The organism is Pseudomonas extremaustralis (genome assembly GCF_900102035.1).
Classification (GTDB): Bacteria; Pseudomonadota; Gammaproteobacteria; order Pseudomonadales; family Pseudomonadaceae; genus Aquipseudomonas; species Aquipseudomonas extremaustralis.
Window position 1 is genome coordinate 3222798 of record NZ_LT629689.1, and the last position, 55619, is coordinate 3278416.

Sequence of the window (55619 nt, forward strand, 5' to 3'; positions counted from 1 at the left end):
TTTCAACTTCGGCGGCGTGGACTACAAATTCGCCGACAAGATCACCGGCAGCTACCACTTCGCCGAGCTCGACGACGTGTACCGCCAGCACTTCCTCGGCCTGGTGGCCGCGCGTCCGATGGGCCCCGGCACCTTCGCCACCGACCTGCGCCTGGCGATCAGCGATGACACCGGCGCGGCCCGTGGCGGCAAGATCGACAACACCTCCCTCAACGGCCTCTTCAGCTATGCCCTCAACGGCCATAAGCTCAGCGCCAGCTACCAGCATATGTCCGGCGACAGTGCGTTTCCGTATGTGGATGGCAGCGACCCGTACCTGGTCAACTTCGTGCAGATCAACGACTTTGCCGGCGCCGAAGAGCGCTCCTGGCAAGCGCGCTACGACTACGACTTCGCCAAGCTGGGCATTCCCGGCCTGACGTTCATGAGCCGTTACCTCTCGGGTGACAACATCAAGCTCAAGAACGGCGAAACCGGCAAGGAGTGGGAACGCAACAGCGAGATCAAGTATGTGGTGCAAAGCGGCACGTTCAAGGATGTGGCGGTGCGCCTGCGCAACGCGACGTATCGCTCCAACTATTCAGCCCGTGACGCGGATGAAATGCGCCTGCTGGTCAGTTACAGCGTCGCGCTTTGGTAATAGCCACTCATAACAATAAAGACGGAGATAACCATGACCCTTTCACTGCGTAAATTCGCCCTCGCCGCCGGCTGCATGGTGTTTGCCGGCCACCTGCTGGCCGCCGACGAGCCCAAGCGCCCGGAATGCATCGCCCCGGCCTCCCCCGGCGGTGGTTTTGACCTGACCTGCAAACTGGCGCAAAGCGCGCTGGTCAACGAGAAACTGCTGAGCAAACCGATGCGCGTCACCTACATGCCCGGCGGCGTGGGCGCGGTGGCCTACAACGCGGTGGTCGCCCAGCGCCCGGCGGACGGCGGCACCCTGGTGGCCTGGTCCAGCGGTTCGCTGCTGAACCTGGCCCAGGGCAAGTTCGGGCGTTTCGATGAAAGCGCCGTGCGCTGGCTGGCGGCGGTCGGCACCAGCTACGGGGCCATCGCGGTGAAAGCCGATTCGCCCTACAAGACCCTCGACGATCTCGTCAAAGCCCTGAAGAAAGATCCGGGCAGCGTCGTGATCGGTTCCGGCGGCACCGTCGGCAGCCAGGATTGGATGCAAACCGCGCTGATCGCCAAGGCCGCCGGGATCAACCCGCGCGAGCTGCGTTATGTTGCCCTCGAAGGCGGCGGCGAAATCGCCACCGCCCTGCTCGGCGGGCATATCCAGGTGGGCAGCACCGACATCTCCGACTCCATGCCGCACATCCTCAGCGGTGACATGCGCCTGTTGGCGGTGTTCTCCGAAGCGCGTCTGGATGAGCCGGAAATGAAGGACATCCCGACCGCCAAAGAGCAAGGCTACGACATCGTCTGGCCGGTGGTACGTGGCTTCTACCTCGGGCCAAAAGTCAGCGATGCCGACTACGCCTGGTGGAAAGACACCTTCGACAAACTGCTGGCCTCCGAAGACTTCGCCAAGCTGCGTGACCAGCGCGAGCTGTTCCCGTTCGCCATGACCGGTCCGGAACTGGACACCTATGTGAAAAAACAGGTGGCGGACTACAAAGTGCTGGCCAAAGAGTTCGGCCTGATCCAGTAATCGCCCTTCTGTCGCGCGGCCACGTCCTTTTAAATCAGGGGCGTGGCCCAGGAGTTCCACATGCTCTCACAACGCATATTCGCCGCCGTGCTGTTGCTCGCCTGCGCAGCCCTGGCCTTGATGGCCTGGCCATACCAGGCGTCGTTTTCCTACGAACCCGTGGGGCCGCGCGCCTACCCGCTGCTGATGCTCGGGCTGATGAGCCTGGCGCTGGTCTACATGCTGTTCCGCCCGCAGCCGACCCGGCACACCGAAGAAGAACCCGCGCTGGACCGCGCCACCCTGGTCAAGATCGGCATCTGCGTAACGCTGTTGATCGTGTTCGCCGCGACCTTTGAATCGCTGGGTTTCATCCTCAGCAGCATGCTGATCGGCATCCCCATGGCGCGCCTGTATGGCGGTCGCTGGTTGCCCAGTGTGGTGATCGTCAGCCTGATGGCCATCGGTCTTTATCTGCTGTTCGATAAAGCCATGGATGTTCCGCTGCCCCTCGGCCTGCTCGACGTTCTGGAGAACTGATATGGATACTTTCGGCTATTTGGGCCAGGGCTTCGGCGTTGCACTGTCCCCCTACAACCTGGTGACCGCGTTGTGCGGCACCCTGATCGGCACGGTGGTCGGCCTGTTGCCGGGCCTGGGTCCGATCAACGGCGTGGCCTTGTTGATCCCCATCGCGTTCGCCCTCGGCCTGCCGCCGGAGTCGGCGCTGATCCTGCTGGCCGCCGTATACCTGGGTTGCGAATACGGTGGGCGCATCAGCTCGATCCTGCTCAACATTCCGGGCGAAGCGTCCACCGTGATGACCACCCTCGACGGCTACCCGATGGCCCGCAAAGGCCTGGCCGGCGTGGCCTTGTCGCTGTCGGCGTGGAGTTCGTTCATCGGTGCGTTTATCGCCACCTGCGGCATGGTGCTGTTTGCGCCGCTGCTGGCCAAATGGGCGATTGCCTTCGGACCGGCGGAGTATTTCGTCCTGATGGTGTTCGCGATTGTCTGCCTCGGCGGCATGGCCGGCGACAAACCGCTGAAGACCTTTGTCGCGGCGCTGATCGGTCTGTTCCTCTCGGCGGTGGGCATCGACGCCAACAGCGGCGTTTATCGCTTTACCGGCGATAACATCCACCTCACCGATGGCATCCAGTTCGTGGTACTGGTGTTGGGCCTGTTCTCCATCAGCGAGATCCTGTTGCTGCTGGAAAAAACCCACCGTGGCCAGGAAGCGGTCAAAGCCACCGGACGAATGATGTTCAACCTGAAGGAAGCGTCTTCGGTGTTTGTCGTGAACATCCGTTGCGGGCTGTTGGGTTTCATCATGGGCGTATTGCCCGGTGCCGGCGCGACCCTGGCTTCGGCCGTGGCCTACATGACAGAGAAACGCCTGGCCGGGGCCAGCGGTAAATTCGGACAAGGCGACATGCGCGGTCTGGCGGCACCGGAAACCGCCATCGGCGCGTCAGCCTGCGGTGCCCTGGTGCCGATGCTGACCCTGGGCGTGCCGGGTTCGGGCACCACGGCGGTGATGATCGGCGCCCTGTCGCTGTACAACATCACGCCAGGCCCGCTGTTGTTCCAACAGCAACCGGACCTCGTCTGGGGCCTGATCGCCTCGTTGTTCATCGCCAACATCATGCTGGTGATCCTCAACATCCCGATGATCCGCATCTTCACGCGCATCCTCGCCGTGCCGAACTGGGCGCTGGTGCCGGTGATCGCGATCATCACTGCGATCGGGGTGTACGCGGTGCACGCCACCACCTTCGACCTGTTCCTGATGGTGGGTATCGGCATCTTCGGCTACATCCTGCGCAAACTGGACTTCCCGCTGTCTCCGGTGCTGCTGGGCTTCATCCTCGGTGGCCTGATGGAGCAGAACCTGCGCCGTGCGCTGTCGATTTCCAACGGTGCGCTGGAGATCCTGTGGTCGAGCCCGATCACCTTTGGCGTCTGGGTGCTGACGGCGATCATGCTGTTTGTACCGCTGCTGCGTATCTGGCGCAAACGCGCTCAACAGCGTCGTGCCGTGGCCGATGTCTGAAATCACTTTCAGACAGTGGTGGGGAACACCGCTGGTCGGTCTGGCCGGCGGTTACCTGGCCAGCCTCGTCGGCTGGCCGTTGCCGTACATGGTCGGCGCGTTGCTGGCGATCATCCTTGTGCGTTGCCTGACGCCCTGGCAGTTGGCCGAGATTCCCGGCGGGCGCAAATGCGGCCAATGGGTGGTGGGCATCGGCATCGGCCTGCACTTCACGCCGGTGGTGATCGAGCAAGTGATGAGCCATTTCGGCTTGATCTTCATCGGCGCGCTGGTGACCAGTCTGTCGAGTGTGGTCGGCGTGTGGTTGATGCGGCGCAGCGGTGAAGACCGCGCCACTGCGTTTTTCTCCAGCATGCCGGGCGGTTCCGGCGAGATGGTCAACCTCGGCGCGCGCAATGGCGCGGTGCTCAGTCGGGTGGCGGCGGGCCAGAGTTTGCGGGTGCTGATGGTGGTGCTGTGTGTGCCGGCGATCTTCAAGTATCTGCTGGAGGGCGGCGCGCCGCAGTTTCATCCGGCGCCCGTGAGCTGGGCGTGGCTGGCCGTACTGTTTCCGCTTGGGGCGTTGGTGGCCTGGGGCTGGCAGCGTTTGCGTCAACCCAACCCGTGGTTGTTCGGCCCGTTGCTGGTGAGTGCCACCGCCAGCGTGGTGTGGGACCTGCATATCGGCCTGCCCGACGGCGGCAGCCAGATCGGCCAATGGCTGATCGGCAGCGGGTTGGGGTGTCACTTCAATCGAGAGTTTTTCCGTCGCGCGCCTTCGTTCATGGGCCGTACCCTGATCGGCACGGCCCTGACCATGGCGCTGGCGACGTTGGCGGCGGTGGGTTTGAGCGCCCTGACCCACCTGGACCTGCGCTCACTGACGTTGGGCATGATGCCCGGCGGCATTGCCGAGATGAGCCTCACCGCCGAGACCCTGCAACTGTCGGTGCCGCTGGTGACCGCAATGCAGGTGATGCGTTTGTTGTTTGTGCTGTTTTTGGCGGAGCCGCTGTTCCGGCACTGGAACCATCAACCAGAAAAAATCTGAATCTTCGGCACCGTTCAAAATGTGCCGGGCCTTAGAGCGGCGGTAGACGCCATTCAATCGGCGTCTCGCCATTCTGCTCCAGGAACTTGTTGGTCCTACTGAAATGCCCACAGCCCAGAAACCCGCGATACGCCGACAACGGCGACGGATGCACCGAGGTCAACACCAGGTGTTTGGTGGCGTCGATCAGTTTCTGCTTGCTCTGGGCATGGGCGCCCCACAGCAGGAACACCAGGTGCGGCTGATGTTCGCTGACCACTTCGATGATCCGATCGGTAAAGAACTGCCAGCCCTTGCCCGCATGGGCGTTAGCGTTGGCGCGCTCCACGGTCATGGTGGTGTTGAGCATCAGCACGCCCTGGTCGGCCCAGCTTTGCAGGTAACCGTGGTTGGGGATGTCGATGTTCAGGTCGCGCTTGAGTTCTTTATAGATGTTGACCAGGGACGGCGGCGCCGGCACGCCGGGTTGCACCGAGAAGCACAGGCCGTGGGCCTGGCCGGGACCGTGGTAGGGGTCCTGGCCGAGAATCACCACTTTGACCTTGTCCAGCGGCGTGGAGTTGAGGGCATTGAAAATCAGCGGGCCGGGCGGGTAGATCTCTTTGCCGGCGGCGTGTTCCTGGCGCAGGAACTCGCGCAATTGGGCCATGTAGGGCTTGTCGAACTCGTCGCGCAGGGCGTGTTTCCAGCTGGGTTCGAGTTTGATACGGTCGCCGTCGGTCATAGTTGAATTGTCTTGTAAAAAAGAATGAGGCGAACCCTAGGAAAGCCGACCCCGCTTGTCAATTGATCTGACACACCACCGGCACTTTCCCAGCAAACGATCATACTGATCCTTCCCTTTCTCGATTGAGGTCACGATGAACCTGCACTTCGAAGAGCTGACCGGCAGCGACGGTGCCCGCATCGGCATCGCCAGCCTGGACGCCGAACAGTCCCTCAACGCCCTTTCGTTGCCGATGATTCTGGCCCTGGGCGACCGCCTGGACGCCTGGGCCAAGGACCCGAACATCGTCTGCGTGTTGCTGCGCGGCAAGGGGCCAAAGGCGTTTTGTGCCGGTGGCGAAGTGCGCAGCCTGGCCCTGGCCTGCCGTGAACAGCCGGGTGTCGTGCCGGCCCTGGCCGCGCAATTCTTTGCTGCGGAATATCGCCTCGACTACCGCCTGCACACGTATCCCAAGCCGCTGATCTGCTGGGGCCACGGTTATGTGCTGGGCGGAGGCATGGGCCTGTTGCAAAGTGCGTCGGTGCGCATCGTCACGCCGAGCAGCCGCCTGGCCATGCCCGAAATCAGCATCGGCCTGTACCCGGATGTGGGCGCCAGTTGGTTCTTGTCGCGCCTGCCGGGCAAGCTCGGCCTGTTCCTGGGCCTGACCGGTGCGCACATCAACGGTCGGGATGCCCTGGACCTGGGCCTGGCCGACCGTTTTCTGCGTGACGATCAGCAGGACGAACTCCTCGGCGGCCTGCTGCAACTGAATTGGCAAGAACAGACCGCGATGCAGCTCAACAGCTTGCTCAAGGCTCTGGCCCAGGAAGCTGTCGACCAGCAACCCGAAGCCCAATGGCTGCCGCGCCGGGCGCAGATCGACGCGTGGCTGGATGTGGGCGATGTGCAGGGTGCCTGGCGTGCCTTGAGCCCGTTGCGTGAGCACGCCGACCCGCTGTTCAGCCGCGCCGGCAAGACCTTGAGCGAAGGCTGCCCGCTGACCGCGCACCTGGTGTGGGAACAAATCCGACGCGCCCGCCACCTGTCTCTGGCCGAAGTGTTCCAGATGGAATACGCCTTGAGCCTGAACTGCTGCCGTCACCCTGAATTCAGCGAAGGAGTACGCGCGCGGTTGATCGACAAGGACCAGACACCCCACTGGCATTGGCCGGATATCAACACGATTCCCGAGGCGGTGGTGCTCGCGCACTTCAATAAGGCGTGGGAAGGTCGGCATCCGCTGGCGGATTTATCCGACTACTGAGGATTTACGCGCACAAAAAAGCGGCGCTTCGTGCGCCGCTTGTCTTCAGACCGATCAGCGATGACCGCCTCGGCCATCGCCACGGTCGCCATGGTCGCCGCCATGACCGCGTCCGCCATTACCCCAACGATCGCCCCAACCCTGATTCGGATACGGCCGATAATCGGCACGCGGGCCAGCCGGGTAATAACGCGGTGCGGGCTGGTAGTAACGGGGTGCCGGTGCGTAATAACGCGGCGCGGGGTAGTAGTCGCGGCGATATTGATACGCCGGGCCACCGCCGTAGTAATACACCGGCGCCGGTGAGGTGTAGACCTCGGAACGGTAGTAGCTCCCACCTCCATCGTAATAAGGCACACATGCGCAAAGGGTCAGACCGAGTAAAGCGATGATCAGCAGTCGTCGATACATGGCGGCCTCCTGGACCGCGAAAGAGCACCTCCAGCGACGCTGGGGGGCGGCATTCAGCATTTACTGAATGACGAAAAATCTGACAACAAAAAGCGAAACTGGTGCGATTTCGACACAGGCTGAAACATCTGTTTCGGACGAACCGAGCGCTTCATTGCAGTGCGACGGCGCACCAGCACGACGCACCCGCCAGCGCCTGCGCGTGGGACCCTTGGCGCAAACCCGCGTGCTACAAGCCCGCGCCCCACTTGGCACGACTCTCGCTTTGCCTCTTGCGTGCAGGATTCATCACTGGTTCGCGGCACCACAATTTGCAATGGCCGACTAGGGTTCCGGCTCGCGAAACGCGAGTGGCTGGTCCGAGAGTTGGCGACCTCCAGTTGAGGTTACACGGCGGGAAAAAAGCCCGGGAGACAAGCCACCGTTCACGGTGCCGCGTTGCTCCTGCTCGCCCTTGATCAACTGGAGAAGCCCTATGCCCTCAATCCGTTTACCCGCCCTGCTCGCCGCCGCCTTCGCCGCCCTGCTGAGCTTCCAGGCCCAGGCCGCCAGCAAAAACCACTTCAGCGTGTGCTGGACGATCTACGCCGGCTGGATGCCCTGGGAGTACGCCGGCAGCCAAGGCATCCTCGACAAGTGGGCCAAGAAGTACGGCATCACCATCGACATGGTCCAGCTCAACGACTACGTCGAATCGATCAACCAATACACCGCCGGCCAGTTCGACGGCTGCACCATGACCAACATGGACGCCCTGACCATCCCCGCCGCCGGCGGCGTGGACAGCACCGCGCTGGTGGTCAGCGACTTCTCCAACGGCAACGACGGAGTGGTCATCAAGGGCACCGGCAAGACCGTGGCCGACCTCAAGGGCATGAACGTCAACCTAGTGGAACTGTCGGTGTCCCACTACCTGCTGGCCCGCGCGCTGGAATCGGCGGACCTGACGGAAAAAGACCTGAAAGTGGTCAACACCTCCGACGCCGACATTGCCGCTGCCTTCAACACCGACCAGGTGCAGGCCGTGACCACCTGGAACCCGATGCTCTCCGAGATCAAGGCCAAGCCCGGCGTCACCGAAGTGTTCGACTCCAGCAAAGTGCCCGGCGAAATCATGGACATGATGGTGGTCAACACCCAGACCCTCAAAGACAACCCCAAGCTGGGCAAAGCCCTGACCGGCGCCTGGTTTGAAGTGGTCGCACTGATGAACGCCAAAGGCGCCGCCAGCACCGAAGCCCTCGAGCACATGGCCAAGGCTTCCGGCACCGACCTCAAAGGCTTCCAATCGCAACTGGACACCACCAAGTTGTTCGCCACGCCCCAGCAAGCCCTGGCCTTCGCCACCAGCGCGCAATTGCCGGCCACCATGCGCAAGGTCGCCGAGTTCTCCTTCCAACATGGCCTGTTGGGTGAAGGCGCCAAGGACACCAGCGCCGTGGGCATGAGTTTCGCCAACGGCGTGACCAGCGGCGACAAGGCCAACCTCAAGCTGCAGTTCGACCCCAGCTACGTGCAGATGGCCGCCGACGGCAAGCTGTAAGAGGACCCGGCCATGCGCCTGATCAACCGTCACCCGGAGCGCTCCAGCCGCCTGTTGCTGGTGTTGCTGCCGTTCGCCCTGCTGCTGTTCGCCTACTTCGTGGGCTCGGCCGAGCGCCTGGCGGACAACCCCAACGACAAGCTGCTGCCCAGCGCCGGGCAAATGATTGACGCGGTAAAGCGCCTGGCATTGCATGCCGACACCCGCACCGGCGAATACGTGCTGTGGCAGGACAGCGCCTCGAGCCTGCGCCGTCTCGCCATCGGCCTCGGTATCAGCGCCCTCGCAGGCCTGTGCCTGGGCATCGCCGCCGGTACGCTGCCGCTGTTCGGCGCGCCGTTGTCGCCATTGCTGACGGTGCTGTCGATGGTGCCGCCGCTGGCGATCCTGCCGATTCTGTTCATCGTGTTCGGGCTAGGGGAATTGTCCAAGGTGATGCTGATCGTGATCGGCATCACCCCGGCCCTGGCCCGTGACCTGGAACAGCGCGCGCGGGAAATCCCCGTCGAGCTGCTGGTGAAGGCGCAGACCCTCGGCGCGTCCACCTGGACCCTGATGCTGCGCGTGGTGCTTCCGCAATTGCTGCCGCGCCTGCTGATCTCGCTGCGGCTGATGCTCGGCTCGGCGTGGTTGTTTCTGATCGCCGCCGAAGCCATCGCCTCGACCGACGGTTTGGGCTACCGGATCTTCCTGGTGCGCCGCTACCTGGCGATGGACGTGATCCTGCCCTACGTGGTGTGGATCACCCTGCTCGCCTGGCTGATGGACTGGGGCCTCAAGGCCCTGACCCGGCGCGCGTTCCCCTGGTACGAAGGAGCGCGGGCATGAGCTTTATCAGCGTCAACAATGTGTGGCAGCGCTATGGCGACCAAGTGGTACTGGAAGGCCTGAACCTGCACGTGGCCGAGGGGGAATTCTGCACGCTGGTGGGCACGTCCGGTTGCGGCAAGTCGACGTTCCTGCGCCTGCTGCTGGGCCAGGAAACCGCCAGCAAAGGCACGATCCTGCTGGACGGCCAACCCTTGGCCGGCGAACCGGACGCCAGCCGTGGCGTGGTGTTCCAGCGCTACTCGGTGTTCCCGCATTTGACCGTGCTGGATAACGTCGCCCTCGGCCTTGAACTGCCGCGCTCGCCGTGGCTGGGACGGCTGTTCGGCAAGGCCAAAAAGGCCGCCCGCGAACAGGCTGCCGTGCTGCTGCACAAGGTCGGCCTCGGCCACGCGCTGGACAAATACCCGGCGCAGCTCTCCGGCGGCATGCAACAACGCCTGGCCATCGCCCAGGCCCTGATCATGAAACCGCGCGTATTGCTGCTGGACGAACCCTTCGGCGCCCTCGACCCGGGCATTCGCAAAGACATGCACCAGTTGCTGCTGGAACTGTGGCGCGAAACCCGGTTGACGGTGTTCATGGTCACCCATGACTTGAGCGAAGGCTTCAGCCTCGGCACGCGCCTGCTGGTGTTCGACAAGGTCCGCGTCGACCCCCACGCCCCCGGCGCCTATGGCGCCCGTATCACCTACGACATCCCTTTGAACAGCGAGCGTCGCAAGGCGCTCGCCGCCGAACTTGGAGCGACTTCCAAATGACCGATTCGACTCAACTGTTCCCGCCGTTCGCCGAAGAAACCCTGCCCGGCGGCGGCCACCGTTCCTTCGTGCTCAAGCGCGGCCAACTGCTGCGCCTCACCGATATCCGCGGTGGCGCCAACGTCAGCCTGACCCTGCTCAACGCCCACGAAAAAACCGAACGCCTGAACCTGCCCGACAGCCTCAAATGCCAACACACCGCCAAGCTCACCCGCGGCCATTGCCTGTACTCGGACATGGGCCGCGTGCTGGCCGCCATCACCGCCGACACCTGTGGCTGGAGTGACAGCATCGGTGGCGTGCTGTGCGCCACCGAGGTGGCCGAGAAGTACGGCCAGGGTCGCTATCAGGAACTGCGCAACGGTTTCTATCGCAACGGCACCGACAACCTGCTGGTGGAATTGGGCAAGTGGGGCCTGGGCCTGTCCGACCTGCTGATGACCCTCAATCTGTTCAGCAAAGTCAGCGTCGACGACAACGGCGGCCTGCACTTCGTGCCGGGCAATTCCAAGGCCGGCGACTACATCGAACTCTATGCGCCGATGGACACCCTGGTGGTGCTCACCGCGCTGCAGCATCCGATGGACCCCAACCCCGAATACGCCCCGCAACCGCTGAAACTGAGCTGGATGAACGCCGACCCGAGCGTCGCCGAACATTGCCGCACTTCGCGCCCGGAAAACGAGCGCGGCTTTATCAACACCGACCGCCTGTTCGCCTGAGGAGCTGCCATGTCTATCGCACTGAAACAACCCGACACGGCGGTGTACCGCGCCACCATTCCCGCCGGCGAGCCGTGGCTGATGGAGGTCAAGGCCGGCCAGACCCTGCGCATCCTCGACCTGGAGGGCAACCAGGCGGTGGACACGCTGTTCTACAGCGTGAAAAACCCGCGTGAGCGCTACGACGTACAACGCACGTTGCGCCGCCAGAACAACGTGTACCTGGGCACCGGCAGCGTGCTGTATTCCAACCTCGGCCAGCCAATGCTGACCATCGTCGCAGACACCTGCGGGCGCCACGACACCCTCGGCGGCGCCTGCGCCCAGGAGAGCAACACCGTGCGCTACGCCCTGGAAAAACGCTACATGCACAGCTGTCGCGACAACTACCTGCGCGCCTGCGCCCATGACGGTCGCCTGGGCAAAGGCGACATCGGCCCGAATATCAATTTCTTCATGAATGTGCCGGTCACGGCCGACGGCGGGCTGACTTTCGAAGACGGCATTTCCGCCCCCGGCAAGTACGTCGACCTGCGGGCGGAGATGGACGTGATCGTACTGATCTCCAACTGCCCGCAACTGAACAACCCATGCAACGCCTATAACCCGACGCCTGCGGAGTTACTCGTATGGAACTGAAAATTAAGCGGTTGCGCCGTTGGTTATTTGCACTCTGCCAGGCCCGAGCCGGGCAGTGCCTGCAAAACCGCTGAACCATGTGGGAGGGGTCTTGCGTCCTCCCACACTCATGACATGCACTGCGGACGACCGTAGTGCTCCCTCACTTTGCGGGACGGCCCGCAGGGTTTTGCCATGTTCGAAAAACTGTTGATCGCCAACCGTGGCGCCATCGCCTGCCGCATCCTGCGCACCTTGCGCGAGCTGCACGTCAAGGGCATCGCCGTATACGCCGAAGCCGATGCGGCCAGCCTGCATATCCAGCAAGCCGACGAGGCCTACAGCCTGGGTGAAGGCGCGGCGGCCGGCACTTACCTGGCGGTGGAAAAAATCCTCGCCACTGCCAAGGCCTGTGGTGCCAAGGCGATTCATCCGGGCTACGGGTTTCTGTCGGAAAACGCTGCCTTCGCCGAAGCCTGTGAGAACGCGGGCATTGCCTTTGTCGGGCCGACGCCGGAACAACTGCGGGTATTCGGCCTCAAGCACACCGCCCGTGCCCTGGCCAAGCAACATCGGATTCCCTTGCTGGAAGGCACCGAACTGCTCGACAGCCTTGACGCGGCATTGCTGGCGGCGGACCAGGTGGGCTACCCGGTGATGCTCAAGAGCACCGCCGGCGGCGGCGGTATCGGCATGCGCGTGTGCCGCAGTGCCGCGCAGTTGAGCGAGTCCTTCGAGGCAGTCAAGCGCCTGGGGCAGAACAACTTCAGCGATGCCGGCGTGTTTATCGAGAAGTACATCGAGCACGCGCGTCACTTGGAAGTGCAGGTGTTCGGTGACGGTGACGGTGAAGTCATCGCCCTCGGCGTGCGCGACTGCTCGGTGCAGCGGCGCAACCAGAAAGTCCTCGAAGAAACCCCGGCACCGAACCTGCCCGAAAGCATGGCCGATGCGTTGTGTGCGGCGGCCATTACCCTGGCCAAAGCGGTCAATTACCGCAGCGCCGGCACTGTGGAATTCATCTTCGACAGCGCCGACAGTCGCTTCTATTTCCTCGAAGTGAACACGCGCTTGCAGGTGGAACACGGCGTTACCGAACAAGTGTGGGGCGTGGACCTGGTGCGCTGGATGGTGCAACTGGCGGCCGGGGAAATGCCGCCGTTGAGCGAGTTGGATATAAAGCCCCAGGGCCACGCGATCCAGGCACGCCTGTATGCGGAAGACCCGGGCCGTGATTTCCAGCCGAGCCCGGGACTGTTGACCTGCGTGGAGTTTCCGCTGGCCGAGGGCCTGCGGATCGACACGTGGGTGGAAGCCGGGTGCGAAATCCCGCCGTACTTCGACCCGATGATCGCCAAGCTGATCACCTGGGCGCCCACCCGCGAACAGGCACGCCTGGACCTGCATCGGGCGTTGAGCGACAGCCAACTCTACGGTGTGGAAACCAACCGCGACTACCTGCGCCAGATCCTGCTCGCCGCGCCCTTCGCCAGTGGCCGGCCCTGGACGCGCTGCCTGGAAGACCTGGTCTACGTCGCCGACACATTCGAGGTGCTCAGCGCAGGCACGCAAACCAGTGTGCAGGACTATCCCGGCCGCCTGGGTTACTGGGCCGTGGGCGTACCGCCGTCGGGGCCGATGGACAGTCGCGCGCTGCGCCTGGGCAATCGTCTGCTGGGCAACGACGACGGCGCCGCCGCGTTGGAAATCACCATGAGCGGGCCACTGCTGCGCTTCAATTGCGCCGCGGTCGTGGCCGTGACGGGCGCCGAAATTGCGTTGCGCTTGAACGATCAAGCGGTGCCGATGAACACCGCGCTGCTGATCCCGGCGGGCGCCACCTTGAGCCTGGGCACTATCGCAGGCGCCGGTGCACGCAGTTACTTGTGCCTGCGCGGCGGACTGCAAGTGCCGGATTACCTGGGCAGCAAAAGCACCTTCACCCTCGGCCAGTTCGGCGGGCACGCCGGTCGCGCCTTGCGGGCGGGTGATGTGTTGCATCTGGCGCCGCTGACGGACGTCAGCGTCGGGCAGCAGTGCATCGCGCAACCGCTGGCGGCGCTGCGTACTCTGCGGGTGATCTACGGTCCCCATGGCGCGCCGGAATACTTCAAGCCCGAATACATCGACACCTTCTTCGCCACCCAGTGGGAAGTGCATTTCAACTCCAGCCGCACCGGTGTTCGCTTGATCGGGCCCAAGCCTGTGTGGGCGCGCACGGACGGCGGCGAAGCGGGGCTGCACCCGTCGAATATCCACGACAATCCCTACGCCATCGGTGCGGTGGATTTCACCGGGGACATGCCGGTGATCCTCGGACCGGACGGGCCGAGCCTGGGCGGGTTCGTGTGTCCGGTGACGGTGATCGAGGCGGATCTCTGGCAACTTGGGCAACTCAAGGCCGGCGATAAGCTGCGCTTTGAACCGGTAGACCTCAGGACTGCCCGCGAACTTGCGTTGAAATGGGACCACCCGGGGACCGAGGTGATGCTATCGCGAGCAAGCCCGCTCCCACATTGGCCCGCGTCGCCGGTGGTGTTGGATATCGGCCAGGACGATACCCGCCTGGTTGCCCGATTGGCCGGCGATACGCACCTGCTGCTGGAAATCGGCGCCCCCGAACTGGACCTGGTGCTGCGCTTTCGCGGCCATGCCCTGATGCAATCCCTCCAAGCCCGCGCGCTGCATGGCGTGATCGACCTGACGCCCGGCATCCGCTCGCTGCAGATCCACTATCAACCCGAACAACTGCCCCTGGCCGATCTGCTGGCGCTGATCACCGCCGAGTGGAGCGCTGTGTGCGCCACGCCCAATCTGCAAGTGCCGTCGCGCATTGTGCACTTGCCGCTGTCCTGGGACGATCCGGCGTGCCAGTTGGCCATCGACAAATACATGACCACCGTGCGCAAAGACGCGCCCTGGTGCCCGAGCAACCTGGAGTTCATCCGCCGCATCAACGACCTGGCCAACCTGGATGAAGTGCGCCACACCGTGTTCGACGCCAGCTACCTGGTGATGGGCCTGGGCGACGTCTACCTCGGTGCGCCGGTGGCCACGCCGCTGGACCCGCGCCATCGCCTGGTGACCACCAAATACAACCCGGCCCGCACCTGGACCGCCGAAAACTCGGTGGGTATCGGCGGCGCGTACCTGTGCGTGTATGGCATGGAAGGCCCCGGCGGCTATCAGTTCGTGGGGCGCACGTTGCAGATGTGGAACCGCTATCGGGCCGTCGAAGCGTTCGATGGCAAGCCTTGGCTGTTGCGGTTTTTCGACCAGATCCGCTTCTACCCGGTGAGCAGCGAAGAGCTGGTGCGCATTCGCCGGGATTTCCCCCTGGGCCGCTTTGCGTTGAGCATCGAGGACAGCGTGTTGAACCTGGCGGATTACCAGGCCTTCCTGGCGCGGGAAGCTGCGGGTATCGATGCGTTTCGGGCGCAGCAGCAGCATGCCTTCAACGCCGAACGCGAGCGCTGGATCGCCAGTGGCCAGGCGCATTTCGATAGTGAGGAAGCGGCCCCGCTGCTGGGCGATGACACGCCATTGCAGGCCAATGAATACAGCATCGACAGCCATATCGCGGGCAATCTGTGGCAGGTCCAGGTGACTACAGGCCAGCGTGTCGCGGCCGGCGATGTGCTGGTGATTCTGGAGTCGATGAAAATGGAGATTCCGGTGCTGGCGCCGTTCGCCGGCGTGGTGCGGGAGATTCCCGTGCAGCCGGGCAGCGGTATCGGCGCCGGGCAACGGGTCGCGGTGCTGGAACGGGACTGAGCGGCGCTGTATCGTGCAGGGACTTCCGAGGCCCTGCCCGACCGCCCATGACCACACCGACCCTTTGCCCCGCCTGCGGTGCCCGCAACGACTGCACCCTGGCAGATCCTCGTACCGCCGATCAGGCCTGCTGGTGCTACAGCGTCACCATCGACCCGGCGGTGCTCGAAGCCCTGCCCGACGAACTGCGCAACAAAGCCTGCCTGTGTCCGCGCTGCGCTCAGGTTGACGAGCAGCTTCGTCATGCGCGTTGATCGCTTCCTCAGCAACCTGCCGCGTTTCAATCGCCAGCAAGTGCGCCTGCTGCTAGTGGAGCGGCGGGTGAGCGTCGATGGCCTGGCGGTCAGCGATCCGCGCCATGAGGTGCGCGAGTTCAGCCGCGTGTGCGTCGACGATGAAGTGCTGCAGGCGGGCAAGCCGGCGCGGTATTTCATGCTGCACAAACCCCAGGGCTGCGTGAGCGCCACGTCCGACCCGCAACACCCCACGGTGCTGGACTTGCTGGATGAACCGCACATCGACGAACTGCATATCGCCGGGCGGCTGGACTTCAACACCACCGGCCTGATGCTGATCACTAACGACGGCCAGTGGTCGCGCCGCCTGACACAACCGCAGACCAAGTTGCCCAAGGTGTATCTCGTCGACACGGAGCAGGATATCGGCCCCGAATACGCACCGACCTTTGCCGCCGGCCTGTACTTCGCCTTCGAGGACCTCACCACCCAACCCGCCGACCTGGAGCTGCTGGCGCCGCGCCGAGCGCGGTTGAGCATCGTCGAAGGGCGCTATCACCAGGTCAAACGCATGTTCGGGCACTTCAACAACAAGGTGATCGGCCTGCACCGCGAACGAATGGGGCCGCTGGCGCTGGATGCGTCCCTTGCGCCCGGCCAGTACCGGGCGTTGACCGACGACGAGATCCGACAGGTCTGACGACCGTTCGGCCGGTGAAGGCCAAAACCCATTTCGGTGACTTGCGACATCCCCGGTCTGCTGCTTGAATCAAACCGTCAGCCACAGAGTGACTGGCGAGTCGCCTACAACCTCCAAGAAACACTTTGCCCCGCCCGCGCTTGATCCACGGGCCTCTCCAGGCAAACAGCCCGCCATAACAACACCCGTCGGCCAGCCGTCATCGGATCGACATGGGCCCTCCTCTTCCAGGCGTATGCCTACCTGTCACAAAGCTCGTGCAGAGTGATCTGCGCGCCCTACCCGCTTGCCAGGAGTCTTACGACATGAGGCCAGAAATCGCTGTGTTGGATATACAGGGTCAGTATCGGGTTTACACGGAGTTCTATCGCGCGGACGCTGCGGAAAAGACCATCATCCTGGTCAACGGCTCCATGGCCACCACGGCGTCCTTCGCCCAAACCGTGAAAAGCCTGTACCCGCAATTCAATGTGGTGTTGTACGACCAGCCCTACGCTGGTCGTTCCAAAATCCATAACCGCCATGAGCAGATGCTGACGAAGGAAGTCGAAGGCCAGATCCTGCTGGAACTCATCGACCACTTCGCCGCCGAACACGTGCTGTCCTTCTCCTGGGGCGGCGCCGCGGCCCTGATCGCCCTTGCCCACCGTCCCCGCCGCGTGGAAAAGGCAGTCATCAGCTCGTTCTCCCCGGTGATCAACGCCCCCATGCGCGACTACCTCGAACGTGGCGTCGACTATCTGGGCAATCTCGACCGTCACGGCGTCGGCCACTTGGTCAACAGCACCATCGGCAAACACTTGCCGTCACTGTTCAAGCGCTTCAACTACAAGCACGTGAGCAGCCTGGCCGAGCACGAATACGGGCAGATGCACTTTCACATCAGCCAAGTGCTGCACAGCGACCGGCTGTGCTACCTCAAGGCGGCGCGGCAGATCGACGTGCCGGTGTTGTTCCTGAACGGTGAATGGGACGAATACACCAGCGCCGAGGATGCCCAGTTGTTCGGCCAATACGTGGCGAACAGCAGCTTCAGCACCCTCCAGGCCACCGGGCATTTTCTGGACATGGAGCACAAGGCCGCCTGCCGGGACAGTCGCGAAGCGGTGGTGAGCTTTCTGAAACCGGCGCGCCAGGCCAGTCGATTGCGTTATCACCAGGGCCAAACCCAACATGCCTTCGCAATCTGAAATCCAACCCTCTGTAGGAGCGAGCTTGCTCGCGAAGATCGCCAACGATAACGCGCATTCATGGGTTGAACGCGGTGTCCTGGAATTTTTCGCAAACAAGCCCACCCCTACAGAGGGTCCGTCCGCCGCCTGGGCAAACACCTGCAACCCGCACAATTTTCAAAGAAAAACTTCAAATCCCGGCGCACATCTGGTACAAAGTCAGCCGCTCTGAGCGGGTGTCGTATAATGGCATTACTCCAGCTTCCCAAGCTGATAACGAGGGTTCGATTCCCTTCACCCGCTCCACTTCCGACCGTTGGTGCGTATGGGCCTCGCCGAATGGCTTCGAAGCCAGTCCATCATTGACGGTGGCCATTTTTGTACCAACAGAAGAAGAAACCGAAGCTGATCGCCAAGCAACAATTGACGGCAATGCATCCAAGCTGGGTGTCACCCTGGCTATCGTTGGAACCCTTGTTTGGGTAGACGGAGACCTCATTGGCGGCCTTCCGCAAAGTGTCGTCATACGTCTTTGAACTCTTCTTTTAGCAGCTCTGCAAACTTATCTTTTGCACGATGAAACTCAACATGCTTATTCCATATAAAATAATTTTGCACGGGGAGCAAGTCGCTAAGTACGTGCCCACAGATACCTCCGATCAGTCTAAACTGCTCAAAGACCCCCCTAGGAACTAACGACACTCCCGCCCCCGAACTCACGCAACCGAGAATAGTGCCATAACTTGCGATACTAGTTATGAAACTCGACACATTATGAAGATCCAACCAATTTACCAATGATTTCCTGTAAGGGCATCCTTCAGGCCACATGAAAATATCTACGCCCCTAAGATCTTCTGGCTCACGTATAGTTCCCGCAGCTGGAGAGGCTATCAGTACTAATTCCTCCTTGTAAATCTCAGCACTTTCAATATCTGCATGTTCAATTCCGACAGCAACAACTGCCCCATCTAGATTATGATCAACGACATCGCTTAATAACTGTGACCAATCTCCAGTACTAAACTGCATTTGCACAGATGGATAAAGACAATGATACTTTGACAGCAGCCTGGGCAACCTACCTATAGCCGAAGACTCTATGGCGCCGATTTTTAAGTTCCCCGATGGTGCCGCTGTAGGATCGAGAGCTCTTTGGGACTCCTGACATAAAGACAAGATCTTGTTAGCGTAACTGAGAAACAACCTCCCAGAAGGACTGATGATTAGCCCCCTCCCCTTTCTTATAAATAACGAGACGCCTAACTCATTTTCTAATATTTTGATTCTGTTCGTTATATTTGACGGAACACAATGCAACAGTTCAGAAGCGCGGACAATACTACCTTGATCAGCAACTGCTTTGAACATAGCCAGCTGAGAGAGCTCCATGTCATTGCTCACTAAAAATGAATAATGAACTCACTATAAGTCACTTGTCACAAGCGATCAAGTCGTTTACTTTTCAGATTCTGATTTCATACAGAAGTTAAATCATAAATAACTCGATCGGCCTGCAAGGAGAGAGACACTTCATGAGTTCAGCATCGCCACAAATTCGTTTTGGAACCGGTATCAGCGCAAGTCCTGAAAACAGCAGAGACCCAAGATGCTTTGCTTGAAGTACTTCGCCATCCAATCACGCAAGACGCTCAGTTTTATACTGAAAGTGCTTTCAGGGCCTTCCTTAAAAAACAAACTGTAGGCTCTGCTGTTCTAAAATTTTTCAATGGATGGAATGAAACGCATAAAACAACCAGCTTGGTCTCAGCCAAAATTATTATGTGCCTCTCAGCGGACACTATATCGGTACCGGCTGAACAACGTATGGCGCATATGCACGAGGTGGCTAAAGATGATTTTGGGCTTGAGCACCCAGGGCATGATGGTATGTATAGTTATATGACCACAGCCTTTGCCGCGACTGATTGGCTTGGGGGCCAATACAAAGTGCAAGAATGCAATGAGTTTTCTGATTATTTATACAATACCGGCGTAGTACAAACTTCAATCCGGGACGATCGAAGGGCATTATGCTTAATTACAATGAACGAGTAGGAATGGCTTTTGCAGCGATGCACCGAGTGCTGAGCTCATAAAAGAAAAGTTCAACGCCACTTAGAGTATTTGATACGAAAACCATACAGGCTTTACCTGCACAGGATTTCGCTCTACTCACTTTAAAATATGCCGACTAGCTTACGTAGCCGCGTTGTAAGCTAATCGGCATATCGAGTAGAGCGTAGAATTCAAGCTAAAAGGAGATCATGGTTTTTCGCCGGGCATTCAAGTTACGAAAGGATCCTCTATATGAGTTTTGACCAAGCTTTAATGGTTCTGGGCTTTTTCGCCTTTTGCGGCGGTTTGATAGACGCTGCGGTAGGAGGTGGCGGGCTTGTACAAATCCCAGCACTTTTACATGCCCTACCTCAGCAATCCCTTGCCACCGTTTTTGGCACTAACAAATTAGCTGTTCTGGCTGGAAACCTATCCTCAATATTTAGATATTTAAAAAGAATAAAAATCGTATGGAGGCTGATGCTCCCCACCATGCTTTCCGCATTTTTATTTGCATTTCTTGGCGCCGCCTCAGTCTCTATTGTGCCAAAAAAACTGATGGAACTTGTTGTCTTTTTTATCCTTGTAGCAATGGCTATTTATACTTTTACAGAAAAAAATCTGGGCCTGTTCAGCCACAACATACACTACGGAAAAAAGGAAATTATATTAGGCGTTTTTTTTGGCGGTCTCATTGGTTTTTATGATGGTGTTTTTGGACCAGGTAGTGGAAGCCTTCTGCTTTTTGTTTTTGTTAAATTTTTTGGCTTCGATTTTTTAAACGCATCAGCATCTGCAAAGCTGGTCAACTTGGGAACATTTAGTGCAGCCCTTATATTTTTTGTTCCATCTGGTAATGTCTTATGGACAGTAGGTGGCGTGGTGGCAATTTGTAATATCGCAGGCTCGCTCACTGGAGTTTTTTTAGCACTACGTTATGGAAGCGGATTCATTAGGATATTTTTCTTAGTTCTGCTTTTATTCTTAATAGGGAGAATGGGGCTAACCATATTTAACAACCACCTTATTAATTAAAAAAACCATAGTTCTTACTAACGAAAATTAAAGTTGACGTCAATCACATACGCACATTAGGCAATCGTTGAGTTTTTTATCACACTCACAGAACGGCTCAAGCTATGGGGTACCGGTTGTACTGGATTTACCCGATGCTGATCAGAACAGCCCTCCCCGCGTCGCCGGCACCCAATTCATGATCACCAACTCTCCGCTGACCTCAGCCTTGCCGCTGGTTCGCCGTGCTGTAACGGATATCGACAGTCTCAAAATGGAATCCCTGAAAGACGTGTCGAATGTCCGGGTGATCGTTGATGCTAACCATGACCTTCCCTTTGCAGCGTCGCATGAAGTGAGCCATGAGCTCAGAATTTTCAAAGGGAAAATCCACGCCATCGCCCGCCGTCTCCCAGTAAGGCGGATCCATCTGCAGGTCAGATCGCCCTCACCCTCTGAGATCTCCCTAAGCCTGGCGGCAACGGCATTGATGGGGCGGGTGATGCGGGCCACATCAACGCCAGGCCGACTGAATCGCGATGGCTGCACCCGCTAGCGTGACGGCAACGCTCTGCTTTTCGGAACGGATCATGATTGCTCGAAGTCGATCAGCACCAGTAAGCAAAGGCCGGACAAAAGCACAATTTTCAGGCGAATAGAAACACTTCTGAACATGGCAGGCACTCTTAGTACCAAGGAAACGATTGTCATGAGAGATGACCCACCGCGGGAGGCCTTGCTGCATCTGAATGTACGGTGCGGCTCCCTAAGAGGGAGCCGCCGGCTCAATCTCAATCAGATACCTACGACTGCGTACGCGAGCGTCTACAGCTTGATCCAGGTAGCTTTCAGCTCGGTGTACTTATCGAACGCATGGAGCGATTTGTCGCGACCGTTGCCCGACTGCTTGAATCCGCCAAAGGGGGCCGTCATGTCACCGCCATCGTATTGATTGATCCACACACTGCCCGCCCGCAGGGCTTTGGCGGTGAGGTGTGCCTTGGAGATGTCCGCCGTCCACACCGCCGCGGCCAGGCCATATTGGGAGTCGTTGGCGATCGAGATGGCTTCTTCAACCGAGTCGAACGTGATGACCGACAGAACCGGCCCGAAAATCTCTTCCTGAGCGATTCTCATCGCATTGCTGACGCCATCGAAAATGGTCGGCTGCACATACGTCCCGCCGGTTTCCTGAAGAACGCGTTCGCCACCGATGACCAACTGCGCACCATCCTTGTGGCCCGCCTCGATGTAGGCCAGCACGTTGTTCATCTGCTGAGTGTCGACCAGGGCGCCCACGTTGGTTTCCGGATCAAGGGGGTTGCCGGGGGTCCAGCCTTTCAGTGCTTCGATGACCATCGCAAGGAATGTGTCTTTGATCGAGCGCTCGACGAGCAGACGGGAACCTGCGGTACACACCTCGCCCTGATTGAAGGCGATCGCGGCGGCAGCGGACTCTGCGGCGGCGTGCAGATCGGCAGCGTCGGCAAACACGATGTTGGGGCTCTTGCCACCTGCCTCCAGCCATACGCGCTTCATGTTGGATTCGCCGGAGTAGATCAGGAGTTGCTTGGCGATCCTGGTCGAGCCCGTGAAGACGATGGTATCGACGTCCATATGCACGGCGAGCGCCTTACCTACGGTGTGCCCGTAGCCCGGCAGTACGTTCAAGACGCCCGCAGGAATGCCGGCATCAACGGCCAATTGGGCGATACGAAGGGCGGTCAGCGGCGACTTTTCCGAGGGTTTGAGAATCACCGAGTTACCCGAAGCCAATGCGGGGCCCAACTTCCAGCAAGCCATCATCAACGGGAAGTTCCACGGCACGATCGCCGCGACAACGCCGATCGGCTCACGGGTGACCAGGCCTAACTGGTCGTGAGGTGTCGCTGCCACTTCGTCGTAAATCTTGTCGATTGCCTCGCCACTCCAACGGATGGCGTCAGAGGCGCAAGGCACATCGACATTCAGCGCATCCGAAATCGGCTTACCCATGTCGAGTGTTTCCAGAAGCGCTAGCTCCTCGGCGTTCTGATCCAACAGATCGGCAAAACGCAGCATCGCCTGCTTGCGTGAAACCGGCGATGAACGGGACCACACACCCGCGTCAAAGGTGGCGCGAGCGACCTTGACGGCGTGATCCGCATCGGCAGCATCGCAGCTGGCAACGTTGGCAAGAAAGCGCCCGTCGACCGGGCTGATGCACTCAAAAACGGTGTCTGCCGCAGCACTCACATACGCGCCATTGACGAACGCGCGTCCTTCAATCTTCAGCTGTGCAGCTTTGCTTTCCCAATCGCTCAAAGTTAACGGTTGCATGGTTGTCCTCACGGTTCACGATGGATGGCCCAGGTCGAGCTGGCGCAATTCGCATGCTGGGTCACGGTTGAATGGGGGTTCAGATAGCGCCTAAAAAATCCTCAAGCAGCAGGCGACAGTTGGCGCGATTACCGGCCTCTTTGGCCTGAATCTCTGCGCGCATTCGTTCTGGCAGATCGCCGGCGCTGGCTAGAAACCGCTGCCCTTCTTCGGTATGGCGCCAGTAGTCAGTCCATGTATCGAACATCTGGGCATCGATTTCCGGATGGAACTGCACCCCCATGGACTTGCCTTTGCGGTAGGCCTGGGGCGCCAGGTCGGTCTTCGCCAACAAGGTCGAGCCGGGAGGCGGGGTAAAGGCGTCAAAATGGAAATTGAGCCACGGGCCCTTGTGGGCCCATTCGTCCTGAAGCGTTTGAACTTCAGTCCAACCGATCTCCGCCGTGGAATTTCGATAGACCTGCCCCCCGAGTGCACGGGCGAGCAACTGGCTGCCAAAGCAGATCCCCAGGGTCGGCACGCCTCGCGCTTGAACTGCCTTCAGCCAACTGAGCTCGGCGTCCAACCACGACAATCGATGGTCGTAGGCCGATTCCGGGCTGCCCATCACCACAACGATGTCGAGCGCTTCCGGGGCTGGCAGGGCCTGGCTGATGGAAACGATGTCCAAATCGAGACCTTGCTCACCAAAGAGCTCGGGCAGGCTGCCGGGGACATCCGTATCGGCGTGAATAATTGCAATGGCGCGCGGCGACTTCATAAGCAAACCCTGATCGGAACTCAATACTTATGAAACCATATCTTAAAGATAATTAGATGCCAAGCGGCTTTTTAAGCGCTGTTTGTTGGGATTTTTCGCGCTGAACGGGCATTTTCTCATGCAAGCGATGCCCTGAGAGTGCAAAAACAAGCTCGATTACGCGGTGACCATCGAAAATTATCCTTGAAAGATATGGAACCATATTTTAAATTGAATTCGTACCGCGACCCAGCGTCAGGCCAGGCCCAAAGCGGTCTCGGCCAGCACCACCCACCAACCTTCGCCGGTTGTTCTGTGCGAATCGTGGGCAGTTCGCTTCTTCTAACAATGATCGAAGGTGTCCAAATGTCTTCCAGTCTCCCCACTACGCTCGAAGCTGCGCCCTACCTGGACGTGGCCAACCCTTCCTTTTCCATGCGCTCGAAGGAAGTGCTCGATGCGCGAGAAAAAAGCTGGTTCGCACGCACACCCTATGGCATCGCCGTTCTTCGTTACGACGAAGTCAACGCACTGATTCGGGATCAACGACTGCGTCAAGGAAGCTACGCATGGCCTGCTCACAACAAGGCGACAGGCAGCTTTGCCGACTGGTGGATTCGGATGCTGCTCAGTCGCGAAGGCGCCGATCACTCGCGCCTTCGCCGCCTTGCGAACCCGGCTTTTGCGCCAAAGCTCGTGAGAAAACTCACCCCTGTCTTTCAGGAAATGGCTAACGAAATCATTGATGGTTTCTCGAAGAAAGGTACCTGCGAATTCGTCGCGGACTTTTCCGAGCCCTATGCCACTCAAGTCATCTGCGTCCTGCTCGGCTTACCCCGCAGTGAGTGGCGAGGCTTGGCTCAGTTGGCGGTGGACATGGGCCTGGCACTGGGCGTGACGTTCAAGCAGGACGAAGAAAAGATCAACGCAGCGACCGACAAACTGTTCGGTTATGCCGCCATGGCGGTCGAAGCCCTGAAAAAGAACGGCCTGGGTGATGACTTCCTCAGCCTGCTGGTTAAAGCCAACGCAGAAGACAAAGCCGCGCTTAGCGATCAAGAACTGTACGACATGATCGTTCTCGCCATTTTCGGCGGCATCGACACCACCCGTAACCAGATCGCCTTGGCCATGGACATGTTCGTCCAGCACCCCGATCAGTGGAAATTGCTGGGCGACGATCCCGAACTGGCACGAGCGGCGGTGGAAGAAGTCATGCGTGTGCGCCCGACCGTCACCTGGGTGACCCGCGAAGCGCTGGAAGACTTCAACTATCAAGGACTGGATATCAAAAAGGGAACGACGGTCCACCTGTTCAGCCAAGCGGCGGGTACCGATCCGAGCGTATTCGAAAATCCCGGATTCGATATCACGGCCAAACGCCAGGCGCACTTCGGTTTTGGCGCAGGCGCTCACCATTGCATCGGACACTTCATTGCCCGCGGCGACATGACCGAAGCCTTGGCGCTTCTGGCACAACGCATCAAAAACCCGCGTTTCAACGGCGAGGTGCAATGGCTGCCGGACAGCGGCAACACGGGCCCTATTGCGATGCCCATGGCGTTCGACCCAGAGGTGTAATCATGCGTGCACCCACCATCGCGATAATCGGCTCGGGCCCATCGGGCTGCTACATCGCTCAAGCGCTTCGACGTGAATGGCAGGACGCCGAGATCACGCTGATTGAAAGACTGCCCGTTCCATACGGCCTGGTCCGATACGGCGTTGCGCCTGACCATCCAGGCACGAAGGCCGTGACCCGGCAATTTGAACGAATGTTCGAACGCGAGAACATCCAGTTCCTGGGTAACGTTCATGTCGGCAGCGAACTGCCACTCGCCGATCTGCGTGCGGCCTACGACATCGTGGTGGTTGCAACGGGCCTGTATGGGGATCGCAAACTTGGCGTGCCGGGGGATGGGCTCAATCACATCTACGGCGCCGGGCAGATAACCCGTTTCCTCAACGATCACCCGGACGAAGAAGGGTTTTCTCCAAGCTTTGGCACGCGTCCGATCATCGTGGGCAATGGCAACGTCGCCATCGATGTGTTGCGACTGCTGGTCAAAAAGGGCCAAGAGTTTCATGGCTCGGACTTATCCCACGAAGCACTGGCTCATCTGGCAAGCAGCCCGATAGAACACATCGACGTCGTCGGTCGATCTGCGGCCGCATTCGCCAAATTCGACACGGTGATGATCAAGGAACTCGCCAAACTTGCCCATGTGCAATTCGAGTTCAACGACGAACTCGGTCTCGAATCGATCGATGACCCGCTGGCCAGAGCAAAGGTGGAAGCGCTGCTCGCACTGACTCAATCGGGTGGCGAGTCTGGCGCAATCAAACGTTCGGTCACCTTCCACTTTGGATGGACGCCCGTTCGCGTCGCCGGGGTCGACCACGTTGCAGGCCTGGTGCTTCAAGACACGCAAAACCCCGGGCGCCAGCACAGTATTCCTGCGACGAGCATTATCACGGCGATTGGATTCGAAGAGCGCCCAGGACTCGATCTGTGCCGCGCCGACCTGTCACGCGCAGGCGCCGATTTATCCAACGGTTTTCTGGACGACGGACTGTATTGCACGGGCTGGTTCCGTCGAGGGCCCACCGGCACGATCCCGGACAATCGAGCGGATGCCAGGCATGTGGCCGAGCACATCGTGAAGGCCGTGACGACAGGCGCCCTGGCGCTGGGGAAACCCGGTTATGGCGCGATCGCAAACGCCATCAACCGCCCGACCGTTTGCTACGAAGACTGGACGCGCATCGATATGGCCGAACTCAAAAATGCCCCCGTTGACCGTGCACGCCGAAAATTCCGCAACAAAGTGGCCATGTTGGGCGCCGCCCAGTCCCATCCAGCAGGAGAACACAACAAATGAACATTCATGTCCTCTACGGCACAGAAACCGGCAACGCTGAAATGGTCGCCGACGATATCGTCGATGCACTCAGCGCAGATGTGAGTATCGAAAGCTTCGACATGTCTAAATGCTCAGTCGCCGATCTGTCGGCGGACGTGTTCTATTTCATTGTGTGCTCGACCTATGGTGACGGCGAACTACCGCAATCAGCCCAACCCTTCTTCGACGCGCTGAACAGTCAACGACCCGACCTGTCCGGACTTCGGTTCGCGGTCTTTGGCCTGGGCGACAGCTTCTATGAAACCTTCAATCGGGGCAGCGAGATCATTGCGCAGACACTGACTGAGCTGGGCGCCGAGCAAGTAGGCGAACGAGGGATGCATGACGCCAGCGCAGGGCAACTGCCAGGTGACATCGCAATGCCCTGGGCCAAGGCCGTTTTGTCAGGACTGTGAACGAGACCATCAGCCCGATGACGATCATCTGAACCAGCGCCTTCGGGTGCTGCTTGAATGACCGTTGTGAGAGGCTGCACTACGACTTATGAGGGCAAAGATGTCTCAGCGGCCAATGCGGATTTGTATCCTGGAAAACGGACTTACGCCGGACGATTTGATCGATGAATTTGGGTCGTACCCAAGCATGATCGAGAAGTGGCTATCCCCTTTTCTTCCCGAAGCCACGTTCACCTATCTATCCGTCGTGCGCGGAGAAACACTCCCAGCCCCGGATGACTTTGAAGGTTTTATCCTGACGGGATCGAAACACAGCACCTATGAGCGCAGCCCATGGATGCTGGAACTGATCGCCCTGCTGCAGCGGCTCAGGCAGAAACGCATTCCCGTCTTCGGTATTTGCTTTGGTCATCAGATCATGGCGGATGCGTATGGAGGGCTGAATGCGAAATCTGACAAAGGTTGGGGTGTCGGCGCCCAGCAATACACCTACGACATACCCGACCTTCCAGCCTGCAGCGCGTCCTTTGTGTTCCATCAAGACCAGGTTCAAAGCATTCCGCCGCAAGCGACACGTATAGGCGGATCAACCCATTGCGAAAACGGAGTGTTCAGCTACTCGTTTCCGGCTATCTCCGTGCAGTACCACCCCGAATTCTCGTCCGAATATACCCAGGCGCTGGCGAAAAAATTTCGAGCCGACCTGCTTGGCGACTATGTCTCAGCCAACGCGCTGGACGCCATCGCTCATCTACCGGTGGATGCGTCTCCTGTCGCGAAATGGGTCGCGGATTTCTTCCGTACCTATCGCGCGAAGTAGGCATCACCCAATCGCTTAACCTCTGGGCCTGTATGTATAGGCCCTTTTTTTGCCTTTCACATTTCAAAAAGCCTCTCAAAACGCCATGAAGGCAATCATAAAGGCGCTTTTTGCTTAAAAAAAATCAAATAGCCTGCACAAAATAACCTTACCGACCGGCATTTTTCACATTTAAAGCTTGAAAGATATAAAACCATATCTTAAATTCAATGCGTCCCTGCCAGGTGCCATGAGCCAGCCGTCAGAGCAGGAATACAAAAAAATGGGCCGCTGCCATGCCTTGTCCATGCAGCGCCAGGAGAACTCGAATGACTGCGTTAGACCTGCACAGAGAATTCAACACCAGCGCCCAAGCCTCTCAGGAACTGGTTAAACGCATCAAAGATGCCGGCGTCGAATACCTCTACTACCAAGTTGTCACCCTCTCCGGTCGTGTCATTGCCAAGGTAGTGCCGGCCAAGCATTTGTTGCGCAACCTTGAAAAAGGCGTGCAGTTCCACCGTACCGCCGTGTCCGACCTGCAAACATCCCGGTCTGGAGAACTGCTGGGCGGGGGCGCGCAAGCAGCCGAATTCACCGCGATTCCCGACATCGACAGCTTCAACGTGCTTCCCTGGGATAAATCCATCGGGTCGTTCTTCTGCCGCATGTACGAGCCGGACCACCGTCTCGAAAACGGTGGTGCGCCGCTGGGTACCGACGCCCGTGGGCATCTGATCCGTTCACACCAAGCCTTCATCAAGGAAACTGGCTTACGGATGAAGTCGGGCTGCGAGCCGGAAATGACCTGGTTCGGTGACAAGCTGGAAGTACAAGTCCGCCCGGGAGCAAGCCCGGCCTATCACATGGGCAACCTTGAACTCATGCGGCCGATCTACAAACGCGTCATGGAATATGCGATTTCCATGGGCCTGGACATGATCGAAGGCGATTACGAAGATCCGGGTCAGCTCGAACTGAACTGGATGTTCGACTCGTGCGAGCTGACTGCCGATCGCCTGATGACTTATCGCTTGATCTGCCGCCAGGTGGCGAGCGAGTTTGGCGTCAAGGCGAGCTTCATGCCAAAGCCGAGCACCGGCAGCATGGGGAACGGTTGCCACCACAACGTCAGCCTGTGGAAAGACGACCGCAATGTTTTGGCCGAGCCTGGTCGCCGTGAATTGCACCTGACAGATGTCGGCCTGCACGCCCTGGGTGGCATGCTCGCTCACGCGCCTGGCTCCATGATGATCATGGCGTCGACCGTAAACTCCTACAAACGCTTCTGGGACACCGGCCAGTTCGCACCGACTCGAATCAACTGGGGCATGGACAACAAAACCTGCACTGTTCGCCTGTCGGCCAACGGTCGCCTGGAGTACAAGCTCCCCGACGCCAGTGTGAACCCGTACCTTTCCCACACCGCGCTTCTCGCCGGAATGCTGGACGGCATCCGCAATAAAACCAGCCCAGGCCAGCCCGAGAGCAAAGACAGCTATGTCGACGGTGGCGAGTCGGTCGGCATCCCTCTCACCCTCGGCGATGCGCTTGCAGCGTTTGACCGGGACGACGTCGTTCGCAGCGCATTCCCTGCCGAGTTGACCCAGCTCTACCGTGAATTGAAGGCTGACGAGTGGGCGCGCTCTTGCGGCGTAGTGACCGATTGGGAACGCAAAATGTACCTGGACTACCTGCCATGATCGACAACGCTCATCCAACAGCCGAATTCCGGGTTATTTGTGCCAACCTCCCTGCTCCACCGCTGTTCTGGAGAGATGACACAGGGTTCCGCCATGGCTACGAGTCCGACCTGGGCAGGCTACTGGCGCGCACACTTGGCCTGCCGTTTCAGTTCGCTTATCAAAACTGGGCGGATTTTTATCCCGCGCTGCAGGCCGGGAAAGGCGACGTCATTTTGTGCGGCCAGGGTATTTCTGACCATCGCAAAACCCTGGCTGACTTCACTGAGCCCTACGCAGTGTTCGATGAAGCGGTGATGATTCGACGTGGTGCCAATCTGCGATCTGCATCCGACCTCGTCGGCAAGAAAGTCGGTGCCATCGCGCAAAGCTTGAACATGGCACTGGCAGAAACGTTCACCGGGTGTATTTGCGTGCCTTTCGGTGGCGACAGTGACGATGTTTTGGGTGACATGGTGACGGCACTGCGCGACGGAAAAATCGATGCCTTCGTAGATGACGACGTTGCCTTGGTACCCCTGGCCGAAGAAGCAGATCTCGAAATCGGCTTCAGTGTTCCCACTCAAAACAAGTGGGGCATTGCGATCAAAAAGGGCGATGACGTCTGGCTCGCGCAAGTCAATGAAGCCCTCGCGATAGTCAAATCGAACGGTCAACTGGAGCGGCTTTGGCGGAAGTGGATGCCTTCGCTGAGCTACCCTTTCCCGACCAGTTGAGAAACGGCATCCCCCTGTATCTCAACATGTCTGCTCGGCCTTACCACCCGAGCCGTTGGCCGCACCTGTCGAGGGGCGGCCTTTTTTTTAAAATTTTATTTGAGAGGTTTAAGCGCGAAGTGCGGACTGAGTCTGGTAAATTGCGGCGATGAAACACAATCATTTGGGAGGATTGGCGAGTCGATTAAGCTCGTTCGAGCGAAATTGACTACCGATGGATTATGAACAACAACGCCAGTGCAAGAACCGCCTCGTTCATGAGGTTGCGACAGGAAGGCCGGACCGAAGAAGTCGTCCGCAGGCTGATTGAAGTGATTGACCTGGGGCTCATCGCAGAAGGCGAGCAATTGCCAAGCGAAAACGAGCTGGCGATGCAATTCGGGGTGGCAACCGTCACCCTGCGCGAAGCGTTGGCTTACTTGCGAGAACGCCGCGTCATTGAAACCAGGAGGGGCCGCAATGGCGGCAGTTTCGTTTGCCCGGCGGTAGAACTTCCAGAAGTCCATTTGCGTGCCCGCCTCACGGACATGAGCGCCCTGGAACTGCGGGATCTGTGCGACGAACATGTCGCCATTTCAGGGGCAGCCGCTCGACTCGCGGCCAAGCGCTCCTCCTCGGAGCATCACGCCAAGCTCCAGCACTACATTGATGCGCTAGGCGAAGCGGCCACCCGAACAGAACGTCGTCGTGCGGATGCGCGCTTCCACATCGAGATTGCCGTTGCCGCGCAGTCAGTCAGGCTTACCCACGCAGAAATGAGCCTGCAAGCGGAAATCGGTGAGCTGATGTGGATTCCAGGGGAAGGCTCCATCACACCCGAAGCCGTCCAGTCAGAACATCGAGCCATTGCAGATGCGATCATGGCGAATGACCCCAATCTTGCTGGCGCATTGGCAGAAGCCCACGTCACGCGCGGCATCAAAAGGCTTATAGATCTGAGATTAGATCTCTTATCCGAAGTCGCCTGAAAGTGGCATGCGCCTTGCTCTTTTTCCTGCAAGCGGCTTTTTGATGCGCAGTGAGTGGAAGCTACTCACCGCATCGATCTCAAACTGCGTTACGAGAATGCAACCGGGGCCATACATCATGCCAGTACCACTTTTTCGCACTGACGCAGACGTCTGCGCGGACAGTATCAATGCTTCGATCGGTAACGTTTTCGATCAGTTGACGATCTTGGCAAACGAAGTCGTGGAGATTTGGCGACGTGAGGCTGCATTGGGCAAGAAGCCCTCGTCCAAAGACCTGGCGGTGCTGAAACCGAAAATTGACGCACAGCTCCAAGGCTCGAAATCCTGCATGCATGGAACAGGCGTCGTTCTGGAGCCGGGAGAGTTGGACGACTGCGAGATGTACCTTGAGTGGTGGAGAATGGGCTCTGCGGGCAAGGCTGTCCCCATGACGCTCAACTTCAATCGACGCAGCGAAAGCTTCTACAACTATCAGAGCATGCCGTGGTTCGCGCGCCCCAAAAATACAGGGAGCAACGTTGTCGTAGGCCCTTACGTCGATCTTTATGGGGCCGACATGTACATCATGACGTTCTCTCTTCCGATCCACGTTGATGGTCGTTTCGTGGGTATCGCCGGCGCGGACATCGCATTGCACCGCTTTGAACGAATCCTGCTTTCAAGCCTGATCAAGATGGAAAACGAAGCCCTGATCGTGTCCGAGGAGGGCCGTATCATCGCCGCCAACACCGCCAATTGGACTGTCGGCGATATGGCTCACCAGGCAATGAATCGCCAGGAAACAGGCTGTCGCGTCATTGAACTCGGCGAAGCCGCCGCGCACTGGTCTCTTGTTCAGCGCCCCTGCAAGCGTAAACACCGGGGCGCGGCGTAAGCCGACAGCCTGCCAGCGTAGGGACGCTCAAGCCTCCCTACGCTGCATGGACCAAACTACCGACTCACACCGACTCCCCCACCGAAACATTCGAAAGCATTGAGTGGATCTGCTGAGTGGCCTCTTGCGTTCTTGAAGCGAGCTTTTTTACTTCATCGGCCACAACAGAAAAACCACGCCCCAAATCCCCTGCCCTCGCGGCTTCAATTGCAGCATTCAGTGCAAGCATGGTCGTTTGATCTGCGATTGCCTTTATCACCCCAAGCGCAGTGGAAATCTGAGCATAGGTCGCCTGCATGGCCGCCTGCTCACGCTGACGCAACTCGATGGCATGTCGCTCAGAAGAGATATCTCGAACAGCCCCTATCAGCCTGCATACCTTGCCGTCAGGCCCTGTCATGGCCCGCCCCCGCTCTCGATACCAAACCATGCCGCGCTGCTTATGCCTCATTTGATACTCAACGACGTAATGTTCAGCGCTATGGGGCGCTCGTACATACGCTTCGATAATCTTCAATATCCTGGGGAGATCGTGGGGATCAACGATTTGGTTATACGTTTCCCAGCCATCAAGAAACTCCAAATCCGAATATCCAACCAACTCCTTGAACTGACGAGACCATCGCAGCTCATTGGAAGGATGCTCCAGGTCTCCATCCACGATCTTCAGATCCCAACAGCCTTCGGTGAGGGTCTGCTTGGTAAGTTCCCACACTTGCGCCTCTGCACTAAGTGCTGTCAGTTGTTTATTGATCGATTCAAAGGCCAGGCGCTCCTCAGTTGAGCATCGATTCAGATCAGCCACCTCGTTTGCCAGGGCACTGATTTTATCCGTACTGACAATTGCGTCTTGCGCCCAGTTTTCCTGCGCCCGCGTCAGGTTCTCAACCTGGCCCTCCAGTGCTTTTATCCGCTCGGCCAAAGCCAGCACATTTGAATACGCCGGCACATGAGCCTTGCTCAATAACTGCAGACTTTCCGGAACCAGAGGCTCTTGCCCCAGCAATGCACGCAGGGCGCGATTCAACTCATCAAATTCCGCACTCAACGAACCCTTGAACCACATCACGTTGCTCCTCTACTGCGCAACTCAGCCATAGCGCTCTGAAAACTGCGGCCTTCAAGCCACGATCAGCACGGAATACAGCCCATAATTGAAATGCCCACAGAAATGAAAAACGCCCTTATTGAAGGGCGTTTTTTATTACGTCAGAAACTATGCGGTGGTTCCGCGAGCCCCGCCGATGACAACGGCATCCCTCGATGGAATGGCATCTCCGTAGATGGCCGCGCTGCGCAAATGAGGGCGGGCAATCCACATGTAGAGAAAGCCGACCGCGACGACGGCGAAAGAAGACAGCACAACAATCCAGTTGTCATACCAAGGTGCACCAGGGGTGCGTGGCCAACTGATGTTCACCATCGCGGCCACGCCATAGATCAGCGCCCCAACGTTGGTAATCAAACCGAGCGAACCAAGTTGGTACTCACCGCTTGGCTTCCAGCCTTTCAAGCGAGCCCGCAATGCCGCAAGAACGACCATCTGGAACGCGATGTAGATGCCTACCGCAGAGAAGGAAATAATCTTCAAAAGCGCATCAGCGGAAATCATCGAACCGACGACAATCACACCCGGCAACAGCGCCGAGAGCAACAAGGCATAGGGCGGTACATGACGCTCATGGGAGAACTGGGAAAGCAGGCCGCTGGCAAAAATCATCTTGTCGCGAGCGTATGCATAGATCAGTCGACTCGCCGCAGCTTGCAAGCTCATCACGCAAGAAAGGAAGGAGATCAGCACGACGCACAACACAGCAGTGGAGCCCACCGGGCCAAACGCATTTGCCAGAATGGCCGACACTGGATCAGCAAGCGTACCGTTGATAACCGCGCCGATATCGACCACGGACATAATCAACGCAAAGCAGACGAAAGTTGCGGCTACACCACCAATGTAAATCGTGCGGCGCATCGACTTAGGAATACGCAGACCGGGCTCTGGAACTTCCTCGGCAACGTCGCCGCACGCCTCGAATCCGTAGTATTGGAAGACACCGATAAGACTCGCGGCCAAGAATGCTGCGGTATAGGAGCCCGTACTCTCCGAACCGAACGTATTGAAGAAGATGCTCATGTCGTGGTGACGCTCAAACACCAGCAGGTACACGCCGACAACCAACGCCCCCATTATTTCGGCGAAAAACCCGATCAGCGCTGCCTGCGCCAAGACCTTGGTGCCCATCATGTTGATGACGGTCGCAATGGCCAGAATCACCAACGCACAGATTACGTTCGCACCTGTTGTCGGCTCGAATCCTACAACTGAAGCGGTGTATGGAGCTGCGCCATAGGCAACCCCTGCGATCGTCGAGAACATCGCCATCACGTAGACCCAACCGGTCATCCACGCCCACTTGCGCCCCCAAAGACGCCGGGCCCATGGATAGACACCGCCTGCGAGCGGGAATTGAGAGACGATCTCACCAAACACGAGCGCCACCAGAAGCTGACCAACACCCGCGATGAGCAGCGCCCAAATCATCGGCGGGCCGCCCAGCATGAGAGAGGATGCAAACAAGGTGTAAATGCCGACAACCGGCGAAAGGTAAGTAAAACCCAAGGCAAAATTCGCCCAAAGGCTCATATCGCGTTTGAATTCTGATTTGTATCCCAGGGACGCAAGACGCTGGGCGTCGACGTCAACCGGGGAATTCACGGGATGATTCGTCATGGTGCAACCTCGTATTTTTGTGTTCTCGGCAGCGACGTAGAAAGGAGGGCCATCTAGCATTTTTTTGCTTTTGGAAACGCGAACGCTCATCGCAGGTCTAGAAATACCTTCAAATACATTTGAAGTCAAAGGAAAATGTTTTGCACCCCGCCAACCGGTATAAAACCCAGCAAACACTGACAAAAAACCGAATAAACGCTGAAAAAACGCCAAACACAACAGCCTGACCGGCCAAAAAGCGCTCAAAAAAGCGCTCAATATCGTTGACAATACATATGGATTAGAATCTTAATGTCCGCAAAGAGCCAGGCACGCAGCCGGCCCCATGCGTTAAGAAGGCTTCTCATGCGAGAAATAATCGGTGCGTTCGAGATTGGCGTCATGCAGGTGTCAGAAACACAAGAGCCTTCTTCCCGGGAGGAAGCTTATGACGCGGGCACCTGGATACCGTTCGCAGCATTGCTCGTTCAGGTGTTTGCCTGTTTCAGCCTGGCTCACTGATTCCCCTGAATTCATCCACGCCCGCAATCGACTTGAGTTATCCAGACGGAAGATGACCAGGGATCATTTTTTAGCTTAAAAAAAGCCGCTATCACTAGCGACTTTCTTATTACGCCGACGCCCGAACGTCATTCGGATCGAGCTTGGGCGCGGCAAAAAATGCGCGCTCGCCTATTTGCTCCTTTACCTTGCTGACGATGTACGCACCAATAGGGATTGCCGACGTTGCCGCAGGTGAAGGTGCGTTGCACACGTTCACGCTTCTGTTGGTATTAACGAACAGGAAGTCGTCAATAAGCTTACCGCTGTTCGACACCGCCTGAGCGCGAACACCGGCGGGGTAAGGTGTGAGGTCATCTTTGTTGATTGACGGACAGTATTTCTGCACTTGCTGGAGATAGCCGCCCTTGAACAGCGAGTTTCTCATCTCTATCAGACCAGGTTTCAAATTGGCCTTCAGCACCTTCAAGACCCCGAGCGAAGTGAACATTTCAAACATATCCGCCAGGGAGAAATCGGTTTTCTTGTAACCCTCACGCTTGAGCGCCAAAACAGCGTTTGGTCCAACGGTGACCGTGCCATCAATCATGCGAGTCAGATGCACGCCCAAAAATGGCATGGACGGATCGGGGATAGGATAAATCAAGTGATTTACGATCTGATTGTGTTGCTTGGGCAGCAGGTAGTATTCGCCCCTGAACGGACAAATCTGGAATTCAGGCTCGAGCCCCAGCATCCTGACGATCCGATCGGCCATCAGGCCTGAGCACGAAATCAGAAAACGCGCTTGGTAGACCCCCGTCGATGTCGTGACCACGACTTCGTCCGCACGCTCGTCGAGCGCAGTCACTTCCGAATTGTAGTGAATGACGCCCCCCGCCTTTGTGAACGCTGCCGCCATGTTCCGAGTGACTTCAGCGTAATTCACAATGCCACTGGAAGGGACAAAGATCCCGCCCAGCCCGACAATATTCGGTTCTCTTTCACGAAGCTCAGCGGCCGACAGCCATTCACGCTCAAGGCCATTCGCCTCGGTGCGCTCCCAGAGGGCCTTCATTCGCTCCATTTCTACATTGTTCGTCGCCACCAGCATTTTGCCGCAGGCGTCATAACGAATTCCGTGCTGATCACAGAAATCCTTGGTTGCCCGATTTCCTTCCAGGCAGAACTTGGCTTTAAGACTGCCCGGCGTGTAATAGACACCCGCATGGATCACACCACTGTTGTGACCGGTTTGATGTTGAGCAGGGCTCGATTCTTTTTCCAACAATAGAATCTTTGCATCCGGGTATTCAGCGGCCATTTGCATGGCTGTAGACATCCCCACAATGCCGCCACCAATGATTACAAAGTCGAACATAGCTATCACCTCACAAGGATGGCGGACAGGAAGCGGGCCGCAGTCGCCTGTGGCCCGCCCATCGATCAGTTGGATGTCTGGCCGTGGTGGTGACCCACCTTCGGATAGCTGAAGTAGCCGCGCTGGCGCATCAGCTCGCGGCGAAGGCCTGGATGCGCGGTGAAGCGGTCACGCCCGTGAAGCCAGAACAGGTTGTTGATCAGCACGAACGAACCGACTGGAACGGGAATAGACAGCTTCGCCTTACTGGTTTCCAACGACTCGCCGAGTTCGTAAAGCCAAGTACCCTCTTCGTAGTTTTCAGGCTGAACAAATTGATCGATATAGCGCATGGTCGGGCGCCCCTCACCATCGGTATCAAAGACCGCATGGAATACGTCCTCGTTGACGTTTTTGCTGGGTGGCGCGGTCCAGCGCAGGGAGCGGCGAGCCAGGGGATGCCTGTAGAACTTATTCAAGTCAGCCCAATCATCGAGGTGCAGCAGCAGGGAGTTGCCACCTTGCATATTTTGCTCGTCGATTTTCATCATCAGGACGTAGTCAGTGATCTGATTCACGAACGTTCCGTCGTTATGCAACTCCATCACACGGTGGGGGGCACGCAAGTAACTGTCCGACTTATCGGTGTTTTCCACGACGAAGCGAGCATAAAACTGTCCGCTCATCGCATCGAAATTGGAACGCCCAAGCAGGTGCGCGACGGCGGTGGAAAATTTAACCATGTCTTCTGCCTGGGAAACATCGTTCAGCCCTTCAGGCTTCACCAGCAGGCCACCGGTTTCACGATCCATCAGCGTATTGACCAATACCGGGCGTAGCGTCTCACCACAAATTTCGTTGAGGATCTTGCCAAACTGAAACCGCAAAAACGACTTGTACTCAAGGGCCTGGACCGGCCATTCGGCGACGGCGGCGAAAAACGCGTCGACGGTGACTTTAGGAAAGGTGAGCTCCAAGAAGCGCTTGGACTGAGCGGAAGGCTTGAGCGAGAAGCCCACATACTCAGTGGGCTGTTGCATGACCGGAGCGTTTATCTGAGAGAAGGCGTTCATTGCTATGTCCTGGCGTAGTGAGGGTGAGCGCTTTGCGGAGCATCGGGTGAATCGACCGGCGAAAAATATCGCCACAAATAAAAAATGTCTACATTTTTAAAATATATAGATAGAAAATGTTTCCGTAGCCATTCGGCCCCATTCTTAAAAATGGGTATCATTAGGAGAATTTGACGATGAGTGGTCGCTATGGAAGAGCTTGAGCCAACGCTGAAATCTACTTTCGAGGGTTACGGAAGGCTCAAGAAGGACATCATTCGTGGCGTATTTCCGGCTGGGCAGAAGCTATTGATGAGTGCCCTGAAAGATCGATATGGGCTTGGGGTCGGCCCGCTGAGGGAGGCCCTGTCCCAGCTCGTCGCCGAGCACTTGGTGATTGCGATAAACCAAAAAGGCTATCGGGTCGCGCCCATGTCCATGGAGGAAATGCGCGATATCTACGACGCGCGCGCCAATCTGGAAGCCATGATTCTCACGCTTGCGATCGAACGAGGGGATGATTCCTGGGAAGCCTCGATTCTTGCGCGAACTCACACGCTATCGAAAGTGATGGAGCTCAGAACGCAAGAGCAGATGCTTGAGATATGGGATGCCCGACATAAAGCGTTTCACAGTGCGATAGCCGCAGGATGTGGATCCAAGCACCTGCTGCAACTGAGGTCGCAACTGTTGGACCAAGCGGAGCGGTATCGCCACCTGTGGCTGAAAAGCACGGTGTTCTCCGAAGAGGCGCTACGTCAAAAAAGGGCCGAGCATGCAACCCTGGTGGAAGCCATCCTTGCTCGCGATGCGGTAAAGGCGAGCGCCCTGATGCGGGAGCATCTGTTGACACCCGTTCCAATCATTTCAGACATCATCAGGAACTCGGTGCCGGCATAGCCACCAATAAAATGTTGATGGGAAAACACAAAGGAACCGGTCCTCGATGACCGGTTTTTATGGGCGGCATTTGGAACCGACCTTCTGAAACACTCCCCCGTCAGAAAATAAAGCGCCTCAAAACATGTACAAATAAAAATTTATGTACAAGTATCATGGCTTGAGCGGTGGCGCTTCGCCTCGCAGCCTCTAACGAGCCAGGCCATGACACGTCTACTGGTTTCACTGTTGCTGGTCTTGAGCCTGACCAGTTGCAGCAATGTGGAGGTCGGCCACTACGCCGACCAGCAACCGAAGCTGGACCTGGAACGCTTCTTCAGTAAACCGGTGAAAGCCTGGGGCATTTTCCAGAAGCGTTCGGGGGAAGTGGCCAAGCGCTTTGAGGTGGATATCGCCAGCCGGCGTGAGGGCAACGCGTTGATTCTCGACGAGCGCTTCCTCTACAGCGATGGCACGCGCCAGCAACGCGTGTGGACGCTGACCCCGGACGGCCCTGGACGCTGGCGCGGGCGCGCCGGCGACGTGGTCGGTGAGGCGATCGGCGAAGTGGCCGGCAACGCGCTGCGTTGGCGCTACCGCCTCAATCTGCCGGTGGATGGTTCGGTGTACGAAGTCAGCTTTGACGATTGGATGTACTTGATGGACGAAGACACCATGATCAACCGCTCGAGCATGTCCAAGTTCGGCGTCGAATGGGGCCAGGTCACGTTGTTCTTCCGTCGCCAATGAGGTGAATCATGAATATGCACATGCTGACTGAACTCGCCGAGAAGGGCGAAATACGTGAGTTGGAGTTGCTGTCGCTGGAAGGCGGGTTCTACATCGCCCGCGTCCGGCTGGAACATACCGAGCTGACATTGCTCGACGATCACGCCAAGCCGATGCGCATAGGCTCCACCACACATTTACGCGACCTGTTGCAGCGGGTTCCACCGTTTCCCTGTGTGCTGGTGCAGCACTGCGTGCATGACGAAATGTGTGGCACGCGCGAAGGCCCCATTGGCGCGTTGCGGATTCCGTTTTCCCTGGAGGCGTCTTTTTAGGTCGACGCGCAAACGCGGTGATCAACCTGGCATTTCCACGCCCCGCTGCACCACCCACGCCAACGGCAGCGTCACCAGCAGCATCACCGCCAATACCATCACCGCCACCGGTACGCCAAGCACGTCCCCGACACCCCCGAACACCACCGGGGCCAGTGCCCCGCCACCAATGGTGCCGGTGTAGAACACCGCAAACGCCTGTTCTCGCTTGCCCGCGCCAGCAAGATCCGGCACGGCGCCGTATAGCACCGAAGATGTGCCGTTGAGCGCCAACCCCAACACCGGCAGCATCACCATCAACCCGGTCAACGGCAGGTACACCGCCGCGACGATCAGCAGTGCGGTGCTGGTTTCGGTGAGCCACACCGTCTTCATCATGCCAATGCGCACGCCGAGGTAGCCGCAGAACAATTTGCCGAAGGCGCCGCCGATGAACAGTAGCGTCAGGGCCAGACCAATGCCGGCCGTACCCGCGCCTTTGCCTTGCAACAGGAATGGCAGGAAAGTGAGAAAGCCCATGCGCACAGCGCTGTCCAGGGTGCCGGTGAGGATCAGGGCGCGCAGGCCGCTGGCTGAGCCGCTTCCAGTGAGGGTCTTGGATTTTTTTGCGCAGGTCGGTTCGGATGTTTGCGTAGGAACCAACCACCACAACAACCCCGCCGCCGCCAGGCCCAGCAACCCCAGAAGCGTGGCGCTGGCACGCCAGCTGATCACCGTGAGCAGCAGGCCAATCAGGCCGGGGACCAGGGTTTTGCCGATGTCCCCGGAGAAGTTGTACTGGGACAACGCCTGCTTGACCCCGCCACCGTCCTCATAGGCATCGGTGATCATCGAAGACGCCAGCGGATGTTGGGTACTGGCGCCCAAGCCACCCAGCAGCAGCGCTACCAGCAACAGGGTCAGCCCTGTGGCTTGGCCCGCCAACAGATAGCCAGCCCCCGCAAGCGCAGTGCCACCCACCAGCATCGGTACGCGGCCCCAACGTTTGGCGGCGCGGCTGGCCATCAGTTGGAACACCGCCATCATCCCGGAATATGCGCCACGTAAAAGACCGATCTGAGCGTAGGACAAGGCAAACTGAGCCTGCCAGATCGGTAGCAGAACGTAGATCGCGTCAGTAAGACCATCGTGCACGGCATGAGCGCTGCAGCCAGCAAACAGGGCGCGACGACGGGTGGACAATTCGTGCAGCTTCATGAAACCGCTCGTTTAATGTTGAGCGGTCTTTATAGAATGGCCGGCGGCTCTGAAACCAATACCGAATTCCGACCGATTGATACCCAAGGATCAGGATGCTCGACCTACGCAAGCTGCGTTACTTTCTGACAGTCGCCGAAGAATTGCACTTCGGCCGCGCCGCCCTTCGCCTGCATCTGGCCCAGCCGCCGTTGACCCGGCAGATCTCGGCACTGGAAGCGGAACTGGGCTTCAAGCTGTTCGATCGCACCAGCCGCACGGTGTCCCTCACCGCCCAGGGCCGTTCGTTTCTGCCTTACGCCCGTGGCGTGTTGGAACAGGTCGAATTGGCCCAGGTGATCGCCGGTAAATTGGCCGCAGGCACAGCCGGGCAACTGGCGTTGGGCTATGTCAGTTCGATCGCCCTGTCGGACCTTTTCAGCCAGACAATCCAGACCTTCGCCCAACGCTTTCCCGATGTGCAGTTGACCCTGGTGGAATGCGCCTCCGGCAACCTCGGCGCGCAGGTGGCGGATGGGCGGCTGGATATCGGTTTGAGTCGGTTGCTGCCGCAAAGTAACGCAGTGCAGGCGTTGTCATTGGGTGAGGAGCGATTGGTGGCGGCGGTGTCCAGTGACAGCCCTTTGGCCCGCGAGTCGGTTGTCAGCTTGGCGCAGCTCAGTGCATATCCGTTGATTCTGTTTCCAGCCGACTATGTGTCGGGACTGAACCAATCCATCGAGCAGCTTTACCGTCACCACGCCGTGCCCCTGCGTGCGGGCCCGATCGGGCGGCAGATCACCTCGATCATCGCGCTGGTGGCGGCTGGACAAGGAGTCGCGCTGGTACCGCAATGCACGCAGAGCTTGATGAACAAGGGGGTGACGTATCGACCACTGGTGGAGGCGGACGCGTGTGCAAAATTGCTGGTGCTGACCGCAGCTGAAAGAAAAGGTGTATTGGTTGACGCGTTCCTCACCGTTATCGCCGAGACGCTGCAGCAGGATCGGTAGCCCTACCGTGCGCAAAGTCTGACAGCGACGGTAGCGTCCGTTCGTGATGATGTGGCCCAGCCAGCCCGAGAAACAGGATGACCGTCATGCCAGACCCCATACGACACACACCAAAACCCATATTGCGCCAAGTGGTCGGCTGGGTGCTGGTAGTCCCCTTGCTGGTCTCGCTGGTGCGCCTGCCGTTTCCACTGGGCCTGGCCCTCGCGCTGGGAACGATCGTCGCGTCAACGTATGGCGTAAGGTTCGCCAGGCGCCACGCCAGCCGCCGGGTAACGGTGCTGGCGTTGATCGGCACCTTGCTCAATGCCATCTCATTGGTTGTGCTGGGGGCCGCCTCGTGGCTGACGGCGCTCTATTACCTTTCAAGGGTTTACTGGAACTTCTAGGCTGGCGGAAAATTCGACCGCAAGAAACGAAGTTTCCGGTGCAATGGGTGGGTCTAGATTGAGCCATCCCCAACCCGTTCAGGAGCCCTCTTATGCGCTATGAATACACGCTCATGCCCTCCCCCGTCGGCGAACTCACTCTGGTGGCGCGCGCGGGGAAACTCAGCGCCATCCTGTGGGAACAAGAGCGCGCCAACCGCGTCCGCCTGGGGCCGTTGCACGAGGCCAACGACAATCCGGTGCTATTGGAAACCCAGCGCCAGCTACGGGAATATTTCGCCGGTAGCCGCAACCGGTTCGAGCTGGAATTGGACTTCACCGGCACCGCGTTTCAGCAGCAGGTCTGGCAAGCCCTGCTGACCATTCCATTTGGCGAAACCCGCAGCTACAGCCAGATCGCCCAGCAGATCGGCAACCCGAAAGCCGTGCGTGCCGTGGGCGCGGCCAATGGGCGTAATCCGATCTCGATCATTGCTCCGTGCCATCGTGTGATAGGCGCATCAGGCGGGTTGACCGGGTTTGCCGGGGGGCTTGCGGCCAAGCAGTATCTGCTGGCGCTGGAAGGCACCGACCGAGGCTGACGTGCCCCCAGCACAAAAAAACGGCGGTTGGATTTGATCCAACCGCCGTTTTTCGTAGTCGCTGAAGGGCTCAACCGTCGCCTTGATGACCCTTCCCGTAGGTGGACGCCAGGGCGCGGGCCTTTTGCAGACGCTCTTGCAACTTGGGCAGCGTCTCATCCACCAAGGCTTTTATTTCCGGCACATCGGACGCCGCGCCTTCCTGTTTGAACAGAGCGATGGCGTCTTCGTTTTCCTTGACCTGCTGCGCGGTGTAGGCAGCGTCGAAGGAGTCGCCGTCCTTGAGTTCGGGCATCAGGGTTTCGGCCTTGTCGACGATCTTCTCGCGCGGGGCCACGGGCAGGTCGAGCTTCTTGGCGATCGCCGCCAGGTGCTGATTGGCCAGGGTGCGCTCGTTGATCACCTCGATGGTGTAGTCCTTGATTTCCTGGGACGAGGTTTTGGCGTGGGCCATGCGACTGGTTTCGATATCGGCCATGCCTTTGGCCGAAGCCTGCTCGATGAATTCAGCAGGCGACTGGGCGAAAGCATTGCTGGCGCCGAGGCCCAGCAGCATCGCGAAACTGGCGGTGCGTAACCGGATAGCCATGCGGCTCATGATGGGTTCCTCCAGGGCAAAAATAGGTGCGAGGGAATACACCTCGCCTTGAATTCGAATTTTCAGGGCGGCAAAGGTTTAGAAAAAACCTGTCAGTGCGACGAACGGTCCTCGTCGTGTCAGGCCGGTTTACTGCCGAACAAGCCCGGCAATGCATGGGCCAGGGCATTGATGGCGAAGCCGATAAACATCACGCCACAGAGTCTGGTGATCAGGATTTCATGGCGCTGATACACCGTGCGCACGCGCTGGGCGCCCACCACGCCGATCAGGATCGCGTAGGCCAGCAGCCCGCCGACGAAGCTGAGAATGATCAACGACGGCAGCATCGACCAGGTCAGCAATTCGGCTCGACTGGACAGCAACGCAGTGAACGTCGCCACGGCGACCGGGTATGCCTTGGGGTTGGTCAGGCCGAACACAATGCCGTGCCAGAACGGATGCCGCGCCGCACCCTGAGGGGCATCACCGCCGCGACGCTGGGTGCGGATCGCGCGCCAGCCCAGCCAGAACAGGTACAGGCCGCTGAGTACCCCCAGCACATCGAATGCCGTGCTGCCGACTTCCCGCGCGCCCACAATCGCGATCAGCGCCGTGCTGCACCACACCACATCGCCAAGCAAGTGCCCACACAAAAATCCCGCCCCGGCACGACGGCCACGGGCGGCGCCGATGCCGAATACGGCCAGTACCCCTGGACCCGGCGTGATGCCGTAGATAAAACCCGAAGCGAGGACGGCAAGCAGCAAGGATGGGCTCATGGGCGCGACTCCGGTAGAGGGTTGAACGATGGAGGGATTCTGCCTGTTCCGAGGCTACGGGTAAAACTTCATTACGGCATAGGGCTTGTGGCGACAGGCCTAGGCCACCGTAGCTGGAACACGGGAGTGGGAATTTTCCATACTCGATGCCAGCCGCCAGCATCCTGGCAGTGAACGTTCAAGCGTGTAATACACCCAGCACACGCGCCATCAACCACTGCAACCCCGAATCCCCGCCCCGCCGCGCATGCCACGCCAGCTCAAAGGCAAACGAGGGGATATGAAACGGCGGCGGTACGGTCAGCAGCTGTTGATGATCGATATCGAGCAAGCCACGGGATGACACCGTCAGGATCAAGTCCGTGCCCTGGATCAACTGCGGCGCCACGCCCCAATGCGGCAGGCTGATCGCCACATGCCGCCGCTCACGAATGGCCGTCAATGCGCGCTCGATTTCTGGCGTGCCGCTGCCACGCATTTCCAGCAGCACATGGGGACGCGACAGGTAGGTCGACAAGTCAAGGATACCGCTCGCCGGCAGGCTGTCGCGGTCCACCAGGCAGGTGTAATGCTCTTCGAACAACGGCGTACTGTGCAGTTCGGCAGGCCGATCGGGAAACACACCAGCGGCCAGGTCGAGGTCACCATTGAGGATGCCGTCCACCATACCCTCGCGGCTGGCCTGGATGATTTGCAGGTCGATGCCTGGCGCTTCGCGACGCAAGGTTCTCACCAGACCGGGTAGGAAGATCGCCGCGCTGTAGTCCGACATTGCCACACGAAAGCGACGCTTGGCCGACGCCGGGTCGAACCGGTTCGACGCCAGCAGTGCCTGCACCTGGGCGAGGGCCTCGGCCAGCGGCGCGACGAGTTCCAGCGCGCGGGCGGTCGGCACCAGCGCACCGCCCTGGCGCACCAACAGCGGATCCCCCAGCAGATCGCGCAAGCGCGCCAGCGCATGGCTGACTGCCGGTTGGCTCAAGTGCAGACGCTCGGCGGCACGGGTGACATGTTGCTCACTGAGCAAGGCGTCGAGGATCACCAACAAGTTCAGGTCGACGCGGCGCAGATCATTCATCAGCTGCATGCTCAGCATAAGAATTTGGAATTTAAATTTGCGTGACGAATACCCTAGAGTCCAGTAAAACCTCTGGGAGATTCAAGATGACGACGTTGCATTGGGCCGGTGTGTTGCTATTGGCCGTGATCGCCGGCGCGGTGGTGCCATTTCAAAGTGCGATCAACGCCAACCTGGGGCGCGGGCTCGGCCATCCGTTGTGGGCCACGCTCGCGTCGTTGCTGGTGAGCATTGTCGTGTTGCTGCCGGTCATCATTGCACTGCGCGTGCCGCTGCCGAGCCTGGCGTTTATCACCAAGGCACCGCTGTGGATGTGGGCCGGCGGTGCGTTCGGGGTGTGCTTTATCTCGTTGGCGCTGATGCTACTGCCCAAGCTGGGGGCGTCGGGGTTCATCGCGCTGGCCATGGCCGGGCAGATCCTGGCCTCGCTGTTGCTCGACCATTTCGGTTTGTTCGGACTCGTGGAACGCCAGCTGACAACGCCCCGAATCCTTGGCGCGTTGCTGTTGATCGTCGGCGTGGCGTTGATTCAGTTCAGCTCCACGCCGGCCCGCGCAGTGGTGACACTGGGCTGATCAGCCTTTGTCCTGCGTGCGCAACTTCTGCGGCAACGAACAGCTGCAGCGTGATCAGGTCCAGGCGACGTACCAGGCTCTTGTGCAGCATCAGGGACGCTCGGATGCCAGGCGATTGATCTCGGCCTGTTCCACCACCGGTTGCGGCGCACCATGGCGCACCGCCGCCAGCATCGCCCGGCCGACGGTTTCGGTGCTGACCACCCAGCCCGGCTTGAGTCGACGCAGCAGCGAAAGCAACGGCCCGAACGCGCAATAGAAGGCCTGATACACGCGCGTCTTGGAGCGCACGCCATGCAATGGCTGGATCAGCCCCGGCCGAAACAGATAGACCGCCTTGAACGGCAGGCGCAGCAAGGCATTCTCGGTCTTGCCCTTGACCCGCGCCCACATCGATTTGCCCGCCTCGGAACTGTCGGTACCGGCGCCGGACACATAGATAAAAGTCATCTGCGGATTAAGCCGCGCCAGGGTGCTGGCGGCGACCAGAGTGAGGTCGTAGGTGAGGTGGGTGTAGCGGGTTTCAGTCATGCCTGCCGAGGAAACGCCGAGGCAGAAGAAGCACGCATCAAAACCTTGCAGTAGGTTTTCCAGGGGTTGCAAATCCAGCATGTCGCTGTGCAGCACCTGATGCAGCTTGTCGTGCTCCAGGGCCAACGGTGTGCGGCCAACCGCGACGACTTCCTGCACATCGGCGGCCAGCAGGCACTCGCGCAGCACGCCCTGACCGACCATGCCGGTGGCACCGAATAACAGAATTCTCATAGGGGAACCTCAGCGGCAAGCCGCAAGCATCAAGCTCAAGTTGCAGGCAGCTTAACAGCTTGCGGCTTACGGCAGCCCTATCAGAACGCGCTGCGGAAGATCTCCTCGATCTGGCGTTGATCCGCTCGCCGCGGATTGGTCAGCCCGCACGCATCCTTGAGCGCATTGGTGGCCAGCAGGGGAATGTCCTGCAACTTGGCGCCCAGCTCGCGCAGGCCGGCGGGGATTTCCACGTCCTGGGACAACGCACGGATCGCCGCGATGGCCGCCTGGGCGCCCTCTTCGTCGGTCGTGCCTTTGATATCCGCACCCAACGCGCGGCCGACGTCGCTCAAGCGCTTGGCACTCACACTGGCATTGAAGCTTTGCACATGGGGCAGCAGCACCGCGTTGCACACGCCGTGGGGCAAGTCGTACAGGCCGCCCAACTGGTGGGCCATGGCGTGCACAAAACCCAGGGAGGCATTGTTGAAGGCCATGCCGGCGAGGAACTGGGCATACGCCATGTTTTCCCGCGCGGCCTTGTCGCTGCCGTCACGAACCGCCAGGCGCAGATTGGCACTGATCAGTTCGATGGCCTTGATCGCGCAGGCATCGGTGATCGGCGTGGCGGCGGTGGATACGTAGGCTTCGATGGCGTGCGTCAGGGCATCCATGCCGGTAGCCGCGGTGAGGCCTTTGGGCATGCCGACCATCAGCGTCGGGTCATTGACCGACAGCAGCGGCGTGACGTTGCGGTCGACGATGGCCATTTTCACGTGGCGGGTTTCGTCGGTGATGATGCAGAAGCGGGTCATCTCGCTGGCGGTGCCGGCGGTGGTGTTGATAGCCACCAGGGGCAGTTGCGGCTTGCTCGATTGGTCGACGCCTTCATAGTCGCCGATGTGCCCGCCGTTGGTGGCGCACAGCGCGATACCCTTGGCACAGTCATGAGGCGAACCGCCGCCCAGGGACACGACAAAATCACAGGCGCTCTGCTTGAGCAGTGCCAGGCCTTTCTCGACGTTTTCCACATTCGGGTTGGGCTTGGCGCCGTCGTAGATCACCGAGTCGATGTCCTGCATCGCCAGTTTCTCGGCGATCATACTGGCCACGCCCGCCTTGGCCATGCCGGCGTCGGTGACGATCAGGGCCTTGCGAAAACCGTAGTTGCGAATGGCGACCATCGCTTCGTCGAGGCAGTCGGTGCCCATGATGTTAACGGCGGGAATGAAGAAGGTACTGCTCATGAAAAATCCTCGGAGGCGTTATGTCGACAGCATCCACCTGCATCGCTTGATCCGTCTTGATCAGGATCAAGCCACGCCCGTGATAAAGTCATCCCCCAGCCGATTTCGAGTAGACCCGCCGCAATGAAGGATTTCCAGGATATTGACGCCCACCTTGAAGACTGGAGCGCACTGCGCAGCGGCATCGCCTTCAGCGCGATTCTGATCGGCAACGGCGCCAGCCGGGCGATTTGGGAAGACTTTGCCTACGACTCGCTGTTCGAAAACGCACGCACCGTCGAAGAAAAACCCCTCAGCCAATCTGAACTCAGCGTGTTCGACGCCCTACAGACCCGCAGCTTCGAGCAGGCCCTCGGTGCGCTGAAGACCACCAGCCGGGTCAACAAGGCCCTGGCCGTCAGCTCGGCGGCGCCGCGCAATCGCTACTACGCGATCAAGGAAGCGCTGATCAATACCATCCACACCGTGCACATCCCCTGGCGCCTGGTGCAGCCGTCGACGCTGGCGACGATCAATGCCGAGCTGGCCCGGTACGCCACGGTATTCACCACCAATTACGACCTGCTCAACTACTGGGCGATCCTGCACACGCCCGGCATCGACGACCTGTTCCGCAGCGCCGACGCCAGCTTCGACCTGCGCAACACACGCACCGAGGCCACGCGCATCCTCTACCTGCACGGCGGCCTGCACCTGGTGCGCAACCTGGACGGCACCGCGCGTAAATTGCCGAGCACCGACAGCACCCTGCTCAGCAGTTTCGCGATCAACAACACGATCAAGACCCTGGACGATGTGCCGCTGTTCGTCAGCGAAGGCAAGGTGGAGGAAAAGCTCAAGACCATCCGCAGCTCGGATTACCTGTCGTTCTGCTATGAGCAGTTGCTGACCCATCAAGGCGCGCTGTGCCTCTTCGGCCATGACCTGGGCACGCAGGACAGGCACTTGGTGGACGCGATTCGCCAGGCCAGGCCGTCAACCCTGGCGATCTCGGTATCGGGCCGCAGCGACGGTTTCATTCGCCAGCAGAAACGCCGCTATTCAGAGCTGTTCGATGGCAGCGGCGTGGTGCTGAAGTTTTTTGCGGCGCGCACCCATCCCCTGGGTAATCCGGCGCTGTCGGTGCCGGTCGAACATTGACGGCATTCGCGGTCATTCTTCCGAGCTGTGTACCACCACTAACAGCTGCGCCTGCACCGACCCTACCGAACGCAACCGATGGGGCTTCTGCGCATTGAAGTACAGCGCATCTCCGCGTTCCAGAGTCACCCGCTCAGTCATGAAATCCACTTCCACCTGGCCTTCATGCACGAACAGGAATTCCTCCCCCACGTGTTCCTTGAAGGTCTTGTCGGTGAACTCCGTCGGCGGGTAGATGATGAACGGCAGCAGGCTGCGCTCGCTGACTTGATGGGCGAGCACCGCATAGCCGGATGGGGTACCGGGCCGCTCGTGGCTGCGCACCAGGCTGTAGCTGTCCAGGCTGACGCGCTCTTCGCTGAACAGTTCCTCGACCTTCACGTTCAACGCCTTGGCCAGTTTCAGCGCGGCGGCGATCGACGGCGTGTTGAGCCCGCGCTCGACCTTGGACAGATAACTCTTGGTCATCCCGGACTTTTCCGCCAGGGCCTCCAATGTCACGCCAAGTTTTTTTCTCAATAATTTCAAACGGATAGACATGTTCCGCGGTTAATCCAGACAGGAAGCGATGAGTTGTGCTTGCTAATGACACAAAGTGTCATATAGCATAATTAGTGTCATTTGCGTTCACCCAACGACCTTGCGAGCAGCGGGAGATCAGCAAATCCGACGTCCATTGAATCACCCAAAGGACACCGATATGGCCAAGACATTAGCACTCCCCAAAGACCAACTGGTCAAGCAAGCGCTGATCCAGATGCAAAACACCCTGGCGGATAATACGTGGACCGTGCGGCAAAAGCTGGCGCTGACCTGCCGCATCCTGTTCGAGAACGGCCATGACTCCGGACTCGCCGGGCAAATCACCGCGCGCGGGGCTCAACCCGGCACGTATTACACCCAGCAACTGGGCCTGGGTTTCGATGAGATCACCGCCAGCAACCTGCTGCTGGTCAACGAGGATCTGGAGGTACTGGAAGGCCATGGCATCCCCAACCCGGCCAACCGTTTTCACAGCTGGGTGTACCGGGGGCGGCCGGATGTGAACTGCATCATTCATACGCACCCCACGCATGTCGCTGCGCTGTCGATGCTGGAAGTGCCGCTGCAGGTGTCCCACATGGACCTCTGCCCGCTGTACGAAGACTGCGCGTTCCTGGAAGCCTGGCCGGGGGTGCCGGTGGGCAATGAAGAAGGCGAAATCATCACCACGGCCCTGGGCGACAAGCGCGCGATCCTGCTCTCGCACCACGGCCAGTTGTCGACCGGTGCCAGTGTCGAGGAAGCCTGCGTGATCGCACAGTTGATCGAACGTGCGGCCAAGTTGCAGTTGCTGGCCATGGCGGCCGGGACGATCAAGCCGATCCTGCCGCAACTGGGCCGCGAAGCCCATGACTGGATTTCCCGACCCAAGCGCCATGGCGCCGCGTTCGATTACTACGTCCGCCAGAACCTGCGCCAACACGCCGATTGCCTGAGCTGATCCACCCTTTTCCGACAGGAGACTTTCCATGCCAACCCCCAACATTCACGGCATCATCGGCTACACCATCACGCCATTCAGCGCCGACGGCCAGCGCGTGGACCTCGACGCCCTGGGCCGCTCCATCGACCGTTTGATCGACAGCGGTGTGCACGCCATCGCACCACTGGGCAGTACCGGCGAAGGTGCTTACTTGAGCGATGCCGAGTGGGATGACGTCAGCGCCTACAGCCTGGAGAAAGTCGGCAAACGGGTGCCGACCATTGTCAGCGTGTCCGACCTGACCACCGCCAAAGCCGTGCGCCGCGCACGTTACGCCGAAGCCCATGGCGCCGACGCGGTGATGGTGCTGCCGGCGTCTTACTGGAAGCTCAGCGAGGCCGAGATACTCGCCCACTACGCAGCCATCGGCGACAGCATCGGTGTGCCGATCATGCTCTACAACAACCCGGCTACCAGCGGCACGGACATGTCGGTGGACCTGATCCTACGCATCGTCAAGCACGTGGAAAACGTGACGATGGTCAAAGAAAGCACTGGGGATATTCAACGCATGCACCAATTACGGCGCCACAGCGATGTGCCGTTCTACAACGGCTGCAACCCGCTGGCACTGGAAGCATTCGCGGCCGGGGCGAAGGGGTGGTGCACGGCGGCGCCGAACCTGATCCCGCAGCTCAACCTGGATTTGTACGAGGCGGCGCTGGCCAATGATCTGACCCTGGCGCGCGAACTGTTCTATCGCCAGTTGCCGTTGCTGGAATTCATCCTCAAGGGCGGGTTGCCGGCGACGATCAAGGCCGGGTTGCGTCTGACCGGGTTGGAGGTGGGCGATCCAAGGTTGCCGGTTTTTCCGTTGGGTGACGCCGGGATCGAGCAACTGAAGACACTGCTGCAGTAGCACGATGATCGAATGTGGGAGGGGGCTTGCGCCCTCCCACAATTGACTGCATTCCATTGTTGGATCGGTGAGGTTAGTGGCATTTGCTGGAGATTGCCAAACCCACAAACGCCTGCCTGAGCACGCTCAAAAAATGTGGGAGGGGGCTTGCTCCCGATGGCAACGCCCCTCACCTTCCTGACACCCCGCTCGACATCATTTGCACCTTGCTACAGCGTGCTTGATCAACAAGGCGTTGAAAGAAGTCCTCGCCGAACGCTCGCTCCGCTGGCAAGAAGCCCCTATGCTGCACCGCTATGAAGGCCCGAGCCAGACGCACATCGCCAGCGACGCCTTCAACCCGAACCCGGCATGGAGCAGCCAGAATGAACCGCCTGAGCGACATCGACGCCCTGGAGATCGAGGAGAGCGACGCCATCGATGCCCAAGCCGCCAGTTGGTTTGCCCGCAACCGCAGCGACACGGCCCGCGCCGACCGCAAGGCCTTTGCCGAGTGGCAAGCGGTGCCGGCCCACGCCCGCGCCTATGCCGAGTTCGAACAACTGTGGGCCGACCTGGCCCAATTGCAGCAACTGAATAAACCCGTGGCGCTGCCCAAGCGCAAACCGTCGGTGTGGCGCCCAGCCCTGGCCGTGGCCGCCGCGTTGCTGTGTGCGGTGCTGACCACGCCCGTGGGTGCGCCCCGCGAGCTGTATCACACCCAGGTGGCCGCCCACGTCAAGGGCATGCGCACGCTGCACCTGCCCGACGGCAGCACGCTGTATGTGAACGCCCATTCCCGCCTGCGCGTGGATTTCACCGCGTACCAGCGCATCGTGCATCTGGACAAGGGCCAGGTGTATATCGAAGTGGCCGCCGACAAGGAACGACCACTGTTCGTGCAGGCGGGCGAAGCCAATGTGCGGGTGGTCGGCACCGGCTTCGATGTGCGGCGCAGCCAGCAGCAACTGGTGGTCAGCGTCGCCCATGGCCAAGTGGCGTTCGAGCCGGGCCCAAGAAGCCCGGTGGCCCTGCTCGGCGCCCAGCAACGCGCCAGCTACAACTACGCCAAGGGCACCTTGCAGCAGCAAACCCTCATCGACGAAGAAGTGGCCGACTGGCGCAGCGGAAACCTGGCATTTCGCAACCGCGACCTGGCCAGCCTGATCGACGAACTGAGCCTGTACCGGCCCCAGGCCCCGTTGCAGGTGAGCAGCGCGGTGGCGCAACTGAAAGTCTCGGGCAATCTGGATGTGAACGACCCCGACGCCCTGCTCAACGCCCTGCCCGCCCTGCTGCCGGTGAAAACCGTGGCCTCGGCCGACGGCATCATCAGGATCGAACCTCGCGAATGATCTGCGAGGCCCAGACGCGAGTGTCCTGATCCCCTCATTCCCTGAGCGATTTTTCGCCAGTCAGCTCGCGCCTGCAAACTGTACGGATAAATCCGCACCCAGCTGTAGGCCCGCGTTTGGCGGGGGTTGTGGCTAGATGGGTTTCCCTTGAAACCTTCTAGTTGTCGGTCCCCATCATGAGTTCGCGCGAAAACACCGGCATGGCCCTCGGCCTGCTGGGCGTCATCATCTTCAGCCTGACCCTGCCCTTCACCCGCATCGTGGTGCAGGAAATCCATCCGTTACTCAACGGCCTGGGTCGCGCGTTGTTCGCGGCGATCCCGGCGGCGGCGCTGTTGCTGTGGCGCCGCGAGCGCTGGCCCAGCTGGCGCCAGGTGCGCGGGCTGGGCCTGGTGATCGCCGGGGTGATCCTCGGTTTTCCGGTGCTGTCGGCCTGGGCCATGCAGACCCTGCCGGCGTCCCATGGCGCGCTGGTCAACGGCCTGCAACCGCTGTGTGTGGCGCTGTATGCGGCGTGGCTGTCCCATGAACGGCCATCCAAAGCCTTCTGGGCCTGCGCCGCGTTGGGCAGTGGGTTGGTGCTCGGATATGCGCTGATCACCGGCGCCGGCAGTATCCAGGCGGGCGATCTGTTGATGCTCGGTGCGATTGCCGTCGGTGGCCTGGGGTATGCCGAAGGCGGGCGACTGGCCAAGGAGATGGGCGGCTGGCAAGTGATCTGCTGGGCGCTGGTGCTGTCCACGCCGGTGTTGATCGGCCCGGTGTGGTACCTGGCGGCGCAGCATCAAGGCGCGATCTCCATGCGCACCTGGTGGGCGTTCGGCTATGTGTCGCTGTTCTCGCAGTTCCTCGGATTCTTTGCCTGGTATGCCGGCCTGGCCATGGGCGGCATCGCGCGGGTCAGCCAGATTCAACTGCTGCAGATCTTCTTCACCATCGCGTTTTCGGCGTTGTTCTTTGGCGAACACATCGAGCCGATCACCTGGCTGTTTGCATGCGGGGTAATCATCACGGTGATGCTGGGGCGCAAGACTGCGGTGCAGGCTGCGCCCATCTCGAAGGCCAATGCGATTTAACGGTGGGAGGGGGCTTGCTCCCGATAGGGGCTTATCAGTCGATGCATATGTGACTGAACCGCCGCAATCGGGAGCAAGCCCCCTCCCCCATTGGCTTCGTGTTCAGCCGAGGTAGTCATCCTCGCGCAGCAAGGTTTCCAGGCAGTGCTCGGTGATGTGATAGAAGTCCTTGAGTTGCTGGATCTTGTCCAGTAACGGCGCGTTGTCCAGCGGCTCCGCACGCTTGACCGCGAGGATCATCTTGTTCTTGTTGGTGTGTTCCAGGGAGATGAACTCGAACACCTTGGTCTCATAGCCGCAGGCCTCGAGGAACAAGGCGCGCAGGCTGTCGGTGACCATTTCCGCCTGCTGGCCCAGGTGCAGGCCGTATTGCAGCATCGGTTTCAACAGCAGCGGGCTCTGGATCTGCAGGCGAATCTGTTTGTGGCAGCACGGCGAGCACATGATGATCGCCGCGCCGGAGCGGATACCGGTGTGGATCGCATAATCGGTGGCCACATCGCAGGCATGCAGCGCGATCATCACGTCCAGTTCGCTCGGCGCCACGCTGCGCACGTCGCCGCATTTGAACGTCAGCCCCGGGTGTTCCAGGCGCGCGGCGGCGGCGTTGCACAAGGTCACCATGTCTTCACGCAGTTCGACGCCGGTGACTTCGGCTTCGACATTGAGGGTGTTGCGCAGGTAGTCGTGGATGGCGAAGGTCAAGTAGCCCTTGCCCGAGCCGAAGTCGGCGACGCGCATCGGCAGGTCCAGCCTCAGGGGCGATGCGATCAGCGCATGGCTGAACACTTCGATGAACTTGTTGATCTGCTTCCATTTGCGCGACATCGACGGGATCAGCGCATGCTTGGCATCGGTCACGCCCAGGTCGACAAGGAACGGTCGGTTGAGGTCGAGGAAGCGATGCTTCTCGCGGTTATGCTCGGCCGAGGGCGCCTCGCGCAGTTGCTGCGGCTTGCTTTTGAACAGCGAGCTTTTGTTCTTCTTGCTGTATTCCAACTGGGCTTCGTCGGTCAGCGCCAGCAAGTGTGCGTTCTTGAACGAAGCCGGCAGCAGCTCGGCAATCGCCGCCACGCCATCGGCCACGGGCAGGTTCTTGGTGATATCGCGGGTCTTGTAGCGGTAGACGAAGGACAGGCACGCCTGCTCCTTGACCGTCACCGGCTTGATGATCAGCCGTTGCAGCTCGACGTCCTCACCCACGTACTTGGCCAGCACCAACTTGATGAAGGCGCTGTGTGCGAGGCTGGTGTTCAGGAGTTCGATGAACTGGGCGTGATGATCCGGCGCAAGGCTGGCAGGTTGAGCGGTGACGGACATGAACAAAACGCCTCGGGCTGGGAATGCCGGGCATTTTAGGGGGGATAGCCCACCAGGGCACGGAGTTATTTGACCAGTGGTCGGCGCCGATTCAAATGTGGGAGCAAATCCCCTCCCACATTTTTTGCTCGGGGGAGCCTGGACTATTCGAGTACCACCAGGCGATTGGGCAGTTCGTTACGCGCCTGCGTCACCGGCACATGCGCCTTGAGCAACTCACCGCAGGCCTCGATGCAGGCAATGAACCCGGCCAGCGTTTGCCCCTGCTTCACTTGCTGGGTGAACGCCTTGACGATGCCATCCCAATGGCTGTCGTCCAGGCGCTTGGAAATCCCGTCATCCACCAGAATCTCCACATAGCGTTCCGCCTCGCTGACGAAAATCAGCACCCCGGTGCTGCCTATGGTGCGGTGCAGGTTCTGCTCCAGGAACTGTCGGCGCGCCAGGTTCGACGCGCGCCAATGGCGCACCGAACGGGGGATCAACCGCGTGGTGACCCTGGGCAAGCGAAACACCAGGCACAGCAAGATGAACGTCACCCATTGCGCCAGCAGCAAGGTGTACATGGTCAGGTAGCCCGACAGGTAATGCACCACACCGGGCACCACCAGAGCGATGAGGCTGGCCCACAGCAACGGGATATAGGCGTAGTCATCCGCACG

Annotated in this window: 55 protein-coding genes, 1 tRNA gene, 1 pseudogene and 1 riboswitch (2 of these 58 cut by a window edge); of the genes and pseudogenes, 38 read left to right on the top strand and 19 right to left on the bottom strand. The window is 59.4% G+C overall.

Going from position 1 to position 55619, the window contains the following annotated elements:
- The 5 genes in view from BLR63_RS14770 to BLR63_RS14790 are tightly spaced (at most 60 nt apart) and all read left to right on the top strand, a layout consistent with a single transcriptional unit that may run on beyond the window.
- Positions 1 to 640: the end of an OprD family porin gene (locus tag BLR63_RS14770; RefSeq protein WP_010563675.1), read on the top strand. Its footprint begins 653 nt before the window's first position; 640 of the gene's 1293 nt are visible here — the last part of the coding sequence; the start codon falls outside the window, past its left edge; the stop codon is at positions 638 to 640.
- 27 nt (positions 641 to 667) lie between these two features.
- Complete coding sequence (locus BLR63_RS14775; RefSeq protein ID WP_162097529.1) at positions 668 to 1657, top strand: Bug family tripartite tricarboxylate transporter substrate binding protein; 990 nt, start codon at positions 668 to 670, stop codon at positions 1655 to 1657.
- Between the two features lie 60 nt (positions 1658 to 1717).
- Positions 1718 to 2176, top strand: a complete 459-nt coding sequence (locus BLR63_RS14780) for a tripartite tricarboxylate transporter TctB family protein (RefSeq protein ID WP_010563673.1) — start codon at positions 1718 to 1720, stop codon at positions 2174 to 2176.
- A 1-nt stretch (position 2177) separates the two neighbouring features.
- Positions 2178 to 3692: a tripartite tricarboxylate transporter permease gene (locus BLR63_RS14785; protein WP_010563672.1), complete on the top strand. Its 1515-nt coding sequence runs from the start codon at positions 2178 to 2180 to the stop codon at positions 3690 to 3692.
- Positions 3685 to 4722 (top strand): AbrB family transcriptional regulator, encoded by a 1038-nt coding sequence (locus tag BLR63_RS14790; RefSeq protein WP_010563671.1) that lies wholly within the window; start codon positions 3685 to 3687, stop codon positions 4720 to 4722. The genes BLR63_RS14785 and BLR63_RS14790 overlap by 8 nt, the downstream gene beginning before the upstream one ends.
- Positions 4723 to 4753: 31 nt before the next feature.
- Here the strand turns inward: BLR63_RS14790 and ung are convergent, their stop codons facing one another.
- The gene (ung, locus tag BLR63_RS14795; protein WP_010563670.1) at positions 4754 to 5446 is read right to left on the bottom strand and encodes a uracil-DNA glycosylase; all 693 of its coding nucleotides are present in this window, start codon (positions 5444 to 5446) and stop codon (positions 4754 to 4756) included.
- A gap of 136 nt (positions 5447 to 5582) precedes the next feature.
- Here ung and BLR63_RS14800 point away from each other — a divergent pair, with 136 nt between their 5' ends.
- On the top strand, positions 5583 to 6695 hold the full coding sequence (locus BLR63_RS14800) for an enoyl-CoA hydratase/isomerase family protein (protein ID WP_010563669.1): 1113 nt from the start codon (positions 5583 to 5585) through the stop codon (positions 6693 to 6695).
- Positions 6696 to 6749: 54 nt separating this feature from the next.
- Here the strand turns inward: BLR63_RS14800 and BLR63_RS14805 are convergent, their stop codons facing one another.
- Positions 6750 to 7106, bottom strand: a complete 357-nt coding sequence (locus BLR63_RS14805; protein WP_010563668.1) for a hypothetical protein — start codon at positions 7104 to 7106, stop codon at positions 6750 to 6752.
- A 313-nt stretch (positions 7107 to 7419) separates the two neighbouring features.
- Positions 7420 to 7521: riboswitch (guanidine-I (ykkC/yxkD leader) on the top strand.
- A gap of 60 nt (positions 7522 to 7581) precedes the next feature.
- Here BLR63_RS14805 and BLR63_RS14810 point away from each other — a divergent pair.
- The 10 genes from BLR63_RS14810 to BLR63_RS14855 all read left to right on the top strand — a co-directional run bounded on the left by BLR63_RS14810 (position 7582) and on the right by BLR63_RS14855 (position 17766).
- Complete coding sequence (locus BLR63_RS14810; protein WP_010563667.1) at positions 7582 to 8649, top strand: putative urea ABC transporter substrate-binding protein; 1068 nt, start codon at positions 7582 to 7584, stop codon at positions 8647 to 8649.
- 12 nt (positions 8650 to 8661) lie between these two features.
- Positions 8662 to 9477 (top strand): ABC transporter permease, encoded by an 816-nt coding sequence (locus BLR63_RS14815; RefSeq protein ID WP_010563666.1) that lies wholly within the window; start codon positions 8662 to 8664, stop codon positions 9475 to 9477.
- The gene (locus BLR63_RS14820; protein WP_010563665.1) at positions 9474 to 10238 is read left to right on the top strand and encodes an ABC transporter ATP-binding protein; all 765 of its coding nucleotides are present in this window, start codon (positions 9474 to 9476) and stop codon (positions 10236 to 10238) included. Before BLR63_RS14815 ends, BLR63_RS14820 begins: the two co-directional genes overlap by 4 nt.
- Positions 10235 to 10960, top strand: a complete 726-nt coding sequence (locus tag BLR63_RS14825; protein WP_010563664.1) for an urea amidolyase associated protein UAAP1 — start codon at positions 10235 to 10237, stop codon at positions 10958 to 10960. Before BLR63_RS14820 ends, BLR63_RS14825 begins: the two co-directional genes overlap by 4 nt.
- A gap of 9 nt (positions 10961 to 10969) precedes the next feature.
- Positions 10970 to 11599 (top strand): urea amidolyase associated protein UAAP2, encoded by a 630-nt coding sequence (locus BLR63_RS14830; RefSeq protein WP_010563663.1) that lies wholly within the window; start codon positions 10970 to 10972, stop codon positions 11597 to 11599.
- 174 nt (positions 11600 to 11773) lie between these two features.
- Positions 11774 to 15352: an urea carboxylase gene (gene uca, locus BLR63_RS14835; RefSeq protein ID WP_010563662.1), complete on the top strand. Its 3579-nt coding sequence runs from the start codon at positions 11774 to 11776 to the stop codon at positions 15350 to 15352.
- A gap of 47 nt (positions 15353 to 15399) precedes the next feature.
- Positions 15400 to 15606: a cysteine-rich CWC family protein gene (locus BLR63_RS14840; protein ID WP_010563661.1), complete on the top strand. Its 207-nt coding sequence runs from the start codon at positions 15400 to 15402 to the stop codon at positions 15604 to 15606.
- Positions 15596 to 16288, top strand: a complete 693-nt coding sequence (locus tag BLR63_RS14845; RefSeq protein ID WP_010563660.1) for a pseudouridine synthase — start codon at positions 15596 to 15598, stop codon at positions 16286 to 16288. Before BLR63_RS14840 ends, BLR63_RS14845 begins: the two co-directional genes overlap by 11 nt.
- 305 nt (positions 16289 to 16593) lie before the next feature.
- The gene (locus BLR63_RS14850; RefSeq protein ID WP_010563659.1) at positions 16594 to 17478 is read left to right on the top strand and encodes an alpha/beta fold hydrolase; all 885 of its coding nucleotides are present in this window, start codon (positions 16594 to 16596) and stop codon (positions 17476 to 17478) included.
- A 214-nt stretch (positions 17479 to 17692) separates the two neighbouring features.
- Positions 17693 to 17766, top strand: a tRNA-Gly gene (locus BLR63_RS14855).
- Between the two features lie 216 nt (positions 17767 to 17982).
- On the opposite strand, the gene BLR63_RS14860 is transcribed toward BLR63_RS14855, so the two are convergent.
- Positions 17983 to 18852, bottom strand: a complete 870-nt coding sequence (locus BLR63_RS14860; RefSeq protein WP_081480350.1) for a LysR family transcriptional regulator — start codon at positions 18850 to 18852, stop codon at positions 17983 to 17985.
- A gap of 171 nt (positions 18853 to 19023) precedes the next feature.
- Here BLR63_RS14860 and BLR63_RS31200 point away from each other — a divergent pair, with 171 nt between their 5' ends.
- The gene (locus BLR63_RS31200; RefSeq protein WP_130926042.1) at positions 19024 to 19518 is read left to right on the top strand and encodes a hypothetical protein; all 495 of its coding nucleotides are present in this window, start codon (positions 19024 to 19026) and stop codon (positions 19516 to 19518) included.
- A 252-nt stretch (positions 19519 to 19770) separates the two neighbouring features.
- Positions 19771 to 20553, top strand: a complete 783-nt coding sequence (locus tag BLR63_RS14865) for a sulfite exporter TauE/SafE family protein (RefSeq protein WP_010563657.1) — start codon at positions 19771 to 19773, stop codon at positions 20551 to 20553.
- A 141-nt stretch (positions 20554 to 20694) separates the two neighbouring features.
- On the opposite strand, the pseudogene BLR63_RS14870 reads toward BLR63_RS14865, so the two are convergent.
- The 3 genes and pseudogenes from BLR63_RS14870 to BLR63_RS14880 form a co-directional block, all read right to left on the bottom strand.
- Positions 20695 to 20962, bottom strand: a pseudogene (locus BLR63_RS14870) (DNA adenine methylase); the annotation flags it as partial.
- Between the two features lie 395 nt (positions 20963 to 21357).
- Positions 21358 to 22851, bottom strand: a complete 1494-nt coding sequence (locus BLR63_RS14875; RefSeq protein ID WP_010563655.1) for an aldehyde dehydrogenase — start codon at positions 22849 to 22851, stop codon at positions 21358 to 21360.
- A gap of 79 nt (positions 22852 to 22930) precedes the next feature.
- On the bottom strand, positions 22931 to 23611 hold the full coding sequence (locus BLR63_RS14880) for a type 1 glutamine amidotransferase (protein WP_010563654.1): 681 nt from the start codon (positions 23609 to 23611) through the stop codon (positions 22931 to 22933).
- 345 nt (positions 23612 to 23956) lie between these two features.
- Here BLR63_RS14880 and BLR63_RS14885 point away from each other — a divergent pair, with 345 nt between their 5' ends.
- From BLR63_RS14885 to BLR63_RS14920, 8 genes are all read left to right on the top strand, one after another.
- Positions 23957 to 25171: a cytochrome P450 gene (locus tag BLR63_RS14885; RefSeq protein ID WP_010563653.1), complete on the top strand. Its 1215-nt coding sequence runs from the start codon at positions 23957 to 23959 to the stop codon at positions 25169 to 25171.
- A gap of 2 nt (positions 25172 to 25173) precedes the next feature.
- Positions 25174 to 26472, top strand: a complete 1299-nt coding sequence (locus BLR63_RS14890) for an FAD-dependent oxidoreductase (protein ID WP_010563652.1) — start codon at positions 25174 to 25176, stop codon at positions 26470 to 26472.
- Positions 26469 to 26909 carry a flavodoxin domain-containing protein gene (locus BLR63_RS14895; RefSeq protein ID WP_010563651.1) on the top strand — a complete coding sequence of 147 codons (441 nt, stop codon included), beginning with the start codon at positions 26469 to 26471 and terminating at the stop codon, positions 26907 to 26909. Before BLR63_RS14890 ends, BLR63_RS14895 begins: the two co-directional genes overlap by 4 nt.
- Before the next feature lie 187 nt (positions 26910 to 27096).
- Complete coding sequence (locus BLR63_RS14900) at positions 27097 to 27729, top strand: type 1 glutamine amidotransferase (RefSeq protein WP_231998172.1); 633 nt, start codon at positions 27097 to 27099, stop codon at positions 27727 to 27729.
- 308 nt (positions 27730 to 28037) lie between these two features.
- Positions 28038 to 29411: a glutamine synthetase family protein gene (locus BLR63_RS14905; protein ID WP_010563649.1), complete on the top strand. Its 1374-nt coding sequence runs from the start codon at positions 28038 to 28040 to the stop codon at positions 29409 to 29411.
- Entirely contained in the window at positions 29408 to 30127 is a 720-nt protein-coding gene (locus BLR63_RS14910; RefSeq protein ID WP_010563648.1) for a substrate-binding periplasmic protein, read from the top strand. The genes BLR63_RS14905 and BLR63_RS14910 overlap by 4 nt, the downstream gene beginning before the upstream one ends.
- Positions 30128 to 30348: 221 nt before the next feature.
- A complete protein-coding gene (locus BLR63_RS14915) occupies positions 30349 to 31095 on the top strand; it encodes a FadR/GntR family transcriptional regulator (protein ID WP_010563647.1) in 747 nt (248 codons plus the stop codon).
- A gap of 7 nt (positions 31096 to 31102) precedes the next feature.
- Positions 31103 to 31972, top strand: coding sequence for a cache domain-containing protein (locus tag BLR63_RS14920; RefSeq protein WP_231998173.1), 870 nt, complete (start codon positions 31103 to 31105; stop codon positions 31970 to 31972).
- Positions 31973 to 32036: 64 nt separating this feature from the next.
- Here BLR63_RS14920 and BLR63_RS14925 read toward each other — a convergent pair whose 3' ends face one another.
- The 4 genes from BLR63_RS14925 to glaH form a co-directional block, all read right to left on the bottom strand.
- Entirely contained in the window at positions 32037 to 33038 is a 1002-nt protein-coding gene (locus BLR63_RS14925) for a methyl-accepting chemotaxis protein (protein ID WP_010563645.1), read from the bottom strand.
- Positions 33039 to 33188: 150 nt separating this feature from the next.
- Positions 33189 to 34703 (bottom strand): APC family permease, encoded by a 1515-nt coding sequence (locus BLR63_RS14930; RefSeq protein WP_010563644.1) that lies wholly within the window; start codon positions 34701 to 34703, stop codon positions 33189 to 33191.
- A 610-nt stretch (positions 34704 to 35313) separates the two neighbouring features.
- Entirely contained in the window at positions 35314 to 36564 is a 1251-nt protein-coding gene (gene lhgO / locus BLR63_RS14935; protein WP_010563643.1) for an L-2-hydroxyglutarate oxidase, read from the bottom strand.
- Positions 36565 to 36629: 65 nt separating this feature from the next.
- Positions 36630 to 37616: a glutarate dioxygenase GlaH gene (gene glaH, locus BLR63_RS14940; RefSeq protein WP_010563642.1), complete on the bottom strand. Its 987-nt coding sequence runs from the start codon at positions 37614 to 37616 to the stop codon at positions 36630 to 36632.
- 189 nt (positions 37617 to 37805) lie between these two features.
- Here glaH and csiR point away from each other — a divergent pair, with 189 nt between their 5' ends.
- From csiR to BLR63_RS14955, 3 genes are all read left to right on the top strand, one after another.
- The gene (gene csiR / locus BLR63_RS14945; protein ID WP_010563641.1) at positions 37806 to 38495 is read left to right on the top strand and encodes a DNA-binding transcriptional regulator CsiR; all 690 of its coding nucleotides are present in this window, start codon (positions 37806 to 37808) and stop codon (positions 38493 to 38495) included.
- Positions 38496 to 38699: 204 nt separating this feature from the next.
- Entirely contained in the window at positions 38700 to 39224 is a 525-nt protein-coding gene (locus BLR63_RS14950; protein ID WP_010563640.1) for a DUF3833 domain-containing protein, read from the top strand.
- Positions 39225 to 39232: 8 nt separating this feature from the next.
- Positions 39233 to 39538: a DUF6482 family protein gene (locus BLR63_RS14955; RefSeq protein WP_010563639.1), complete on the top strand. Its 306-nt coding sequence runs from the start codon at positions 39233 to 39235 to the stop codon at positions 39536 to 39538.
- 21 nt (positions 39539 to 39559) lie between these two features.
- On the opposite strand, the gene BLR63_RS14960 is transcribed toward BLR63_RS14955, so the two are convergent.
- Entirely contained in the window at positions 39560 to 40735 is a 1176-nt protein-coding gene (locus BLR63_RS14960) for an MFS transporter (protein WP_010563638.1), read from the bottom strand.
- A gap of 95 nt (positions 40736 to 40830) precedes the next feature.
- Here BLR63_RS14960 and BLR63_RS14965 point away from each other — a divergent pair, with 95 nt between their 5' ends.
- The 3 genes from BLR63_RS14965 to BLR63_RS14975 all read left to right on the top strand — a co-directional run bounded on the left by BLR63_RS14965 (position 40831) and on the right by BLR63_RS14975 (position 42697).
- Entirely contained in the window at positions 40831 to 41727 is an 897-nt protein-coding gene (locus tag BLR63_RS14965) for a LysR family transcriptional regulator (protein ID WP_010563637.1), read from the top strand.
- Positions 41728 to 41813: 86 nt separating this feature from the next.
- On the top strand, positions 41814 to 42116 hold the full coding sequence (locus BLR63_RS14970) for a hypothetical protein (RefSeq protein ID WP_010563636.1): 303 nt from the start codon (positions 41814 to 41816) through the stop codon (positions 42114 to 42116).
- A 92-nt stretch (positions 42117 to 42208) separates the two neighbouring features.
- The gene (locus BLR63_RS14975) at positions 42209 to 42697 is read left to right on the top strand and encodes a methylated-DNA--[protein]-cysteine S-methyltransferase (protein WP_010563635.1); all 489 of its coding nucleotides are present in this window, start codon (positions 42209 to 42211) and stop codon (positions 42695 to 42697) included.
- Between the two features lie 70 nt (positions 42698 to 42767).
- On the opposite strand, the gene BLR63_RS14980 is transcribed toward BLR63_RS14975, so the two are convergent.
- The 3 genes from BLR63_RS14980 to BLR63_RS14990 all read right to left on the bottom strand — a co-directional run bounded on the left by BLR63_RS14980 (position 42768) and on the right by BLR63_RS14990 (position 45143).
- Positions 42768 to 43295, bottom strand: a complete 528-nt coding sequence (locus tag BLR63_RS14980) for a DUF4142 domain-containing protein (protein ID WP_010563634.1) — start codon at positions 43293 to 43295, stop codon at positions 42768 to 42770.
- A gap of 119 nt (positions 43296 to 43414) precedes the next feature.
- Positions 43415 to 44056: a LysE family translocator gene (locus BLR63_RS14985; protein ID WP_010563633.1), complete on the bottom strand. Its 642-nt coding sequence runs from the start codon at positions 44054 to 44056 to the stop codon at positions 43415 to 43417.
- A 178-nt stretch (positions 44057 to 44234) separates the two neighbouring features.
- Positions 44235 to 45143 (bottom strand): LysR family transcriptional regulator, encoded by a 909-nt coding sequence (locus BLR63_RS14990; protein ID WP_408003388.1) that lies wholly within the window; start codon positions 45141 to 45143, stop codon positions 44235 to 44237.
- A gap of 77 nt (positions 45144 to 45220) precedes the next feature.
- Here BLR63_RS14990 and BLR63_RS14995 point away from each other — a divergent pair, with 77 nt between their 5' ends.
- Entirely contained in the window at positions 45221 to 45709 is a 489-nt protein-coding gene (locus BLR63_RS14995) for a DMT family transporter (protein ID WP_010563631.1), read from the top strand.
- 90 nt (positions 45710 to 45799) lie between these two features.
- Here the strand turns inward: BLR63_RS14995 and BLR63_RS15000 are convergent, their stop codons facing one another.
- Together BLR63_RS15000 and yiaY are read right to left on the bottom strand one after the other, a co-directional pair.
- Entirely contained in the window at positions 45800 to 46474 is a 675-nt protein-coding gene (locus BLR63_RS15000) for an NAD(P)H-binding protein (protein WP_010563630.1), read from the bottom strand.
- An 80-nt stretch (positions 46475 to 46554) separates the two neighbouring features.
- The gene (gene yiaY / locus BLR63_RS15005) at positions 46555 to 47703 is read right to left on the bottom strand and encodes an L-threonine dehydrogenase (protein ID WP_010563629.1); all 1149 of its coding nucleotides are present in this window, start codon (positions 47701 to 47703) and stop codon (positions 46555 to 46557) included.
- A 123-nt stretch (positions 47704 to 47826) separates the two neighbouring features.
- On the opposite strand from yiaY, the gene BLR63_RS15010 reads away from it, so the two are divergent.
- The gene (locus BLR63_RS15010; RefSeq protein WP_010563628.1) at positions 47827 to 48843 is read left to right on the top strand and encodes a DUF4917 family protein; all 1017 of its coding nucleotides are present in this window, start codon (positions 47827 to 47829) and stop codon (positions 48841 to 48843) included.
- A gap of 12 nt (positions 48844 to 48855) precedes the next feature.
- Here BLR63_RS15010 and BLR63_RS15015 read toward each other — a convergent pair whose 3' ends face one another.
- Complete coding sequence (locus tag BLR63_RS15015) at positions 48856 to 49383, bottom strand: helix-turn-helix domain-containing protein (protein ID WP_010563627.1); 528 nt, start codon at positions 49381 to 49383, stop codon at positions 48856 to 48858.
- 160 nt (positions 49384 to 49543) lie between these two features.
- On the opposite strand from BLR63_RS15015, the gene BLR63_RS15020 reads away from it, so the two are divergent.
- The 4 genes from BLR63_RS15020 (at position 49544) to BLR63_RS15035 (ending at position 53637) form a co-directional block, all read left to right on the top strand.
- On the top strand, positions 49544 to 50326 hold the full coding sequence (locus tag BLR63_RS15020) for an aldolase (RefSeq protein WP_010563626.1): 783 nt from the start codon (positions 49544 to 49546) through the stop codon (positions 50324 to 50326).
- Between the two features lie 28 nt (positions 50327 to 50354).
- Complete coding sequence (locus tag BLR63_RS15025; protein ID WP_010563625.1) at positions 50355 to 51227, top strand: dihydrodipicolinate synthase family protein; 873 nt, start codon at positions 50355 to 50357, stop codon at positions 51225 to 51227.
- 365 nt (positions 51228 to 51592) lie between these two features.
- A complete protein-coding gene (locus tag BLR63_RS15030) occupies positions 51593 to 52561 on the top strand; it encodes a FecR family protein (RefSeq protein ID WP_010563624.1) in 969 nt (322 codons plus the stop codon).
- 176 nt (positions 52562 to 52737) lie between these two features.
- On the top strand, positions 52738 to 53637 hold the full coding sequence (locus BLR63_RS15035; protein WP_042946531.1) for a DMT family transporter: 900 nt from the start codon (positions 52738 to 52740) through the stop codon (positions 53635 to 53637).
- A 102-nt stretch (positions 53638 to 53739) separates the two neighbouring features.
- Here BLR63_RS15035 and BLR63_RS15040 read toward each other — a convergent pair whose 3' ends face one another.
- Together BLR63_RS15040 and BLR63_RS15045 are read right to left on the bottom strand one after the other, a co-directional pair.
- On the bottom strand, positions 53740 to 54957 hold the full coding sequence (locus BLR63_RS15040) for a class I SAM-dependent methyltransferase (protein WP_010563622.1): 1218 nt from the start codon (positions 54955 to 54957) through the stop codon (positions 53740 to 53742).
- Between the two features lie 143 nt (positions 54958 to 55100).
- On the bottom strand, positions 55101 to 55619 hold the 3' portion of the coding sequence (locus BLR63_RS15045) for a TPM domain-containing protein (protein WP_010563621.1). 99 nt of this gene lie beyond the right edge of the window; the window shows 519 of its 618 coding nt (coding positions 100-618); its start codon lies off the right edge, out of view; the stop codon is at positions 55101 to 55103.

Excerpts from the sequence above, each read along its gene's own strand:
- BLR63_RS14780 (WP_010563673.1), top strand. The coding sequence starts at position 1,718 with ATGCTCTCACAACGCATATTCGCCGCCGTGCTGTTGCTCGCCTGCGCA.
- BLR63_RS14785 (WP_010563672.1), top strand. The coding sequence starts at position 2,178 with ATGGATACTTTCGGCTATTTGGGCCAGGGCTTCGGCGTTGCACTGTCC.
- BLR63_RS14790 (WP_010563671.1), top strand. The coding sequence starts at position 3,685 with ATGTCTGAAATCACTTTCAGACAGTGGTGGGGAACACCGCTGGTCGGT.
- ung (WP_010563670.1), bottom strand. The coding sequence starts at position 5,446 with ATGACCGACGGCGACCGTATCAAACTCGAACCCAGCTGGAAACACGCC.
- BLR63_RS14800 (WP_010563669.1), top strand. The coding sequence starts at position 5,583 with ATGAACCTGCACTTCGAAGAGCTGACCGGCAGCGACGGTGCCCGCATC.
- BLR63_RS14805 (WP_010563668.1), bottom strand. The coding sequence starts at position 7,106 with ATGTATCGACGACTGCTGATCATCGCTTTACTCGGTCTGACCCTTTGC.
- BLR63_RS14810 (WP_010563667.1), top strand. The coding sequence starts at position 7,582 with ATGCCCTCAATCCGTTTACCCGCCCTGCTCGCCGCCGCCTTCGCCGCC.
- BLR63_RS14815 (WP_010563666.1), top strand. The coding sequence starts at position 8,662 with ATGCGCCTGATCAACCGTCACCCGGAGCGCTCCAGCCGCCTGTTGCTG.
- BLR63_RS14820 (WP_010563665.1), top strand. The coding sequence starts at position 9,474 with ATGAGCTTTATCAGCGTCAACAATGTGTGGCAGCGCTATGGCGACCAA.
- BLR63_RS14825 (WP_010563664.1), top strand. The coding sequence starts at position 10,235 with ATGACCGATTCGACTCAACTGTTCCCGCCGTTCGCCGAAGAAACCCTG.
- BLR63_RS14830 (WP_010563663.1), top strand. The coding sequence starts at position 10,970 with ATGTCTATCGCACTGAAACAACCCGACACGGCGGTGTACCGCGCCACC.
- uca (WP_010563662.1), top strand. The coding sequence starts at position 11,774 with ATGTTCGAAAAACTGTTGATCGCCAACCGTGGCGCCATCGCCTGCCGC.
- BLR63_RS14840 (WP_010563661.1), top strand. The coding sequence starts at position 15,400 with ATGACCACACCGACCCTTTGCCCCGCCTGCGGTGCCCGCAACGACTGC.
- BLR63_RS14845 (WP_010563660.1), top strand. The coding sequence starts at position 15,596 with ATGCGCGTTGATCGCTTCCTCAGCAACCTGCCGCGTTTCAATCGCCAG.
- BLR63_RS14850 (WP_010563659.1), top strand. The coding sequence starts at position 16,594 with ATGAGGCCAGAAATCGCTGTGTTGGATATACAGGGTCAGTATCGGGTT.
- BLR63_RS14860 (WP_081480350.1), bottom strand. The coding sequence starts at position 18,852 with ATGGAGCTCTCTCAGCTGGCTATGTTCAAAGCAGTTGCTGATCAAGGT.
- BLR63_RS14865 (WP_010563657.1), top strand. The coding sequence starts at position 19,771 with ATGAGTTTTGACCAAGCTTTAATGGTTCTGGGCTTTTTCGCCTTTTGC.
- BLR63_RS14875 (WP_010563655.1), bottom strand. The coding sequence starts at position 22,851 with ATGCAACCGTTAACTTTGAGCGATTGGGAAAGCAAAGCTGCACAGCTG.
- BLR63_RS14880 (WP_010563654.1), bottom strand. The coding sequence starts at position 23,611 with ATGAAGTCGCCGCGCGCCATTGCAATTATTCACGCCGATACGGATGTC.
- BLR63_RS14885 (WP_010563653.1), top strand. The coding sequence starts at position 23,957 with ATGTCTTCCAGTCTCCCCACTACGCTCGAAGCTGCGCCCTACCTGGAC.
- BLR63_RS14890 (WP_010563652.1), top strand. The coding sequence starts at position 25,174 with ATGCGTGCACCCACCATCGCGATAATCGGCTCGGGCCCATCGGGCTGC.
- BLR63_RS14895 (WP_010563651.1), top strand. The coding sequence starts at position 26,469 with ATGAACATTCATGTCCTCTACGGCACAGAAACCGGCAACGCTGAAATG.
- BLR63_RS14900 (WP_231998172.1), top strand. The coding sequence starts at position 27,097 with ATGATCGAGAAGTGGCTATCCCCTTTTCTTCCCGAAGCCACGTTCACC.
- BLR63_RS14905 (WP_010563649.1), top strand. The coding sequence starts at position 28,038 with ATGACTGCGTTAGACCTGCACAGAGAATTCAACACCAGCGCCCAAGCC.
- BLR63_RS14910 (WP_010563648.1), top strand. The coding sequence starts at position 29,408 with ATGATCGACAACGCTCATCCAACAGCCGAATTCCGGGTTATTTGTGCC.
- BLR63_RS14915 (WP_010563647.1), top strand. The coding sequence starts at position 30,349 with ATGAACAACAACGCCAGTGCAAGAACCGCCTCGTTCATGAGGTTGCGA.
- BLR63_RS14920 (WP_231998173.1), top strand. The coding sequence starts at position 31,103 with ATGCGCCTTGCTCTTTTTCCTGCAAGCGGCTTTTTGATGCGCAGTGAG.
- BLR63_RS14925 (WP_010563645.1), bottom strand. The coding sequence starts at position 33,038 with ATGTGGTTCAAGGGTTCGTTGAGTGCGGAATTTGATGAGTTGAATCGC.
- BLR63_RS14930 (WP_010563644.1), bottom strand. The coding sequence starts at position 34,703 with ATGACGAATCATCCCGTGAATTCCCCGGTTGACGTCGACGCCCAGCGT.
- lhgO (WP_010563643.1), bottom strand. The coding sequence starts at position 36,564 with ATGTTCGACTTTGTAATCATTGGTGGCGGCATTGTGGGGATGTCTACA.
- glaH (WP_010563642.1), bottom strand. The coding sequence starts at position 37,616 with ATGAACGCCTTCTCTCAGATAAACGCTCCGGTCATGCAACAGCCCACT.
- csiR (WP_010563641.1), top strand. The coding sequence starts at position 37,806 with ATGGAAGAGCTTGAGCCAACGCTGAAATCTACTTTCGAGGGTTACGGA.
- BLR63_RS14950 (WP_010563640.1), top strand. The coding sequence starts at position 38,700 with ATGACACGTCTACTGGTTTCACTGTTGCTGGTCTTGAGCCTGACCAGT.
- BLR63_RS14955 (WP_010563639.1), top strand. The coding sequence starts at position 39,233 with ATGAATATGCACATGCTGACTGAACTCGCCGAGAAGGGCGAAATACGT.
- BLR63_RS14960 (WP_010563638.1), bottom strand. The coding sequence starts at position 40,735 with ATGAAGCTGCACGAATTGTCCACCCGTCGTCGCGCCCTGTTTGCTGGC.
- BLR63_RS14965 (WP_010563637.1), top strand. The coding sequence starts at position 40,831 with ATGCTCGACCTACGCAAGCTGCGTTACTTTCTGACAGTCGCCGAAGAA.
- BLR63_RS14970 (WP_010563636.1), top strand. The coding sequence starts at position 41,814 with ATGCCAGACCCCATACGACACACACCAAAACCCATATTGCGCCAAGTG.
- BLR63_RS14975 (WP_010563635.1), top strand. The coding sequence starts at position 42,209 with ATGCGCTATGAATACACGCTCATGCCCTCCCCCGTCGGCGAACTCACT.
- BLR63_RS14980 (WP_010563634.1), bottom strand. The coding sequence starts at position 43,295 with ATGAGCCGCATGGCTATCCGGTTACGCACCGCCAGTTTCGCGATGCTG.
- BLR63_RS14985 (WP_010563633.1), bottom strand. The coding sequence starts at position 44,056 with ATGAGCCCATCCTTGCTGCTTGCCGTCCTCGCTTCGGGTTTTATCTAC.
- BLR63_RS14990 (WP_408003388.1), bottom strand. The coding sequence starts at position 45,143 with ATGCAGCTGATGAATGATCTGCGCCGCGTCGACCTGAACTTGTTGGTG.
- BLR63_RS14995 (WP_010563631.1), top strand. The coding sequence starts at position 45,221 with ATGACGACGTTGCATTGGGCCGGTGTGTTGCTATTGGCCGTGATCGCC.
- BLR63_RS15000 (WP_010563630.1), bottom strand. The coding sequence starts at position 46,474 with ATGAGAATTCTGTTATTCGGTGCCACCGGCATGGTCGGTCAGGGCGTG.
- yiaY (WP_010563629.1), bottom strand. The coding sequence starts at position 47,703 with ATGAGCAGTACCTTCTTCATTCCCGCCGTTAACATCATGGGCACCGAC.
- BLR63_RS15010 (WP_010563628.1), top strand. The coding sequence starts at position 47,827 with ATGAAGGATTTCCAGGATATTGACGCCCACCTTGAAGACTGGAGCGCA.
- BLR63_RS15015 (WP_010563627.1), bottom strand. The coding sequence starts at position 49,383 with ATGTCTATCCGTTTGAAATTATTGAGAAAAAAACTTGGCGTGACATTG.
- BLR63_RS15020 (WP_010563626.1), top strand. The coding sequence starts at position 49,544 with ATGGCCAAGACATTAGCACTCCCCAAAGACCAACTGGTCAAGCAAGCG.
- BLR63_RS15025 (WP_010563625.1), top strand. The coding sequence starts at position 50,355 with ATGCCAACCCCCAACATTCACGGCATCATCGGCTACACCATCACGCCA.
- BLR63_RS15030 (WP_010563624.1), top strand. The coding sequence starts at position 51,593 with ATGAACCGCCTGAGCGACATCGACGCCCTGGAGATCGAGGAGAGCGAC.
- BLR63_RS15035 (WP_042946531.1), top strand. The coding sequence starts at position 52,738 with ATGAGTTCGCGCGAAAACACCGGCATGGCCCTCGGCCTGCTGGGCGTC.
- BLR63_RS15040 (WP_010563622.1), bottom strand. The coding sequence starts at position 54,957 with ATGTCCGTCACCGCTCAACCTGCCAGCCTTGCGCCGGATCATCACGCC.